Here is a 56,205-nt window from a genome sequence, read left to right as displayed (position 1 = left end):
GCCTTGGCGACCAGGCCGCGCCACTGGGCGGACAGCTCTCGGCACTTGCCGGCACCGGCGCACCAGGTGAAGAAGCGGTTGAAGGACGTCTCGTTGTCCTTGGCCATGTTGACCATGTCGGTGGTCCAGTCGGTGCCGCTGTGGCTGATCGTGCCGTCGAGCACCATGGTGCGCACCTGGCCGGGGAAGAGCCGGGCGTAGTCCTGCGCGTAGATCCCGGCGTAAGAGGCGCCGTAGAAGTTGAGCTTGCCGTCGCCCAGGGCCTTTCTGATGGCCTCCATGTCTCTGGCGTGGTCGGCCGAGCTCATGTTGGCGAACAGCTCGGGGTCCTTGTTGCGGCAGGCTTCCGCGTAGCCGCGGTTGGTGTCGGAGAGCCGTCCGAAGTCGGCGTCGTCTTTGGGGAAGTCGGGCAGCGGGATTCGGGTCCAGGTGCAGGCCAGCCCGGTGCTGAGGCCGCTGAACTGCGTGCCGTAGCCGCGGGTGTCCCAGGTGATGACGTCCATCCGTTCGCGCAGCTTGGCCCAGAGGTCCGCGTAGGTCTGGGTCAAGGCGATGCCGGGGCCACCGGGGCCGCCGTAGGCCACCAGGACCAACCCTTCGGAAGAAGTGCCGGTGGCCTTCAACCGGCCCAGCTTGAGGGTGATCTTGCGGCCGTCGGGTTTCTGCCAGTCGGCGGGGACCTGGAGGTCGGCGCAGGTCATCCCAACTTTGTCGTTGGGGCAGGCGGACCAGTCGAGGGTGGCCGCCTGCTGGGACTGGACGCCGGAGCCGAGGAGGGCGATGGCGATGGAGAGGGAGATGTGCTTGAGCATGCGCACGACGATCCCGCAGCGGGGGTTCCGGGCACATCGGACCAGGGGCTGGTCTGGGGGGAGGCGAATCAGCCCGTGGCATGTCATGCCACGGGCTGATGACACCTGCGACGCGGCCCACCCCGAGTGGTCGACCGACGAGTGTCACCTACAGCGCAGGAAGCCGGGCCACGGCCCGCCCCAGGCGGTCACACGCCCAAGGACCTCTTCAGGAACTCCACCTGCAGCAGCAGCAAGTTCTCCGCCACGACCTCCTGCGGCGTCATATGGGTGACCCCCGACAGCGGGAGCACACTATGCTGCCGCCCCGCCGCCAGCAGCGCCGACGACAGGCGAAGCGTGTGCGCGGCCACGACGTTGTCGTCGGCCAGACCGTGGATCAGCAGCAGCGGCCGCTCCAGCTTGGCCGCATCGCCGAACAGCGAGGAGTTGTCGTACACGTCCGCCTGCTCGTCCGGATGCCCCAGGTACCGCTCGGTGTAACACGTGTCGTACAACCGCCAGTCCGTCACCGGCGCCCCCGCCACCGCGGCGTGGAACACGTCGGGCCGGCGCAGCACGGCCAGTGCCGCCAGGAAGCCGCCGAACGACCAGCCCCTGATGGCCACCTTCGTCAGGTCGAGGTCATCGGGGTATTGCTCAGCCACCCCCTGCAGGGCGTCGATCTGGTCCTCTAGCGGGGGCGTGGCCAGGTCGTTGAGTACGGCGCGTTCGAAGGCGGGGCCCCTGCCCGGGGTGCCGCGGCCGTCGGCCACGATGACGGCGAAGCCCTGCTCGGCGAACCACTGGCTCTCCAGGTAGCCGCCGCGACGGTTGAGCACCCGCTGCGCGTGCGGCCCGCCGTACGGATCCATCAGGACCGGTAGCTTCCGCGAGCCCTGCTCGTGCCAGGAGGGCAGTACCACGGCGGTGGAGAGGTCGCGGCGGCCGGAGCGGCCGAGTGAGACCCGCAGGTCGAGGCCGGGGCGCTCGGCCAGCGAGGGGATCGGGATGGCCATGCCGTCACGCCGTACGACCGTGGTGGACACGCCCTCGGCGTCGAGGCTCTGCTCGGTCAGTACGCCCACGCCGCCGGACATCCGCCCAGAGAACACGCCGGACCGGGTCGACACGGGCAGCAGCGAGCGGCCGTCCCAGGTCCACAACTGGATCTCGGTGGGGTCGCCGCTCGCGCTGAACAGCACGCTGTCGTGGTCGACGTCGAGCACCGCGCGTACTTGCAGGGTGGGCGGAGTGACGGCGCGGTCCCCCACGAACAGGCGATTGCCGCCGTCGGCGGCGGCCACCCAGACCAGCGAGCCGTCGTCGAGGTGGGCGGGCACGCCGGCGACGACGTCGACCCAGGCCGGATCGGTGTCCTCGCGGACCAGCGTGGACACGCCGGTCGCCGGATCGACCGCGAACAGACGCAGGCTCTTCTGATCACGCGACATGGTCACGATCGACAGCGCATGGGAGCTCCAGGCGGCCGTCGTGAGGTATTCGTCCTCGTACGGCACCGCCACGCGCGACCCGTCGACTCCGAGCACGAACAACTGGGTCACCGCGTTGGGCGTGCCGGCGGCCGGATAGCGCTGGGCCGTCGCGGGCCGGTCCGGGTTGGCCGGGTCGGCGATGTGCCAGGTGTGAACCGGAGCCTCGTCGGCCCGTTCGACCAGGAGCGCGTCGCTCGACGGCGACCACCAATGGCCGCGCATCCGGTCCATCTCCTCGGCGGCGATGAACTCGGCCAGGCCGTACGTGACGGTCGGCGACTCGGGCTCCGCGAGGGCGTGGTCGTCACCTGTCGCGAGGGTGTGCACCCGTAGGGCACCCCCGCTGACGTACGCGACCCGCTGGCCGTCGGGGGAGATGCGCGGGTCGATGACCGCGCCCGGCGTCTCCAGCCGCCGGGTGTCGCCGTTGGGCAGGTCGGTGACGTACAGGCCGCCGGCCAGCGCGAAGGCGGCCCTGGTCACCGAGGAGTCGGTGCTGTAGCCGACCACGCCGCCCGCCTGCTCGCGGCTGCGCTCGCGCCGGGCGCGCTCCTCGGGCGGGAGGTCGCCGTCGTCGGCGTCGAGCGTACGCGGGTCGATCACGAGGCGCTCGACGTGAGTCTCGGTGTCGAGTTCCCACAGGCACGTCACCGGGTCGGTGCCGGACTTCGTACGCAAGAACACGACTTTGCCGCCGTCGGGGGAGATCGTGAAGCCCCTGGGCACTCCGAGGGTGAACCTGCGGGTCCTGGCCGACAGGCGCGGGAAGCTCTCACTCATGCCCTAATCCTGCCAGTACGCTCGAACGCATGACTGACCGACGGCTGCTGCTGGTGCACGCCCACCCCGATGACGAGTCGATCGGCACCGGCGCGACGATGGCCAAGTACGCGGCGGAAGGCGCGCACGTCACGCTCGTGACCTGCACGCTCGGCGAGGAGGGGGAGGTCATCCCCCCGGAGCTCGCCCACCTGGCCGCCGACCGCGACGACACGCTGGGCACGCACCGCATCGCCGAACTCGCGATGGCCTGCAAGGCGCTCGGCGTCGAGGACCACCGCTTCCTGGGCGCGCCGGGCCGTTGGCGCGATTCGGGCATGATGGGCGTCGCCTCCAACGACCGGCCCAACGCGTTCTGGCAGGCCGACCTCGACGAGGCGGCGGGGGAGCTGGTCAAGGTCATCCGCGAGGTACGGCCCCAGGTCCTGGTCACTTATGACGACAACGGGTTCTATGGGCATCCCGACCATATTCAGGCACATCGCGTTTCGCGGCGGGCGTACGAACTCGCCGCCGACCCACGCTTCGGCGAGGGTGCGCCGTGGCGGATCACGAAGTTCTACCACACGGCCGTCGCCAGGTCGGTGATGCGCCGTACGGCCGAGGCGCTGCGCGCGGCCGACGTCGACTTCCTCGTCGAGGACGTCGACGACATGCCGTTCGCCAGCCCCGACGAGGTGATCACCACGGAGATCGACGCGCGGCCGTGGGTCGGCAACAAGCTGGACGCCATGCGCGCGCACGCCACGCAGATCAGTGTGGACGACCCGTGGTTCGCGCTCTCGAACAACATCGGCCAGGAGGCGCAGGGCGTCGAGCACTACATCCTGGCGCTCGGCGCGCCCGGCCACGCGATGCCCGGCGCGCCGATCGAGGCGGGCGGGATGGGAGCGCCGCACAACCGCGAGAACGATCTCTTCGCGGGCATCCACTGACCGTCGCGGATGATCTGGTTTCTGGCCTCGCGGACGGTCTCTTGGCGGGCGGTCACTGACCTCGCGAATGATCTCTTCGCAGGCATCCACTAACCTCGTTCTTCATGGAGCAACGCAGCCAGGCCGAGTCGGCGTTGGGTGGGGCCGCCTACGGCATGCTGTTCGTGTTGGGGCTGGTCATGGGCATCGTGGGCGGGTTCACGCAGGCGATTTGGCACGTCGGTCCTGTCCCGTTCGTCGGGATGATCCCGGGCTCGGCGATCGGCTGGCTGCTCGCGCTCTTCGGCGTCTGTTTCGGGGCGGGCAAGCTCATGGGTTCGCGCCTCGGGGTGTCGGTGACGGCGCTCGGGTGGCTGCTGGTGTCCATGCCGTTCTCGCTCAAGCTGTCGCAGGGGGACCTGGTGATCTCCGGTAACGGCCCAGCCGGGTTCGTCTACCTCTACGGGGGCATGGCGGCGGTGGTCGTGGCCTTCTGGCTGGCGCCCTCGTCGGGCGGCGGTTCCTGGTTGTTGCATGGCCAGCAGCCAAGGAACCCGACTTAGAGGCATAAAGTAGCGATCGTGCCCCATGGTTCCACAGAGCAGCACATCGATCGGGACATCTACCGCAAGGTGGTCGGCCGATTCGCCACCGGAGTCGCGATCGTCACGACCAGGCTCGACGGGATCGATCACGCGATGACCGTGAACTCGTTCACGTCCGTGTCACTGGACCCGCTGCTCGTACTGTTCTGCGCGGAGAAGGTGGCCCGCTTCCACGACGCCGTGATGGAGGCGGGTGTGTGGGGGGTGTCGGTGCTGCCGGCCTCCATGGAGGACGCGTCGCGGTTCTTCGCGCATCGGGGGCGGGAGCTCGACGGGCAACTGGAACGCTGGGCGCACCATCGTGGCGAATCGGGCGTGGCGCTCTTCACCGACGCCGTGGCGACGCTGGAGGCCCGGACGACCTCCGTCCATGAGGGCGGCGACCACTCGATCGTGGTGGGTGGGGTTACCGCGCTCGGTGCCCGCGCTGACGACCGTCCGCTGCTTTACCATCAGGGCCGCTACAAGACGTTATCAACTACCACCGACTGAAGCTGGTGGTTCGCTCTCGCGGTCCCGTCTGGCTGAGGGGAGGCCGGTAGCGTGTGGCTGGTTGATGGCAGCCCAGCCCGCTATGCCGCGGGTGGCGATGTTGCGGGCTGCGATGTGGTCGGCGTGCCCAGCGAGGCCGCACCTTTTGCAGACGAACCGGCCCCGTGCCGGCCGGTTCGCCCGGCTGATGTGCCCGCATTCCGGGCAGGTCTGGGAGGTGTAGGCGGGGTCGACCAGCAGGAAGGCGATCCCGGCGCGGGCGGCTTTGTAGCGGGTGAGGGTGATCTGCTGGGCGAAGGCCCAGTTGTGCAGGGTGCGCCGCTGGAACCGATGAGCCCTTACCCGGCCGCGGATGCCCTGCAGATCCTCCAGGGCGACCCCACGGCCGGTGCGTTCGGCTTCACGCCACAAACGTGCTGATTTGGTGGTTGAGGTCGGTCATCATCCGGTGTTCACGGCCGGACAGGCGGCGCAGCACTCGCCGCGCCGCCGAGGTCCCCTTCTTCTGCAGGCGTCGGCGTTGGCGATGCCGCCGCTCCCGCAGAGTGCGGACGTGGCCGTTGCCGCCGATCGGGCCGGGGAGGGCAGGGCCGGGCAGCACCACCCGGTCGGAGGTGACCGCCAGGTTCGCCACCCCTTGATCCACCCCCACAAAGCCATGAACCGGGTCACCCACCGCTGGCTTGGGCAGGGTGACGGCGACCTGCAGCAGCCACACCCCGCGCCGGCAGATCAGGTCGGCCTCCCCCTCGGCAGCGCATCCATGGCCTTGAGATCTTCGGGCCGACTGGTGTAGGGCACGCTGACGCGGCCGGTGGGGGTCCACAGCGACACCGTGCGGGCGTCACGGTTGAAGCTCATCAACCGGGCGTCGTAAGGGACGGCGCCCTGCGGCCGGAAGATATGAGCGCGTTTCTTGCCAGCGCGCCGGTTGGCGTAGGCGCCGGCGACCCGGGCGATCGCCCGCACAGCCGCCTGTGCGCCCAGCCCGGCCACCTGCGCCCGCACCTCGTAGTAGGCCAGCCGCTGCAACTCCACCACAGCGAACACGCGATGCTGCCAGGCCAAGCGGGACACGACGGTGGCCGCCTGATTACACAACAGCACCGCCGCAGCCAGCGCGTCGGCCTGGGCCGGGGTGGGTGTGAGCCGCAGTTGCACGATCGTGGGCAGGCCGTTGCGTTTGGTGGCGGAGCGGCGGATCGCCATCGAGCACCTCCTGTCACAGCGTCCTCACTCACCGCACACATTACCGAACGTGACCTAGCCTTTCCATTCTGTTTTCGAAAGGAGGGGTGGCGCTTCCTCCCGGTTCTGAAGGACCGAGTCTCCGCGTCACCATTCAGATGAGCATCCTTTACGGCTGGCTCGGTGGGGCCCCACCCGCTATGCCTGGCTGGGACTGTCCAAGGGGAACATCGGTCCATCTGTGATCACGGGATTGACCTGTGACTTAGGCATGTATTATCCGAGCATCTTCGGCTGGTTGGCCCGTTTATAGCCAGGTCTGTGTCCGTGCGCCCTGTGTGACCGCCGACCCGGCGCCGGAGGGGCAGCCGGGTCGGCGGGTCGGGACTATTGGGCCTCGGGAGCTGGGGTTGTGTCCGTTGGCGCCGGTGCTTCGGCCGCCGTGTCCGTGGGCATCGGTGTTTCCGCCGTGGGGGTCGCCGACAGCGTTTCCGCCGCTGGCGGGCACGTGGGGACCGGGTCTGCAGCGGACTCGGTCGATGTCGCCGTCTCGGTGGCCGTCACGGACGCTGTGTTCGACGCCGTCTCGGGCACTGTTTCGGGCACTGTCTCGGAAACCGTGTTCGACGCCGTGACCGACGGGGTCGGAGTCGGGGTGGGTTCTGGAGTTGCCGAGGTTGTCGGGATTGCCGAGTTTGTTGGGGTTTCTGGGTTTGTTGGGGTTTCGGTGGGGGCCAACGGTTCTGCGGTGTTGGGTTGGCAGGTGAAGGTGACCGTGGCGGTGACGGTGGCCGCTGGGGCGGCTTCAGTTACCGTGGCCGTGGCCTGCTGGGTGACCGTGGTGGTCGCCGTGGCAGTTTCGGTCACTGCCGCGGTCGCCGTATTGGTTGCCGAATCGCTGGTGCCAGGGGTGCCGGTGATCGTCGCCGTGGCCGTCGCCGTTGGGGTGGCTGTCACGGTGCGAGTGGGCCAGGGTAGGACCTTGACCTTGATGCCGGGTTTGCCCTTGACCTTGTAGCTACCCTTGCCGATCTTCTTGCTCGTCTGGCCGGCGCCGGTGGTCACGGGGAGGTCGGTGGCCGTCGTCTTGCACGACTTGGCCTTGCAGACCTTCTGTTTCACGCTGAACCTGGCCGCTCCGTCGTACTTGATGGAGACATCCAGATACGAGACGCCCTTCTTCTTGACGACCTTCGTCTTCGCGGTGTACTTCCCGACTTTAGGGGTGGGGGTCGTCGTCGGGGCGGCGGCGGGTAACGCCACCTCTACGCGGAGAGGAGGGCCAGTGGAATTGAGGGGATCGGACGCTGACGTCTGGGTGATCGCGACTCCGCCGACTCCGGCCAAGGCCATGGTGCCGACCAGCGCGCCCACGATGGTGAATCTCATAATCCTGCTCTTGGGGGAGATTTCAGGACGCGGATCATTATTCCGTCTTGTCAAGATTGGTCAAGGCTGAAACGCATGAACAGGCGCTATCGGTTCCGGCGGGCGGTGAACTACGTCAACCTCTCCACCCCGCTCGGTCTGCTGATCTCCGTCGTAGGCGGTGCCACGCGGCAGAGTGGGCCCAACGGCCTCGTCCTCGCGTTCGGCTACCGCTACCGCTTCCCCATCGCGGGGGCCTTCACCGTCGGAAATGTCGTCCTGACCAGGCGAGACTCGCTGGAAGACCAGCTCATCCGGCACGAGGGCCGGCACGCCACCCAGTGGGCCTGGTGCGTCGGCCTGCCGATGCTCCCGCTCTACTTGGTGGCCATGCTCGTGTCCGTAGTGGTCTGCGGGCACCAGGCCTCGTACAACGTCTTCGAACGGCTGGCCGGACTTGACGACGGCGGATACCCACGCGCACCCCTCTGGTGGAGAAGGGGTGGGGGCCGGGATCGGTTGGGGTGAGCCGCGCGCCTCTGGTGGGGCGGGGCTGGGGCGATTGGGGTGATCCGTGTACCCCTCTGATGGGGAAGGGGCGCAGGTCACGATTGGTCTGGGTGACTGATCCGCTACGTAGGGCAGAGCGACGCGTATGACGCAGACGATCGAGGTTCCGCACTGGCCGGACAGCTTCAAGGACCGCCTCACCGCCCCCCTCCCCGAGTTTCGTGAGCTGCTGAGCGTCACCTGGCACGGCGCGTTCCGTCCGGACATCGGTGACGCCGACCAGATTCCGGTGCTGCGCAACGGCGGTCTTCCTCGGGCCGCCACCGGCGAGACCATGGTCACCTGGGTGGGTCACTCCACATTCGTCCTGCAGATCAGAGGGTTAACGATCCTGACCGATCCGGTGTGGTCGCGCAGGATTCCCGGTGTACGGCAGCGGCTGACGCCTCCGGGTGTCGCCTGGAGCGACCTGCCGAGGATCGACGCCGTGGTGATCAGCCACAACCACTACGACCACCTGGACGCGCCCACCATGCGCAAGGTGCCGAGGGACACGCCGATCCTCGTGCCAGCCCGGCTGAAGCCCTGGTTCGACCGACGCGGCTTCACCCAGGTGACGGAGCTGGACTGGTGGGAGTCCACGTCGATTGGCGGCGTCACGTTCGACTTCGTACCCGCCCACCACTGGAGTCGGCGGACCGTCTGGGACACGTGTAAGACGCTTTGGGGTGGGTGGGTGATCGACGGCTCGGTCTACTTCGCGGGCGACACCGGCTATGGAGACCGGCTGGCGCAGATCGGGGACAGGTTCGGTGGGCTGGATCTGGCGCTCATGCCGGTGGGGGCGTATGAGCCGCACTCGTTCATGAAGGCCGCGCATGTCAACCCCGAGGAGGCGGTGCGGGGGTGTCTGGACGTCGGGGCGCGGCGGATGGCCACCATGCACTGGGGCACGTTCGTGCTGTCGGGGGAGCCGCTGCTGGCGCCGATCGAGGCCGCACGGTCCGCCTGGCGCGCCCAGAGCTTGCCACGAGAGGGTCTGTGGGATCTGGCGATCGGGGAGTCACGCTCCTTCGTCTCCTGACGTGTGTGGGCTGCGCGTCTGCGGGCGGAGGAGCGTGCCCAGAGTCAGGGCGCCGATGGCCAGGCCTGAGATCGCGCCCGCGCAGAGCACCGAGGCGGTTGACGGGCTGACGATGGTGATGCCGAAGAGGGCCAGGGCCGAGACGATCGCGGAGACGGTGATGTACGTCCAGATCGCCAGCCGTACGACGCGCAGGCGGGTCTGCTCGGACGGCTGGGTGCGCAAGAGGAGCCAGGCCAGGGCGGGCAGGAGCAGCACACCGTGCATGAGGATGGCGTGGGCGGGTTTGAGCGAGCCGGCCACCGTGTAGGCGAGCTGCTGGGAGCCGGTCATGGCCTCGAACACTCCGCGGGCGATCATGATGCCCCCGAAGGCCATCGCCGCCAGGAACGTGCCGAACCCGGCCTGGACGGCCAGACGCATGCTGGGTGATCCGGCCAGACCCGTTCTGGGCGATCCGGCCAAACGCACGCCAGCCGACCCGGCCAACCGCACGATGAGAGATCCGCCGGGATCCGTGCTGGATTCGGTGAGATCCGTGCCGGGCGACCCGCCGAGACCTGTGCTGGGCTCAGTGAGACCCGTGGTGGGGGAGCCGCCGTGACCTGTGCTAGGTGGCTCGCCGGTATCCGGGTGAGATGGGCGGAAGGCGGAGATGGTCATGAAGATTGCTACGGCGATCAGGGTGAAGCCGCCGGCGGCCAGTGTTCTGGCGATGAGCGAGTCCACGTCGGTGGACATGTTGAAGTGCGAGGGCACGCCGCGCCACGCCTGCACGCTGATGAGCGCGACCTCCACGACCGAGGCCACGGCGAAGACGCCCAGGAGGACGTTGCGCCTGCGTAGCTGGATGAACTGTGACACCCAGGTGAGCGAAAGCACGCTCAACCCGAACGAGACCCCGAACGTGAACGGTTTGCGCCACGACACAGGGCCGTCCCACGGGCCACCGTCGACCACGAGCACGCCCAGGTGGACGAGCCCGGAGACGATCAGGAGCAGTCCGATCAGGTACCAGAGGCGAGTCATGTTCGCCATGGTGACGTGGAGGAGGGGGCGCGGGCGTCAGCCCAGGGTCTTGATTCCGCATACGGCTGTGGTCGTAGCGGCCAGGTCAGGGGATGAGGCACAGAGGTTAGGGAGCGCCCCACCAGATCAGGGCGCAAAGGGCAAAGGTCAGGGAGTGAGGCGCAAGGTGTGGACGGCGGCCTTCTTGACGGTTGCCGGTTTTGAGGACATCGGGAGCAATTGTCCCTTCGCCCACAGCGGTGCCTGGTCCCAGTAGTTGTCGTGGAACGCGTGCCCCGAAACCCCCGTCAGGTTGATCCATCCAGACTTGTCCAGATCGCCCAGATCGACGATCATCCGCATTGACGGCACCGAAGTCACCGCGTAGTCGCGCTGCGCGTTCCAGCCGGTGGCGTTCGGGGCGTCCTTGCTGCCCGGCACCTCGAACGGGCCCCGGTTGAAGAGTGCCTCGATGGGCGCTATACCCGATGTGCCGAGTGAGCCGTTGGTGAGCGTCAGCTGGTGCAGGTCGCCCCAGCGCCAGGCCGTGACGTCCGTGCCGAGTCGGTCGGACACCTCCTGGTAGGCCGAGGCCAGTGCCTGCTGGACGATGTCGTCGCGGGTCTCGGTACGGCCCTTGGTCGTGGTGTCATCCCAGTACGGGTCGTCGGGGGTGTCGAGCAGTCGCTTGACCACCTCGTACCAGCGGTCGCCGCCGTTTGGCCTGGCACCGGCGGGCAGGTCGTCGTCGAACGTCAGCTTGAGCAACTGCCGCCAGACCGCGTTGAAGTACGCCGCAGGAGCCGAGTCGACGCCCTGTGAGCCGTCCCAGTCCTTCAGCAACTGCCTGGCCTGTACGGCCGGACCCGCCAGAGGCACTCGCATCAGGGCGGGGACCAGGGTCTTGGCCAGGCCGTTCTGGGTGTCCTGCTGGATCTTGGACATGGTCGTGGCGTCGACCTTGCCCTTCGCGATCTCCTGGTTGAGCCGGTCGATGATGCGCTGGGAGCGATAGCCGTACGCCCAGTCCTTGGTCAGCAGCGGCCGGTACTGCCTGGGGTCGATGACGGCGTTGTTGGCCGTCACGATGTAGCCGTCGGAGGGGTCCTCCATGGAGGGCAGCTGGTCGTAGGGGATGGGGGCGGTGCGCCAGTCGTACTCGCCGGTCCAGCCGGGCACCGGCCATGTGCCGTCGCCCTTCTGGCGTACGGGGATTCGGCCGGGCGCCTGGTAGCCGATGTGGCCCTCGGTGTCGGCGTACACCAGGTTCTGCGCCGGCACGTCGAAGAGCGCGGCCGCGGCGCGGAACTCCTGCCAGTCGGTGGCCGAGTTCAGCGCGAAGATCGCGTCGACCGTGGTGCCGGGCGTCAGGGCGGTCCACTGGAGGGCCACGGCGTTCGCGCCGTCGCTCGGTTTGACGTCGCCCATCACCTCGTTGATCAGTGGGCCGTGCCGGGTGCTCCTGACGTTCAGTGAGACCGTGGCGCCGCCGGCCACCTTGATCTCTTCCTGCCGGGTCTCCAGCTTCACCGACTCGCCCTTGTACAGGTACGTGTCGCCCTTGACCCGCTCCAGGAACAGGTCGGCCACGTCGGGGCCCAGATTGGTGAAGCCCCAGGCGATCTTGCCGTTGTGGCCGATGATCACGCCGGGAACGCCGGAGAAGCTGAATCCGGTCACGTCGTACGCGCAGGATTCCGTGATCTTCCGGCAGTGCAGCCCGACCTGGTACCAGACGGACGGCATCTGCGCCGACAGGTGCGGATCGTTCGCCAGCAAGGGCTTGCCGCTGGCCGTGTGCTCGCCGGAGACCACCCACGAATTCGACCCGATGCCCTCGCGGTCCGCGGCGCTCATCGTGCCGGGCACCGCGTCGAGCGCCTTCGCGGCCTGGGCGAGCGCCCTGGCCGCGCCCTGGCCTGGTGTCGTGGCCTCCTGCGGCGTGGTGCCGCGTGGCGTGGTGCCGCGTGGCGTGGTCTTGCGTGTCGTGGTGCCATGCGGAGTAGTGCCGCGTGGAGTGGTGCCGCGTGGGGTGGTGCCGTCCGTTGTGGTGCCGCGTGGAGTGGTGCCGTCCGTTGTGGTGCCGCGCATGGAGGTGTCGCGTGCGGGCAGACGGTCGCGCTGGTCGAAGCGGTCGTCGGCGATCGTGCCCTGGGTGACGATCGGCATATGGCTGTCGTACGGGTAATCCGGGTAAAGCTGCTCAACCCGGGCCCGAGGCAGCTTGGTAAGCGCCAGGGCGCGGTCGATCTCGTCTTCCATGTTGGAACGCAGGTCCCAGGCCATGGCCTTGAGCCAGGCGACGGAGTCGAGCGCGGTCCACGGCTCGGGCTTGTAGGACCCGTTCTGCACCTTGAGCACCGAGTATTCGAGGCTCCGGTCGGAGGCATTGGGGTTGGCCTGGAGCCAGGCGTTGACGCCCTTGGCGTACGCGTCGAGGTAGCGGCGGGTACTTTCGCCCAGCTCGGGCAGCTCCTGCTCGGCCACCTTGCGCCAGCCCATGGTCCGGATGGCCTTGTCGTTGTCGAGCGTCGCCTTGCCGAACAGCTCCGACAGCCGCCCTGAGGTCACGTGCCGCCGGAAGTCCATCTCCCAGAACCGGTCCTGCGCGTGGACGAACCCCTGAGCCATGAACAGATCCTCGGCCGTGTCCGCGTAGATCTGTGGAATTCCCGCTTTATCGCGATAAATCTCCACATTCCCGGTTAAACCGGGTAGCCGCACGGCTCCGTCCACCTGAGGGAACGACCGTCGCACTGTGTACACGAGCACCCCGGCGAGCACCAGCGCGAGGACGAGGACCACGGTCAATGCCCGCGCCACCCACCGGAACGGCCAGGGCATCCAGGCGTAGGGCCGCAACCTCACGAAGACCTCCATCTCTCGCGCAGCCCCTCAAGTCTGACAGCCCACGATCACTACTCCCGCCCCACGAGCCCCTCCTGAAACACCGGCGCCTACGGGGTTCCAGCACATGGGACGGCCAGCCAGGGGCAACGGCGCCGGACGGGCGGGGACAAGACGTGGAGACTTGCCGGTAGGCGGGTCAGTGAAGCATCAAGCATCCTGACCGCTGCGTAAGCAACACGGGAATCCTCGCCTCTTCAGGGCGAGGAGCACGTCAATCCCACACCTGTCCGGAAGGCGTATCGGAAACCCGGACACCCATGCTCACAAGGGACTCCCGCAGTCGGTCCGAAGCCGCCCAATCCCCCGCCTCCCGAGCCCGCGCCCGTTCGGCCAGCAGCTCCGCCGCCCCCGGCGGCAACGCCGGCTGTCGAGACCGCCCGATCTCGACGGCCAGGTCCAGCCCCAGCACCTGGTCCAGATGCAGGAACGACTCCAGCTTCGCCCCCGGCGCCACCGACTCGTCCCGCTCCAGCTCCCGCAGCGCACGCAGCGCGGCCGGCGTGTCGAGGTCGTCGTCGAAGGCCGACTCGGCCCGCCGCACGTAGTCGGCCGCCATCGGCGCGCTGGGCGACTCCGACCACTCCGCCACCCGTGTCCGCCACCGCCGTACGGTCCTGTCGGCCGCGTGCAGGGTGTCCCAGGTGAGGTTGAGCTGCTGCCGGTAGCGGTGTTCCAGGAACGCCAGGCGTACGGCCAGCGGATCGAGGCCCGCCTCGGTCACGTCGGACAGGAGCACCACGTTCCCGGTGGACTTGGCCATCTTCCGCCCGTCGAACAGCAGATGCTCCCCGTGCACCCAATGACGCACCACCTCGTGGCCGGCGGCCGCGTTCGACTGGGCCCGCTCGTCCTCGTGGTGGGGGAAGCGCAGGTCGATGCCGGCGGTGTGGAGGTCGATGCGCTCGCCGAGGAAGTGCAGCGACATGGCCGAGCACTCGATGTGCCAGCCGGGGAAGCCGCGGCCCCAGGGGGCCTCCCAGGACAGTTCGCCGTCGGAGGGCTTCCAGAGGGCCCAGTCGGCGTGGAAGCGCTTGTGGGGGTCGGTGGCGTCGGGACGGAGGGAGTTGAGGCGGTTGCCGGAAATTTCGCCGTAAGTGGGGAAGGACGTGGCGTCGAAGTACACCGCTCCGTCCGGCAGCGCGTACGCGTGTCCCCGCTCGATCAGCTTGGCGATCAGCTCGATCATCAGGTCGATCGTCTCGCTCGCGCGGGGCATGTGCTCAGGCGGCCGCATGTTCAAGGCGGCGGTGTCCCGCTTGAAGGCGTCCTCGTAGTAGCGGGCCAGGTCACGCGGCGAGCGGCCCTCGGCCCGCGCCCGCATGAGCACCTTGTCCTCGCCGGCCTCCGAGTCGTCGGCCAGATGGCCTACGTCGGTGATGTTCTGGCAGACCACCATGCGGACCCGCTGCCGCTCCAGGACCCGCCGGATCAGGTCGGACAGCAGCTGGGAGCGCAGGTTGCCGACATGCGCGTGGCGATAGACCGTCGGCCCGCAGGAGTACATGCGCATGGCGCGGGCGGGGGCGATCTCCTCGACCTGCCTGGCGCGCGTGTCGTAGATCCGCAACATCCCCCGAGCCTAGCCCCCGGCCTCCAAGGAACGTCAGCCACCCAAAAAGCCGACGATGTCCCGGTCCCCCCGCTCCCGCAGCCGCGCAAGCACCTCGTCACGCGTCGCCGTGTCCGGCAACCCGATGCGCGCCCCGATCAGCCGCAGCCCCTCCAACTCCGAGGTGACCGGAGCGGTGTAGCCGATCAGATAGAGCGCCCGGTTCAACGGCGGCATCCCCGGAGCCGCCGCGGGCAGGTAGCGGGTCAGCAGCTCGCCCCCGTCGGACACGGTGAGGAAGACGTGGTCGCCCTCCCCGGCCTTGAAGTCCGCCAGCACGTTCCTGATCGACCCCATGGTCGGCTGGTTGTGCCAGCTGACCACCACGTCGCCGGACGGCGTCGCGGCCGTGAGCTGCCCGCCGGGGGCCATCCCCAGGTACGCCGCGAACCCCGTCGGCAGCGGTGACCCCGACCCGCGCAGGTGCTCGGCGTTGACGTCGACGCGGTGCCACCAGCGGCCGTCGCGGCTGCGGAAGCTGCGCCGGGTCTCCGACACGTCCCTGCGCGGCTGGTACGGCTCGGCCTCACCAGTCGGTGAGGTGCCCGCCACCCGGATCCAGCCCCGCTGCGTCCGCTCGAACCCGGGACCGCCCGAGTAGGCGCGTACCGAGCTCTCGCTGACGTCGTAGCGGGAGGTGAGGTTCGAGACGATCGTGCTGACCGACGCCTCGCCGCCGGCGCGCTCGATCTCCCTGGCGATCATCTCCCTGATCCCCAGGTATTCGTCGCCGCCCCATCTGGTCAGCCCGTACTTGTTCCGGTCCACGCGGCGGAAGCGCTCGTCGGCGGTGAGCTGGTTGCGGATGCCGACCAGGCTGTAGTCCTCGCCGATGCGCTCCTGGATCTCCTCCGGCGTCATCGGCCGCCCGGCCACCGCCAGGACCGCCTCCGCCTTCTCGTTGATGCTGCGCGGCCATGGGACCACGTGCTGGTCCAGTACGCGCAGCTGCGGCACGGCCAGGATCCACCGCTCGGCCACGTCCTCGCGGATGCCGAGCTGCGTGACCATGGTGACGGCCTCGCCGATCGGCCGCGGCCCGTCGGTGAACAGCTGGCGCGTCTTCTCCCTCAGCTCGTCCGCGCCGCCCGCGATCAGCCAGCCGTCGGCCTGCTCGTACCCGGTCAGCAGCGTGCGGACGAACCGCCAGGCGGGGATGCCCAGCGTGCGCAGCTCGCCGCGGTGCCACGGCACGGCCGCGGCCAGGTCGTCGGCGGGTACGGCCGAGCCGAGCCGGCCGCGCAGCCAGGTGACGTGTGCGACGAGCGAGACCGCTTCCGGGCCGCCCAGCCAGGCTTCGACATGGTCGCGCAGGTCGCGTTCGATCTGCCGGATCCGCTCCCGGGTGACCGAGAAGCGCTGTGCCAGCTCGTCGAGTGTGGCCCGCTGCGAGGCGTACAGGCGGTCGCGGGCGATCGCCCGCTGCCGCTCGTCCAGCGCCGCGAACAGGGCGTCGATCAATTCGGGCAGTGGCTTGTCCGGCCGGGCCACGGTCGCGGCGACCGGTTCCGACGGAGGTTCGAGCAAGCGCTCGAACACCCCGCTGAACAGCTTCTGCACGACGTCCTTGCCCAGCATCTCCGGCGTACGCTCGGCCTCGGCGGGGTCGGAGAAACGCAGCAGCGGCAGGATGTCGCCGATCAGCAGGTGCCCCCAGCAGGCCACGGCGAGATCGGCGAGATGGCCCGCCACGGTCTGCGTTGTGATGACGGCGCACGCGCGGTCGAGGGGGATCGTCTGCCACCACGCCTCGGGAAGCTGGGGCTCCTCCACGATCGGCGCTATCTGCACAGGAGAAGTCCAGCGCAGCGGTGGCGCGAGGTCGCTCAGGCTGAGGTTCATTGAGGTCCAACCGGCAATGGGAAGATATCCGCAGTTCAGACTATGTGATCAGAGTGACAGAAAGGGGCTACCTCTTCCTGAATGGGAGATATAGAGCATGGATCGAGCCCGCGTGCAGGCTACATACAGCATGCTCCGTTCCCGTTGCAGTGCTCTCGCCCGGGCCCCCGGTTCCTCGGGTGGCGGTTCGGGCACCACGCCCTCCGCCACGCCGATGAGCGCGACCCGCTCGAACTCCAGCCCCTTCAGATTCTGGAACGCCGACACCCGCACGTCCGCCCGCCCGAGCGCCTTGCGCGCCTCACGGACCAGCTTCGAGGTGCGCGCGCCGACGGCGATCTCATCGGCCGGGACACCGTCGTCCAGCCAGGAGACGACCGTGGCCACCAGCCCGGCCAGCTCCGCCTCCGGCGAGTCGTACGCCCTGAGCACCGGCCGCTCGCCGTTGCGCAGCGCGCGGAACCCGTACAGCGGGGACATGCCCCTGACCAGCCCGTCGACGGGACTGCCGCCGCGCAGCCGGACCGCGAACGACAGCAGCTCGTGCGGCAGCCGGTAGGACACCTTGAGAGTGTGCTGCAGGGCCGGGATGCCCACCGAGCCGAGCGTCACGCGCGTGTCGGTGATCCGCTGGTGCGGGTCGCCGACGATGAACAGGTCGTCGTGCGCCCGCGGCGCCACCGCCCGCAGCAGCCGCCACTGCGACGGGCTGATGTCCTGCGCCTCGTCCACCACGACGTGCCGGTACGGCTTGCGGCCCGGCTCGATGTCGTCGAGCAGGTCGCCGGTGGCCCTCGACAGCAGCCGGAGGGCCTCGTCGGTCAGCTCGGCCAGCGTACGTGCGCCGGGGCCGATCAGCGCCGGACGCTGGCCCTCGGCGCTGGCCACGATGCGCATCGCCAGCCGCTCGGCGTTGTCCACGTCGACCCGCTTGCGTGTCACCCCGTCGTCGATCAGCCGGTCGAGCCGGTCTGACAGGTCCTCGCCCAGCCCCTGCGAGTACGTCACCAGCAGCACCGGCCCGCTCCCGTGCGCGGCCAGGTGGGCCGCCCGGTGCAGCGCGATGATCGTCTTGCCGGTGCCCGCCCCGCCGATCACCAGCACCGGGTGCTCGTAGCGCGCGGCGCGGGCCAGGCGGTGCTGTTCCGGACGCGGGAAGGCGCACCATTCCGGCGCGTCGAGGATCCGTTCCAGCTCCACCTTGTCGGCGGCGAACACCGCACGGTCCGGACTGCGGCGCAGCGCCGCGTGGAAGTCGTTTACATCGATCAGGTCGGCGCCCTCGTCCGTGGCGCGGCAGGCGTCCAGCTCCCGCCAGGCTTCGGCGAGCGTGCCGCCCCGGGCCAGCACCGCGAGCGGCACGTGTTGGGTCGGGGGGAGCAGCGGTTCGAGCGCCTCCACGTCGGCCTCGTTGCTGATGAGCCGCACCAGTGGCAGCGCACGCACGTCGATGCCCAGCGCGAGCAGATCACCATCGCAGATCGGGGCGAACAACCCTGAAGCACTCGCCGATCGCCGTAACGCGGGCTCGACCCGTTCGAGCGCCTCGGCGTCCCACTCCTCGACGACGCCGATCACCGGGTTGATCCCGTAGCGATAGCGCTGCGCGTACGACCAAGCCTCGGGATCCGGGAGCACGGTACGCAGCCAGTACACGTCCCGCTGACGCACCACCACGCCCCGGTGGCCCGAAGTGAGGCGGAGCGTCGCGATCCGCGGGTCCCTGGCGCCCCTGACCCGCTCGGGGTGCGGGGCGCCCGATACGTTCAGCAGCAGGCGGCGGAGTGCGACCACGGCGTCCCTGCGCACCGGCTGTGCCAGTGCGCTGAGGTCCCGGGGGAAGTCCGGGGCGATCGCCAGCCGCGGCACGGCTCAGTCCAAGAGTTGCAGCAGGTCGCGGTCCCCGCGTTCGCGGAGCCTGGTGAGCAGGTCGGGCAGTCCGACAGGTCCGGTCATCCCGATCCTGGTGGCGATCACTCTGGCGGCCTGGTCGCGGGTCCCGCCGGGGGCGGTGTAACCGACCAGGCGCAGCGCCTTGGTGATCTTCTCGGCCCCCTGCGCGGCCACCGGCAGGTGCCTGGCCCGCAACACGCCCTCGTCCGACAGCGTGAGGAACAGGTGCCCGCCCTCCTTCGCGCCGACGTCCGCGAGCAGCCGCTCGACGGATTCGAGCACCGGCCTGCCGTGCCAGACCATGGTCAGCTCACCGGCCGCGCTCCGTACGGTCCTGCTCTCTCCCGGCGACAGCCCGAGGTACGTGGCGAACCCCGTGGGCAGCGCGCACTCGCCGCCGCCGAGCTGCTCGGCCGTCACGTCGATCCGCAGCCACCACCGGCCGTCCGGCTGGCGGAAGCACCGCCTGGTCTGCGAGACGTCCTTCAGCGGCTGGTACGGCTTGGCCGGCTCGTTCGACGCCCCGTTGCCCTCGCCCACCACGACCTCGGCCGGAGCGAACGCCTGGAACTGCGGCGTCCCCGGCGGCGGCGACGGGATCGGCGGCACCTGGGCGAACGCGGATGCCGGGGGGACCTCAATGATTTTCGGCTCCGAAGGAGCCGGCGGCTCAGACGGCCTGGCGGGCGCCTCCGACGGCAGCGTGGCCAGCACGAACTGCCAGGCGGGGACCTCCAGCGCGCGGATCTCCTGGGCGTGCCAGTCGGCCGCGCCGATCAGCTGGTCCCTGGGGGCGGCCGGGCCGATGGTCCGGCGCAGCTCGTCCAGATGCGCCCGGTATGGGGCCGCCTCCTCGCTGGCCAGCCACTGGCCGAGGCGGGCCCGCAACTCGGTCTCGGTGGCGGAGATGTCGGTGGGCGGCACGGCGAACAGCTTGGCGAGCTGGTCCACGGCGGACGGCTGGTCGGTGAAGACCCGGTTCTGGGCGACGGCCCAGCTCTTGTCGTCCAGACCGGCGAACGCGGCCTCGATCAGCTCGGGCAGCTCGTGCCCCGCGGTCTCCGCGGGCTCCGGCTCCTCTGGCTCGGCCGCCTCGAAGTCCGGTGTGTCGTACTTGGGTTTCGCCTCTTCTGGAGCGGGCTCCGGTACGGCTTCGGCGTTCTGTGGTTCCGGCTCCGCGCCCTCGGCTTCGAGCGCGGCGGCCTCCTCGGCGGCGGGCTCCGGCGCGGGCTCGTCGGCGGCGTCCAGGACGGGCTGGGGCTCGGACTCGGACTCCGGCTCCGGCTCCGGCTCGGCGGCCTCGTCGACGACCGGCTCGTCGTCGGCGTCGAGCACCGGCTCCTCAGCCTCCACGGCGTCCTCGGCCTTGCGGGCGGCCACCGCCTCTTCGGCGTCCGGCGCTTCCTCGCGCTCCGGTGCCTCCTCGGCGATCGGCGCCTGCTCAGCGATCGGGGCCTGCTCGGCGACGCGAGCCTCCTCGACGACCGGCTCGGCGCTCGGCCGCGCCTCCACCGGCAGCGCGACCGGCACGGCTTCGGGAGCGAGGGCAACCGGGGCTGGGGCTGGGGCTGGGGCGGATACCGGCGCCGACGGGCGCTGGAGCTGGGGTGCGAGGTGTAGCAGGGCCGCGGAGAACAGCGTGTTGAGCACCGGACGCGCCTGGATGAACGGCTGGTCCACCAGCTCCCTGCCGGTCAGCGCGAGCAGCCCCGACCACGACCCGGCGCGGTCCAGCGCGATCGCCACCTGCGGCTCGTCGGCCTCGTCCGGATCCAGGACGTGCAGCGCCGGCAGTACGTCGCCCACAGCGGCGGCCGGCCAGTGCTCAAGCGCGATCTCCGTGAGCAGCTCGGCCAGTGGCTCGGGGCCGATGGCCGCGAGCACGAGCGGCATGGGCAGGCTGCGCCACCAGGCGTCCGGAAGCTCCGGCTGCCCGGTGAGCAGCGTGATCGTGGACGCGTCGCTCCACCTCAACGGTGGTACGAGGTCGCTCAGGCAGAAATTCATCCCGTTCCGTTCACCAGCCCCTCACGCCGCCGTATCGTCGCAAGGCTCCTCAACTTCGTCAGCGGTGCAGCCTTACTCTCTCCGCCACTCTTTCCGCCGCCCACGAACAGACCATAGTCCGGCAAAACTCCCCTACGCATCATCCACTACGTATCAGCGCCGGACGGCGGCGAAGCGTAGACGGACGTAGTCGGCCATCCAGCCCGTCTCCCTGCGCAGAGCGGGTGCGGCGAGCTCGTTGACCCGCTGGAGCAGCGGCTCGACGATGTCCTTCGGCAGCCCTTCGATGACCGAGGACGCGAACATGCGTACCCAGTCGGCGGCCCCCTGCGGGCACTCCTCGAGCGGCGTCGGCCGGTCGAAGTACTCGAGCAGGCGGACCACGAAGCCCTCCTGCTCCAGCCGGCGGGCGTACTCGGCCGGCGTGGGGAAGTACCAGGGCAGGTCGGGCTCGCGCAGACCGTACTCCCGCCAGGCGGTGTGCATGGCGGCGGTGAGCTCCGCGCAATTGCCCGCGCCGCCCATCTCGGCCACGAACCGGCCGCCGGGCGAGAGCGCCTCGTGCACGTTGGCGATGACGGAGACGGGGTCGCGGCTCATCCAGTGCAGCGCGGCGTTGGAGAAGACGGCGTCGTAGGCCAGCGCCACGCTGAAGTCGTGCCCGTCGCCGACGATGAAGTCGACACCCGGATAAAGGGCCAGGGCCTTCTCGATCATGGCGGGGGAGCCGTCGATCCCCAGGACGTCGGCACCCCGCGACGCGATCTGGGCGGTCAGCACCCCGGTGCCGCAGCCGAGGTCGAGCACGCGCTCTCCCGGCCGCGGATCGAGCAGGTCCACCAGGGGCGCGCCTTGCGTCGAGACGTAGCCGAAACTGCCGTCGTAGGCGCGACTGCTCCACCGCTCCAAGCTCGGTGTGTCGTATCGCAAGACGATCAGCTCTCATTCGTCAGACAAGGGCCCCCTGTGGCCGTGCTGTCTGTTCACTTTAGAGGTTGATTGTCTCCGCGACATATCAAGTCACAATGGTCTCATCGCACACTTTGCGTCCATCGCTTCTTGAGGTAGGACTTTCCGGCATCTGTCTGCGGAATCGTGAGGAGCACCGGCGGCCCGGGGGCGACAGGCATTTTGGCTGCCTGCTCGGCGTCGAGCGTGCCGCGCATCAGCATCGCCTCGCCGCGGGCGGGGCGGGCCCAGCCCTTCTGCAGGAGGTTCTGGCCCTCGTCGGAGAACAGGAACTCCTGCCAGAGACGGGCCGCGGCGGGATGCGGCGCGTCCTTGCTGATCGCCTGCACGTGGTAGTCGCCCAGCGGCGCGTCACGCGGGATCGTCACCTTCCACGCCTCCGCGTCGCGGGCGCTGCGGGCGGCGTTGAGGTGGTCCCAGTCCACGATCACGTTGGCCTTGGCCGGATCGGTGAGCCGGCCCGCCTGCCTGAGCTTCGCGAACAGCTCGACACCGCGCTGCGGCTGTGGCGCGCCCGACACCAGCGAGGCGGCCATCACGCCGTCGAAGGCCGCCACCGAGTGCAGCGGGTCGCCGTCGAGCGCGACCAGGTAGCCCGGCTTGGCGGCCAGGTCGGCGAAGGAGGCGGGGGCGGGGACCTTGCGCGGGTCGTAGCCGAGCGACATGTAGGCGCCGTAGAGGCCGTACCAGGCGCCCGCGGGGTCCTTGATGTGGTCGGGCAGGTCCTGCCAGCCCTGCACCTTGTACGGGGCGAACTTGGCGGCACCGGCCACCGCGACGTCGAGGGTGAGGTCGAACACGTCGGGTTTGAGCTGGGCGGCGGCGTCGATCTCGCGCCGGCTGCTGGCGCCGGGCTCGAGCTCGTTGACCTTGATGCCGTACTTGTCGGTAAAGGCGTCGATGATCGCGCCGTAGTTGACCCAGTCCCGGGGAAGCCCGATCACGGTGAGCGAGCCTTCCCGCTTGGCGGTCGCGGCGAGGTTGTCGAGGGTCGTGAAACCCTGCTTCATGGAGGCGGCCTTGACGTTCACCGGCGGCAGCGGCTTCTCGGCCGGGGACGACGACGCGCCGCATCCGGCGCTTGCGATGAGGACGGTTACGGCGGCGCAGATACGTACGGTCACAGAACGAATACTCGCCGTTACTTCCGTTCAGGTCGAGGAGGCGCGGCCGGAACGACCTTGGCCGCCACCAGCACCTCTTCGGAGATCTCCACCAGAGTGCCGTCCCTCTTGCGGACACGCAGCACGCCGCCGTCCCAGGATTCGAGAATCCCGACGGCGTCACGGAAGCCTTCCGGAACCCGTCTGCGGGTGGTGATTCGGGCGCCGACGTCAGCGGTTGTGATCGCGATCACCAGGCGAGCGGCCACGAGTTTGCCACCCTCCGTTTCGGCCAGTTGGCAAGCACGGCAATACTAGGGCTAGCAGACCGCCGTCAGAGTCATGCCATGGTGCGGAGAGAAGGAGCTCGAGGTGACCTACGTCATCGCGCAGCCTTGCGTGGACGTCCTGGACAAGGCGTGCATCGAGGAGTGCCCCGTTGATTGCATTTACGAGGGCGAGCGCATGCTTTACATCCACCCCGACGAGTGCGTGGACTGCGGCGCTTGTGAGCCAGTGTGCCCCGTCGAGGCCATTTTCTACGAAGACGACCTTCCCGAGCAGTGGAAGGAGTACTACAAGGCGAACGTCGACTTCTTCGAGGACCTGGGCTCGCCCGGTGGCGCCTCCAAGGTCGGCAAGATCGACAAGGACCACCCGGTCATCGCCGCGCTGCCGCCGCAGGCCGAAGAGCACTAGCCCGCACCCCGCAGCGGGGCGCCCGATACGGCGGGCCCCGCTGCCGGGCGTACGGCGCGCACGCCTGAGAGGTGGAGACGTGCACGCCTGAAACCTGGAGAACCGTGAACAACCTGCCCGACTTCCCTTGGGACCGGCTGGAGCCGTACAAGGCGCGTGCGCTGGCCCACCCCGACGGCATCGTCGACCTGTCGGTCGGCACGCCCGTCGACCCGGTGCCGCCGCTCGTCCAGAGCGCGCTCGTCGAGGCCGCCAACAGCCCCGGCTACCCGCTCACCCACGGGACGAAGGCGCTGCGCGAGGCCGCCGCCGGCTGGCTGCGCCGCAGGCACGAGGTCACCGTCGAGCCGAGCGACGTGCTGCCGCTGATCGGCTCGAAGGAGTTCGTCGCCTGGCTGCCCAGCTACCTGGGCGCCCGGCGGGTCGTCTTCCCCGAGCTGGCCTATCCCACCTACGACGTGGGCGCCCGGCTGGCCGGAGCGGAGGCGACGGCCTCCGACGGCCTGCTCGCGCTGGGGCCCCAGCACGTGGACCTCGTCTGGGTCAACTCGCCCGGCAATCCCACGGGCCGGGTGCTGCCCGTCGAGCACCTGCGCAAGGTGGTGGCCTGGGCGCGCGAGCGTGGTGTGGTCGTCGCCTCCGACGAGTGCTACATCGAGCTGGGCTGGGAGGAGCGACCCGTCTCCATCCTGCATCCCGACGTCTGCGAGGGCTCCCACGAGGGGCTCCTCGCGGTTCACTCGCTGTCCAAGCGCTCCAACCTGGCCGGTTACCGCGCCGGGTTCGTGACCGGCGACCCGGCTCTGGTCAAGCGGCTCCTGGAGATCCGCAAGCACGCGGGGATGCTCATGCCGGCCCCCGTACAGGCCGCCATGACGGCCGCGCTCGGCGACGACGCGCACGCCGAGGAGCAGCGCGAGCGCTACGCCAGGCGGCGCGTCCAGCTGCGGCCGGTGCTGGAGAAGGCGGGCTGGAGCATCGAGCACTCGACCGCCGGGCTGTATTTCTGGGCGACGGACGGGACCAGTTCCTGGGAACAGGTCAGTAAGCTCTCCGAAATCGGTATTTTGGTTGCTCCGGGGGAATTCTACGGATCGGCAGGTGGGCGGCATATCCGCATCGCCATGACCGCCACTGATGAACGCATCAGTGCGGCGGTGCGCCGCCTCCAGTAGGATCCCCCGCGAAGCAGGGCACACATAAGTTGATAACGGCGTTTGCTGAGGCAGACCGCGAGTGGAGCGAGCTGATCGATGAGCATGACCTTCGTGGTCGTACTCGGGCTGAGCATCGCCACCGTCCTCCTGCTGCTGGGTGCCTTCCTGGCCACCATGCGCCAGGACAGGAAGGGCCGCGCGACCGCACAGCCGGTCGAGATCGCGGCCACCGAGGCCCCGCTGCCGGCACCGGTGAGCATGTCCGGGTACACCGGATCCGACTATGTCGATCCCCGTACCATCAAGGTCGGTGACCGGATAGAGGTCCACGGATCGCCCGCGCGAGTGCTCGGTGCCATGTACATCTCGTGGCAGGGCATGCAGTGGGTCGAATACCGGCTGCGTGACAGCTCCCGCCGCATGCAGTGGCTGTCGGTGCAGGTGCGGCAGGCCGAGGGTGAGCCGTCGCATCTGGAAGTGCTCATCTGGACCGAAGTGCCCACCGAGGGCATGGTGCCCGCCAAGAGCATGCTGATCATGGAAGGCGTCGAGTTCCATCCGATCGAGCGGGGCACGGCCGCGTTCAGGTCGGAAGGCAACACCGGCAACGCCGAGCGGGGCCTGCTCGACTTCGCCGACTATCGCGCCTCCGACGGGCGGCTGCTCTCCTTCGAGCGGATCCAGGGCGGCCGATGGACGGCCAGCTACGCCAGGCCGCTGCCGCCCGGCTCGATCAGCATCGTCAGCCGCGCCACTTCCTAGGGCGGATCCGTCTAGGAGATGTCCACCTTGCTGTCGGTCGCCTTGCCGCCCGACTGCCAGCCCTCCAAGTTCATGTCGTTGGTCCAGGTGGCGCCGTTGAAGCCGACGTGCTTAAGTCCGTACTTCCGCGCGTGGGCCACCGACCAGGCGGCGATCAGCCAGCCGCGCTTCCGCGTCGAGATGGACGGGTCGCCGAGCGCCCGGGTGAGCTGGCGCCGCGCCTCGGCGGTCTTGGCCTGGGGCGCGGGCGTGCCGGTCTTGGGCGGCGGATACCAGCAGTGCACGGCCTTGGGGACACGCCCGGTGAACGCCGCCGCGAGGATCTTGGCGTCCTCTTCGTGCTGGGCGTAGGCGTAGCCGCCCGCGGAGCGCTGCACGGCCTGGGCGGCGTCCTCCAGCGGGATCTTCCGGTAGTTCTTGACCTTGACCAGCGCGGCGAAGAACCGGTTGGTCGCGTAGACGGGGTCGAGGAGCTGCTTGCGCTTGCCCCACCCCTGCGACTGGCGCTGCTGGAACACGCCGACGGAGTCGCGGTCGCCGTAGTCGAGGTTGAAGAGCTTCGACTCCTGCAGCGCGGTCGCGTAGGCGATCACCACTGCCCGCTCGGGCAGCTTGCGGCGCTCTGCGACGGCCGCGATGGTGGCCGATATCTGGGCCTGCTCGATGTCGAGATCCCGGTCGCCCACGGGGGTCTTGACGCTGCAGTGGGCTTCCGGAACGGCCAGCGGCTCCGTCTTTTTGAGCAGGTGAAAGAGGCCGACGGAGATCCCCACCGCGAGCAGCAGAACGATGACCGCGATGGTGATGACTCCGCGGGAGAAGCGCAGGCGCACCCTGAAAAACCTACCCGGCCAGATAAGCTCCGTGGCCATGAGGCACGTGAGCGGTGTGTCACCGATCGTATCCGCGGTGGACGAGCTGTGGGCGCGTCGCGGGGAGCTGTCACCCCGCGACCTCGACGCGCGCAAGGTGGTGGTGAGCGCGATCGACCTGCTGGACAGGGGACAGGCACGGGCCGCCCGGTTGTCCGACGGCGAGGTGGTCGTGGACGAGCGGGCCAAGCGGGCGATCCTGCTCAGTTTCCAGGTGCTCGGCCTGGCCAGGTCGCAGGTGGGCGACTTCCAGCACCACGACCGGCATCCGCTCAAGACCACATTCGACGGGGTGCGGGTGGTGCCGGGAGCGATCGCGCGCTGGGGCTCCTATCTGGCGCCAGGCGTGGTGCTGATGCCGTCGTTCACGAACATCGGGGCGTACGTCGGCGAAGGCACGATGGTCGACACCTGGGCCACGGTCGGCTCCTGTGCCCAAATCGGGAAAAACGTCCATTTGTCGGGCGGTGTGGGGATTGGCGGTGTGCTGGAGCCGCCCAACGCCGTCCCGGTGATCGTGGAGGATGACGCGCTCATCGGCAGCCGTGCGATGCTGGTCGAAGGCGCCCGGGTGGGGCGCGGCGCCGTCATCGGGGCGGGCACGATCCTGTCGGCCTCCATCCCGGTGATCGATGTGCGGACCGGCGAGGAGCTGGCCCGCGGCCGCGTACCCGACTGGTGCGTCGCCGTCGGCGGCACCCGCCAGAAGGAGTTCCCCGGCGGCACGTTCGGATTGCCCTGCGTGCTGGTGATCAAGCGCCTGGAGCCGGGGCAGCGCCACGACAAGGCAGCGCTCAACGAGGCACTGCGCGAACACGGAGTGAATACCTGATGCTGGACCTGACGCAGGACGTACGGACGCTGACCGCGGCCATCGTGGACATCGAGTCGGTGAGCGGCGACGAGAAGACGCTGACCGACGCGGTCGAGCGGGCGCTGGCGGCGTTGCCGTACCTCAAGGTCGACAGATCGGGCGAGACGCTCGTCGCGCGCACGGAGCTGGGCCGCGCCGAGCGGGTGCTGATCGCCGGGCACCTCGACACGGTGCCGGTCGCCGGCAACCTGCCCAGCCGCGTCGAGGGCGACCTGCTCTTCGGCTGCGGCACCTCGGACATGAAGGCGGGGGTGGCGGTCGCGCTCAAGCTGGCGGCCACCGTCCCCGCGCCCAACCGTGACGTCACCTATGTCTTCTACGACTGCGAGGAGATCGAGGCCGAGCGCAACGGGCTGACGAGGGTGGCGCGCGAGCACCCCGACTGGCTGGCGGCCGACTTCGCGGTCCTCATGGAGCCCACCGACGGGGTGATCGAGGGCGGCTGCCAGGGCACCCTGCGGGCCGAGATCACCGTGGCCGGCAAGCGCGCGCACAGCGCCAGGTCGTGGCTCGGGGTCAACGCCATTCACGGCATCGAGCCGGTCCTGGCCCGGCTCAACGCCTACGAGGCCCGGCAGCCCGTGGTCGACGGGCTCGCCTACCACGAGGGGCTCAACGCGGTCGGCGTGCGTGGCGGCGTGGCGGGCAACGTGATCCCGGACGAGTGCGTGGTCACGGTCAACTACCGGTTCGCGCCCGACCTGTCGATCGAGCAGGCGCAGGAGCACGTACGCGAGGTGTTCGACGGGTTCGAGGTCCGCTTCACCGACGGCGCCCCGGCGGCGCGGCCCGGCCTCACCCACCCGGTGGCGGCGGCCTTCACCGCCGCGGTCGGCGGCACGCCGCGGGCCAAGCTGGGCTGGACGGATGTCGCGCGCTTCTCCACACTGGGGGTTCCGGCCGTCAACTACGGTCCCGGTGACCCGAACCTGGCGCACCAGCAGGGGGAGTACGTGTCGCTTCCGAAGATCGTGGAGAGCGAGCGGGCTCTGCTGAACTGGCTGACAAAGTGAAAGTGGCTTTCCTCGCCGGCCATTTGGCGGGGAAAGCCACTTTCAGTCCCGAGCAGCACCCTCGGCAGTTAGACGCAGGCAGGTCGAAATCTGGTTCCTGCTTCTTACAAGATTTTTTACGCGGGTTCTTAGTGCCATCTACCAGGGCATTTGCCTCAGAGGCCCTCTAATGGTGACTAGTCCTCGTTGTGCGCGGGGTCGCCCGGCGTTGGGCTAGCGTGACCGCATGAAACAGACACGTCCGGAACGCCGTCAGGGGCAGGCCGTGATCCGCGGCAGTCTCGCGCTACAAACCACCCATGATCAGCGGCTGCTCGACCGCCAGGGCCCCGCCGACTGGGTGCACATGGACCCGTGGCGGGTGCTGCGTATCCAGGCGGAGTTCGTGGAGGGGTTCGGGCAGCTGGCCGAGCTGCCCCCTGCGGTGACCGTCTTCGGCTCCGCCCGCACGGCCGAGGGCTCGGCCGACTACGGCATGGGCCGCGCGCTCGGCCGTGCGCTGGCTCAGGCCGGATACGCGGTCATCACCGGCGGCGGCCCCGGGGTCATGGAGGCGGCCAACCGGGGTGCTCTGGACGTGGCGGGCGCCATGTCGGTGGGGCTCGGCATCGAGCTGCCCTTCGAGCAGCGGATGAACGACTACGTGGACCTCGGCATCGAGTTCCGCTACTTCTTCGTCCGCAAGACGATGTTCGTCAAATACTCGTGCGGCTTCATCGCCCTGCCTGGTGGGTTCGGCACGCTCGACGAGCTGTTCGAGGCGCTCACGCTGGTGCAGACGCAGAAGGTGACCTCCTTCCCCGTCGTGCTGATGGGCTCGGAGTTCTGGGGCGGCCTGATGGACTGGATCAAGAGCACGCTCCTGGACACCGGCAAGATCGCCAAGCAGGATCTCGACCTGATCACCGTGACCGACGACGTCGAGGAGGCGGTGCGCATCATCGTCGACGCCGACCTCAAGCGGTCCGAGCAGCTCCGGGCGGAGCAGGGCGCCGTCGCCGCCCAGCCGGCCGAGCCCCAATAAGCTCAAATATGTGAATATCTGCGTGTTTTGCGCCTCAAGTCAGAAGATTGATGAGAAGTACCTCCAACTCGCCACAGAGGTCGGCGCCGAGCTCGCCCAGCGTGGCCACACGCTGGTGAGCGGCGGCGCCACCGTCTCGTGCATGGGCGCCATCACCGCCGCCACCCGCGCCTCCGGCGGCCGGACCATCGGCGTGATCCCCCAGGTCCTGGTCGACATCGAGGTCGCCGACACGGGCTCCGACGAGCTGATCGTCACCACCGGCATGCGCGAGCGCAAGGCCGCCATGGACGAGCGCTCCGACGCCTTCCTCGTCCTGCCCGGCGGCATCGGCACGCTGGAGGAGCTTTTCGAGATCTGGACGGCCCGCGTCCTCGGCATCCACGACCGTCCGCTGGTGATCCTCGACCCATGGGGTCTGTACACGCCGCTGCGGCAGCTCATCGAGAACATGTACGACGCGGGCTTCACCCGGGCCAACGTCTTCGACGCCATCTCCTGGACCAACACGGTCGAGGAGGCGTTCGCGCACCTGGAGGCCGCCGGCAAGCCGGTTCGGCCCAGCGTCGAGGAGCTCGGCGAGGCCACCGGCTGACCCGTCCCGGGGAGTCCCAAGACGCAACAGGCGCGGCAAGTGCGGGACTCGTGCCTCGATCGTATGAGTACGATGCCAATGTGCTGGTCGTACTCGCCATTGCCGCGCTCGCCATTCTGGCCTGCGTGGTCCTGGTCTCCCTCGGAAGGGGCGGGGAGCTGACCGAGTTCCCGCCGGATGTGCCGCCTCTCGACCTGCCCGAGCCCGGGCAGCTCACGGCGGTGGACTTCATGGCGCTGCAGCTGCCGGTCAACCTGGTCGGCTATCACACGCAGAGTGTCGATGAGACCCTGCGCAGGGCGGCGACGGCGATCAGCGCTCGGGACACCAGGATCGCGGTGCTCGAACAGCGGGTCTCCGAGCTGCTGTCGAGCCGGCTGTACGCGCGCCAGGAGGTCTACGCGGCTCCGGGCGCCGGGCTGCGCACCGACCACGAGCCACCGGCCGCGCCCCGGGACCTCTCCCAGGAGGGGGATTCGGCGGCCGAGCCGCACGACCTGGGAGACCAGCACGCCGAGCCGTCCCCGGACGAGCCGCAGGACGTGGCGGTGGTGCCAGACCTGCCCGACCTGCCGGACGTGGTGGCCGAGCCGGACGCTGTGGGGAAGCCGGAAGACGACGCCACGCCATCCGAGGCGCCGGCCGATCGCACGGCCGCGTTCGACGCCTCGGCCGCGGCAACGGAAGACGAGCCGGTCCGCGACGGTGAGCCGGTTCGCGATGGTGAGCCGGTCGCGGTCCAGCCGAGCGACGACGGTGAGCCGATCACGGCCCAGCCGAGCGACAACGGGCTGGAGCGCGAGAGTGAGCCGGTGCGGGTGGCGCCGGGCGAGGACAGGGACGAGAGCAAGTGACGCAAGTGACCGAAGTGATCCGCTGTACCTGGCCGGGGATGGCGGACCCGATCTACATCGCCTACCACGACGAGGAGTGGGGCCGCCCGGTCCGGGGCGACGACGGTGTCTTCGAGCGGGTCTCCCTGGAAGCCTTCCAGTCGGGCCTGTCGTGGCTGACGATCCTGCGCAAGCGCGAGAACTTCCGCGCCGCCTTCGACCAGTTCTCCATCCCCAAGGTCGCCGCGTACACCGAGGAGGACGTGACCCGGCTCCTCGGCGACCCCGGCATCGTACGCAACCGCGCCAAGGTGGAGGCGACCATCGCCAACGCGCGGGTCGCACTAGACCTGCCCGGCGGCCTGTCCGACCTGGTCTGGCAGTACGCCGACGCCGAGTCCCCGGTCCCCAGGTCGATGAGCGACGTCCCGGCCATCACCCCGGCCTCCAAGGCCCTGGCCAAGGACCTCAAGAAGCGCGGCTTCAGATTCGTCGGCCCGACCACCGCGTACGCCCTCATGCAGGCCATCGGCCTGGTCAACGACCACATCGAGGGCTGCGTCGCCCGGCAGGAACAGCCGTAGCGGGGCGGATTCAGCGGCCGTGAAACGTCGGCGGCTCCTTGGCCAGGAAGGCCCGCGTGGCGTCGAGGTGGTCCTGGGTGGCCACGCACTCGTCCTGTAGGTCGGCCTCCACGGCCAGGGTCTCGGGCAGTGAGTGCGTCGCGGCGTAGGCCAGCGCCCGCTTCGTGGCCGCGTACGCTCTGGTGGGTCCCGCCGCCAGTCGTACGGCCAGCTCATGGGCGGTCTTGAGCACGTCGTCGGCGGGCACCACGCGCGTGACCACGCCCAGTTCGAGCGCGCGGGCCGCGCCGAGCGGCTCGCCGAGCAGCAGCAGCTCGGTCGCCCGTCCCAGACCCACCAGGCGGGCCAGCGTCCACGACGCGCCCGAGTCGGGCGCCAGGCCCACCCCGGCGAACGCCATCGCGAACTTGGTCTTGTCCGAAGCCACTCGCAGGTCGCAGGCGAAGGCCAGCGAGGCGCCCGCCCCGGCGGCCACGCCGTTGACCGCCGCCACGACCGGTTTGGCCATCGTGGTGATCAGCTCGACGATGGGGTTGTAGTGCGCGCGGACCGTATCGGCCAGGCCGCGGCCCGCCTCCAGGTTGTCGGCGTGCTCGCGCAGGTCCTGGCCCGCGCAGAAGGCCCGTCCCGAGCCGGTGAGCAGCACCGCGCGCACCTCGGGGTCGGCGGCGGCGCGGCGCAGCGCGTCGAGCAGGGCCGCCTTCACCTCGGCCGTCAGCGAGTTCATCGCCTCGGGCCGGTCGATGGTGATGGTGGCGACGGCATCGGTCACGTCATAGCGGATCAAGGCAGCTCCCTGTCGACGAACGCGGCGGCCGCGGGCAGCAGGCGGACCGCCTCCTGCTCGAAGTAGACCCTGGCCTTCTCGCCCGGCCAGGCGGACGGCAGCAGCTCCGGGGGGAGGCCGGGGTCCCGGAACAGGAAGTTGCGCCATCCGTGCACGAGTTTGCTCCTGGTCGCGAACACCTGATCAGCCGGGGCGCCGCCGGGCAGCGCGCCGACCAGGGTGACAGCTTCCGACAGCCAGTGCTCGTACGCCGCGCCGATGGCGGTCAGATCCCAGGCGCGGGCCACCAGCTCGCGCGGGTCGCCCTCAAGCGCCGCGTCGAACCTGTCGGCGCGCACGCCTTCGCCCTCCAGCAGGTTGTCCAGCTCGATCGACGAACGCGGGCCGATCCACGTCGTCTCCGACAGCGCGGCGTACCCCAGGAAGGTCAGGTCGGCGCGGATCCGTTCCCTGCGCGGACGGTCCTTGACCGGCTCGAGGACGATCAGGTGCCACCGGCCACGCCAGCTCAAAGTTCCGGCTCGGTAAATTCTCAAGGCGGCTTCGTCCAGACGTCTGACGCACTTCGGCGTAAGTCCGTAACCGGCGCCCTGGGGCAGCCTGACGGGCTGCAACCAGCCCTGCCGCACCATGCGGGAAACGGCCGTCCGCACGGCTGGGGCGGCGATTTCGAGGGGCTTCATGAGCCGTACGAGCGCGGCCACGGACGCCTGTCCACCGCGCGAGCGCAGGTGGTCTCCATAGAGGTCGAACAGAGCGGCGCGAGCATGCACGAAGTCCAGTTTGGCCGCCTTCGCCAGCATGGACAACGCATTCTGGGAGGAGATCGTTACCCATGAGCGCTCTCGATGCGGGAGAATAGGACATCACAGATGACGTGAATGCGTCGGCCATCCTCAGGGGCGGCCGGAAACCGCGGGCCGCGGGAGCCCAAGGCAGGAAGGGATGCACGCATGGCGGCGATGAAGCCGCGGACCGGCGATGGTCCGCTGGAGGTCACCAAGGAAGGGCGCGGCATTGTCATGCGGGTCCCCCTGGAAGGTGGCGGCCGGCTCGTCGTGGAGATTTCCGCCGACGAGGCGAAGGCGCTCGGCGAAGCGTTGAAGAACGTCGTCGGCTGATAGCTCCCGAGACACAGGTCGTTCCACGGCCCTGGCGTGCGTCCGCGCCAGGGCCGCTGACGTTTGAGGGGGATTTCCGTGCCCATTGAGACCACGGCATCGGTGGTGGCCGACGTACCAGCGGACGTCGAGCTGCTCGCCGTGCCCTATGACGCCGATCTCGCACCCGCCGTCGAGCTGGATCTGCCGACGGCCGCCCTGTTGGCGCACTACGACGCCAAGGGAGAGGCGGGTGAGGTGGTGGAGGTCCCGGTGGCGCGGGCGGACGGGGTCGGCCGGGTGCTCCTGTACGGGGTCGGCGATGGCTCGCCGCGCGCGCTGCGCAAGGCCGCCGCCGCGCTCACCCGTAAGGCCAAGGGCAGGGAAGCGCTGGTCGTGGTGACGCCGGCGGGCGACGTGACGGCCTTCACCGAGGCCGCGTTGCTGGCGGCGTACACCTTCAAGATCGGTGAGCCGGGCAAGCCGTCCGTGCGGGCGCTGACGTTCGTCGGCGCCGACGAGGACGCGGTGCGGCGCGGCCAGACCGTCGCCCAGGCGGTGGCGCTGGCCCGCGACCTGACCAACACGCCCGCGTCGGTCAAGAACCCGCTCTGGCTGGCCGAGCGCGCGGCCGAGCAGGACGTGCCGGTACGCGTCTGGGACGAGGAGCAGCTGCAGGCGGGCGGCTTCGGCGGCATCCTGGCCGTCGGCCGGGGCTCGGCCAACCCGCCCCGCCTCATCCAGCTCTCCTACACCCCGCCCGAGCCGACCGATCGGCATGTCGTGCTGGTGGGCAAGGGCATCACGTTCGACTCGGGCGGCCTGTCGCTCAAGCCGAACGAGAACATGAAGACCCAGAAGACCGACATGGCGGGCGGCGCCGTGGTGATCGCCGTCATCTCCGCGCTCGCCCGGCTGGGCGCGCCCGTGCGGGTGACCGGCCTGGTCGCGGCGGCCGAGAACATGCCTTCCGGTACGGCCCAGCGGCCGAGTGATGTCATCAAGCACTACGGCGGCCGCACGGTGGAGGTGCTCAACACCGACGCGGAGGGGCGGCTGGTGCTGGCCGACGCGCTCGCCTACGCCGATGCCGAGCTCGACCCGGACGCGGTGGTGGACATCGCCACGCTCACCGGGGCGATCACCGTCGCGCTCGGCCGCGGCTACGGCGCCGTCTACGCCACCGACGACGACCTCGCCCAGCGGCTGGTCGAGGCGGGGCAGGCCAGTGATGACCGGCTGTGGCGGATGCCGCTGATCGACGACTACGCGCCGGCGCTGGAGTCCTCGATCGCGGACCTGGCCAATGTCGAGAGCGGTTCCACCTATGGGGCCGGGTCGATCACGGCGGCGTTGTTCCTGAGGGAGTTCGCGGGCAAGCGGCCGTGGGCGCACCTGGACATCGCGGGCGTCGGACGCAGCACCGTGAACGAGGGCGTGCTCACCAAGGGCGCGACCGGGTTCGGGGTGCGCGTGTTGCTGGAGTGGCTGACGCGCTAGGAGTACGTGCGCCGTGGGTTTGGCTGAGGCGCCAGGAGTAGGCGCCGCAGATTTGGCGCTATGAGGCGATCTTGACGGCGGCGAGCAGGCCGTCGCCCAGGGGCATCAGCAGCGAGCGCAGCCGGTCGTCGGACTGCACCAGCTTGCCCAGTTCGCGCAGCGCGACCGTGTCGGGGTCGCGCTGCGCCGGGTCGGCCACGCGGTTGTGCCACAGGACGTTGTCGAAGGCGACGATGCCGCCTACGCGCAACAGCCTGACAGCCTCGGCCAGGTAGTCGGCGTACTCCTGCTTGGCCCCGTCGGCGAAGACCATGTCGTAGCCGCCGTCGGAGAGCCGGGGCAGCACGTCGAGGGCCCGGCCGGTGATCAGCCGCACCCGTCCGCCGGAGAACCCGGCCTCCGCGAACGCCTGCCTGGCCAGCCGCTGGTGCTCCGGCTCCACGTCGACGCTGGTCAGCGTGCCGTCGGGACGCATGCCGCGCAGCATCCAGAGACCGGAGACGCCGCAGCCCGTGCCGATCTCGACGACCGACTTGGCGTTGACGGCCGTGGCGAGGAAGCAGAGCGCCGCCCCGCCCCCGGGAAGGATGGGCGTGGCACCCATTTCCAGGCCGCGCAGGCGCGCCGCGTGCAGGATCTCATCCTCATGATGGAACTGCTCCGCATAGGCCAGAGTGGCCTCTACCGGACTGGTCATCGGCCTCCTCCCCCCACTTTCGTGCGATTGGTCACCGATCGCAGCCTAGGGGAGACACGCCGGGACGGGAACTCAAGACGACCGTGAGGCGTTGCAGGTTTAAACGGGCTTTGCCGGTCCGGAAGGCAGGCAGTACGCACGAAGGGACGAAACCAGGCACTATGGCGGTAGCGGTGGTCCCAATGAGAGGAGTTCTGGTGGACGAAAGTGACCACCAGGCCGATACTCCCGTGTCTGACTGGACGCCTCCCACCTGGGAGGAAGTGGTGCGGACTCATTCCGCACGTGTATACCGGCTGGCGTATCGCCTGACCGGCAATGTCCACGATGCCGAAGATCTCACCCAAGAGGTCTTCGTGCGGGTCTTCAGGTCCCTGTCGAGTTACACCCCCGGAACGTTCGAGGGCTGGCTGCACCGGATCACGACGAACCTGTTCCTCGACATGGCGCGGCGCAAGCAGCGCATCCGGTTCGAGGGTCTCGCCGACGACGCGGCCGAACGGCTGCGCGGGCGCGAGCCGTCACCGGCGCAGGCGTTCGACGACGCGCACCTTGAGCCGGACATCCAGGCCGCGCTCGACGCGCTCGCACCGGAGTTCCGGGCCGCGATCGTGCTGTGTGACATCGAGGGTCTGTCGTACGAGGAGATCGCGGCCACGCTCGGCGTCAAGCTGGGTACGGTCCGAAGCCGTATTCACCGTGGCCGGGCGCAGTTGCGGGAGGCGCTCGATCACCGGGCCCCCCGTAATTCCCAACTCCCCCCGCCATCATTCCCGTCGGGGACCCGTGGGGAGGAAGTCTGATATGTCGCATCTTGGAGAACGCGTTTCCGCGCTCGTGGACGGTGAGTTGAATCACACCGAACGCGACCGCGCTCTAGCCCATCTGACCTTCTGTGGCGACTGCAGGCGGGAGGTCGAGTCGATGCGGGCGCTGAAGTCGCGCCTGCGCTCGCTCGACGGCCCGGCGATGCCGGCCGATCTCACCATGTCGTTGCTGCGGATGTCCGAGCCCGGTGGCCCGTTGCCCCCCAGGGAGCGGCCTTTCCCTACCCGGACGTTCGGCGGAGTGCCCATCCCTGGGCCGCACAGCATCGCTCCGCTGGACAACCGCCCGCGCAGGGACGCAACTGGTGGCGGTTCGGGCCCTGGCCGCGGGGGTAGGCGGCGCGGCGCGTACGTGGCGGTCGGCGTGGTCTCCGCGGCCGTCGCGCTTGGCACCTTCTTCGCCGTCTCGGGGGTCGGTCAGAGCGCCCAGGCGCCGCCGGTCGAGCTGTTCGAGCAGGCGCGGCACACGCCCACTTCGTCGCCCACCACTACTCTGCCCACCGCCACGCCCTGATCTCCCGCCCGCTCTCAGGAATGCCTGGGATACTCGAGTGGCGTAGTCGACGGCGTCAGGGGCATACGATTTGAGTTCGGGAATCTGTCAGGTGTCCACATATGTTGGCTCATTGCCTGACAATTGCTTTACGACTCTCGTATGCCGTTCACGCCAGGATTGCGGTGTCCGAGGCAAGGAGTGGTGAGATCTAGATGACCGACGAGACGCGCCCACCAGAAGGACGCATGCCGTCGGACTTCCCTGAGCCACAGGGGCGGCCGGAGTTCCTGCCAGCCGACGACCAGGCCGAACAGTCTGGATGGCGGTCCGAGACGGCCTCCTCCGAGAGCGGCCGGTGGGGTGACCCGTCAGGCCGCCCCGGAGACACCGCGTCCTATGGCAGCCCCTCCTATCCGCCTCCGGCCTCGTACGCGGCTCCGGCCTCGGGCCAGGGGCCGGCTGAGGAGCCACCGCCGCCCAACAGCACCCGCACCTACGAGAGTCCGTTCTTCGGCAACTCGGCGGGCCCGCCGCCGTTCGGTGGCGGCGACAAGCGCCCGCCCCCGCCGCCCAACGCGCTCGGCATGGGCGCGGGCTGGGCGCCACCGCCCGGCGGCCTGACGTCGGCGCCCGCTCCCAGGCGCGGTCCCGGTACGGGCGTCCTGATCGTCCTGGCGGTCGTCATCGCCCTGGTCGCCTCGGGGCTGGGCAGCGTCGGCACCTACCTGCTGACCAGGTCGGGCGGCAGCGGCACCGACCCTTCCTACAGCCTCGGCCCCATCCCGAGCGGCGCCACGAACCGGCCCCCCGACTCCGTCGCCGGAGTGGCCGCCCGCGCCCGGTCCAGCGTGGTCTCGCTGGAGGTCAACGCCAGCAGCGCCGAGGGCGTGTCGGGCTCCGGCTTCCTGATCAAGGACGGCTACGTGGTCACCAACAACCACGTGGTCGCCCCGGCCGCCAAGGGCGGCGACATCCAGATCATGTTCAACAACCGCAAGACCACGAAGGGCCGCATCGTCGGCCGTGACCCGGGTTCCGACCTGGCCGTGGTCAAGCCGGAGGAGACGTTCGGCACGCCCGAGATCACCCTCGGCAACTCCGAGGACGTGGTCGTGGGCGACCCGGTTATCGCGATCGGCTCCCCGCTCGGCCTCACCGGCACGGTGACGACCGGCATCGTCAGCTCCCTGAACCGCCCGGTCATCGCGGGCGACGAGAGCGGCACCAGCACCGAGGAGCCGGCCTACATCAGCGCGATCCAGACCGACGCCGCCATCAACCCCGGCAACTCGGGCGGCCCGCTGGTCAACGGCAAGGGCGAGGTCGTGGGCGTCAACTCCGCGATCGCCACCCTGAGCCGCTCCATGAGCAGCCAGGGCGGCAGCATCGGCCTCGGCTTCGCCATCCCGGTCAACCAGGCGCGCCGCGTCGCCGAGGAGATCATCACGACCGGCAAGGCCAAGCGCCCGAAGATCGGCATCGTCCTCGACAAGGACTACAAGGGCCAGGGCGTACGCATCGCCTCGGGCCCGACGGAGGGCCGGCAGCCGGTCGACGCGGGCGGCCCGGCCGCCAAGGCGGGTCTCAAGGCGGGCGACGTCATCATGGAGATCGACGGGCTGATGCTGCAGGACGGCAACGAACTGATCGCCCTGATCCGCAGCAAGTCTCCGGGCTCCAAGATCACCATCAAATACCAACGCGCCGGCCAAGACCGCACCGCCACCCTGACTGTTACCGCGGATGACACTCCAGCTCCGACGCCGTCCTGACTTTCAAAAGCTTTTTCTTTCACAGCTTTTACGGCAGGCACGGTGGGCCCCACCCGCCGTGCGGGGCCGGGTCTGTCCAGGGGGACGCTCCTCCGGTGGAGGTGGTCGGCCGCCGCGACGAGACGGTGAGACCGCCCGCGTGGTCTTGGAGACCGCCTACGTGGTCTTGCTGAACCGAGACGGGGGCTGGCGACCTGGCCGGGGCGGTTTGGCCTTAGTCTTGAGGGGTCGGGTTGTCCCCGGTTTGGTTGGACTGCGGTAGGAGCAAACGGTGTTCGGACTCGGGTGGATGGAGATCTGCGCGCTGGTCGTCATCGCGCTGCTCGTCTTCGGTCCCGACAAGCTGCCTCAGGCGGCCTCGCAAGCCGGTAAGACGCTGCGCAACCTGCGCCGGATGGCCAACAGCGCACGCGACGACCTGCGGGCGGGCCTGGGCCCGGAGTTCTCCAACTTCGACCCCAGCGACCTCAACCCCAAGAACTTCGTCCGCAAGCACCTGCTGGAGGACGAGGACGACTGGGTCAACAAGCCCCAGCAGTTGGAGCCCGTCACCACCTCTTACGATCCTGAGCCGGTCGACGAGCTGGGCTACGGCGAATTGCCTCCCTACGACGCGGAAGCGACCTGAGCCGGGGTACGACGCGGAAGCGACCTGAGCCGGGGTACGACGCGGAAGCGACCTGAGCCGGGGTACGACGCGGACGTGACCTGAGCCGGGGTTTCGGTGTGCGGCGCGGTCGTCTACGACCGGACCTAGACCGTGGGGCGCCGGCACGTCACCCCTGGCAATGCGATCCCGCCGCATCCCCGTGATGCCGATGTCCGGCTCGACCGCGATGACATCCGCGGCTGGACTCGCGACGACGAAGTGATCGACACGTAGGTCACACGCGCCTTCCTCTGCCGTCTTGCGGCGGTCAGCCGCTTCCAGGGCTTCACGACCCCGACTCCTGGGAGTGCTGGGTGAGTCAGTCGGGTCGGACGGCACGGTTCAGCAGGGCCATGAGCTGCCGCAGTTCGCTATCGGTCAGTGCTGCCAGCGGGGTCTGCTCCAGCGCCGTCCGGACCAGTTCGTCGCGGACCTCGTGGCCCTTGGCGGTCAGGACCAGGACGCGAGAGCGGCGGTCGGCCGGGTCCACGGCGCGCTCCACCAGGCCCCGGTCGGTGAGCTGGTTGGTGATGAAGGTGAGGTTGGGGGCGTTGCAATACAGGCGTTCGGCCATCACCTTCATCGAGGGTGGCGGCTCTTCCGGGTCGATGGCCCAAAGCGCGTGGAACGTCGCCGGTGTCAGTTGGTGCCCGGCCAGCGCATGCCCGATCAGGTCGTTGGTCCGCATCCAGATCTCGTGGGTCGCGGCCACCACCGCGGTTAGCTCGGGCGTGGTCATGCCGCCATCTTATAGACGTTTCGAGAATTGAAGGATCGTCCTAGCTTCGATGCTTCGAGACTTGAAAAATGCGGGCCTGGTGAAAGAAGACTTTCGCGACGTCACCGTGCTTGATCCTGCTGGCCCGCTCGGATGGTGACCTGCGAGAGCTGCGCGACCGCCGCCTGACCGTCGACCTCCTGCTCAACAACGCCGGCGCGGGCAGCGCGGGTCCGCTGTTCCGGCATCGTCCGCATTCGCCACTTGAGCAATTGTCCTTGTCGTGCCGGACGATGAGCCCCCAGCCAGGCAGGGCCGCGGCCGGGAATCCTCACGTGGTCGCGGCCGTTGTCAGCGATGTGGGGCCGATCGGGTCCCACCCGGACGAGATGCGCCGTACCCGGCCTGCAAAGACGACGCTCCTTGAAGAAAGGGGCTGTCATGGCCTGGCTCATGATCATTGTCGCCGGTCTGTTCGAGGTCGCCATGGCCTATTCGCTCAAGCACAGCAACGGATTCTCCGCACTGCTGCCGAGCATCGGCTTCTTCGTCTTCGCCGTGCTCAGCTTCGGCCTGCTGGCGTTGGCGCTCAGGACTCTCGAAATCGGTACGGCTTATGCGGTCTGGACAGGCATCGGTGCCGTCGGCACGGCCGCTCTCGGCATGATCGTGCTGGGAGAAGACGTGTCCCTCCTCAAGATCGCCTCGATAGCGCTGATCCTCCTCGGCGTTGTCGGTCTCAACCTGGCGGGTGGCAGCCACTGACGCCTTGGCGCCACCGGGGGCGTTGTCGCGGTCGCACACGCCCGTGGAGCTGCGCGGGCGTGCGGCCATGACCCTTTCTAGTTTGCCGGTCCGCTCGCTAGGCATTTCTTCTCTACTCTGTGCTACTGTGTAGTGGTACTCGGTACTACAAAGTACTAGGAGATCGAAGAGGAACCACGATGGACGACCTGACGGAGATGCTGAAGGGCACGCTTGAGGGCTGCGTGCTTGAAATCATCGGCAGCGAGGAGACCTACGGGTACGCCATCACGCGTCGGCTGAACGAACTCGGCTTCGCCGACGTCGTCGAGGGGACGGTTTACACCATCCTGTTGCGGCTGGAGAAGAACAAGCTCGTCCAGGTGACGAAACGACCGTCCGGGGTGGGCCCGCCGCGCAAGTTCTATGCGCTCAACGACGCGGGGCGCCAAGAGCTCACGAGGTTCTGGGCGAAATGGGCGTATGTCACATCACGGATCGACAAGCTCAAGGAGGGCGGGAGATGAACTTCTGGGAGGCCATGACAGGCAGCGATCTCACCAGGGACTGGAAGGCGTTCGAAGTCCGGGCCGCGGCATTGCCGGCCGAATACCGGGCGGCGTGGGAAGAGATCAAGGGTCATCTTTTTCCCTACGGGGACTTCTCGGGACGCAACCTGATGCCGATCCTCGACAGCGCCCTGGGGTTGCTCGAAGAGACAGCGGCCGATGAGCAGAGCATTCACGAGGTGCTGGGTGACGACATCGCGGGCTTCTGCGCGGCGCTGGTCGGCGGAGAAGGGGCTCGGGGCTATCGCGACCGGTGGCGCGAGCAGTTGAACAGGAACGTCGCAAGGAAATTGGGCCGGCTAGGAGGCTGACGTGGGCATCCAAGACATCATCGAGGGCAAGAAGCAGTGGCGGGCGCACATGGCGCGGGTCAAGGCGCTCCCGCCGGACTACCGGATCGTCTACAAGGAGATTCAGAAGTACCTCTTCAAGGTCGGACCGATCGACTTGTTTGACGGGTCCCTGCTCTCAGGGATCCTCGATTTCTTCGAGGAGGGCGTCGCGGCCGACAGGGGAATCCTGGAACTCATCGGCAACGACGTCGCTGCCTTCTGCGACGACCTGATCAAGGACTCGCGCACCTACGCGGACATCTATCAGGAGTCCATCAGCGGGGAATCCGGCACGGCCGAGAAGTAACACCCGTCGACCGGCGCCAGGCGGAGTTCTTCGGGCCCCTGGCCATCGACAGCCCGCTTGCCGCTGCGCGCGCCGAGTCGTGCCGCTTGTCTCCCGCCGAAGCCGGTGTCGCGGTCACCCGCGGCGCTCGGCTGGTGGACACCTGCCCGCAGGTCCAGCGGGCGGCCGACGGTGAGATCCCAGGGGCCCGGCGAGGGCTCTGTGGACGCCGAACCGCCCCTCGGGGGGCGTGCCAGGCCGGCGGGTATCGGACCTGCCGCGGTGTCGTGTCAGCGTCCGTGTCAGCACGGCAACGGGCTGGTATCAGCGCATTCGGCGATGGTGGATGCCATGAACAGTTCAGCGATTGCACTCGTGATCGCGGGGCGCTCCCGCCTCGGCCGCGACGATCGAACTCTCCAGTGATCCGGCGGAGCCCGTCTTCGCCCATGGGATGACGGACTCGCTCACGAACGGCGATCAAGCCGCCCGCACCCACACGCCCAAACCTTCACTATTCGGTGTTGCTAAGTACTAGTAGTCAGTGTTACTTTGTACTGGTATCCAGCAGCGCTAAGTAGCTGCCCCGGGGGGCTACGAGCGGAACCGCTTCGCCACTGCCATCGAGCGCGCCGCCGGCGAGAAACACCACGACAAAGGACAGGACAGACTGATGACGACACAGCAAGCTGCGGCGATCCAGGTGCAGGGCCTGGAGAAGGCGTACAAGGAATTGCGGGTGCTGCGCGGCGTGGACTTCGACGTGGCGCGGGGCAGCATCTTCGCCCTGCTCGGCTCCAACGGGGCCGGCAAGACCACGGTCGTGAAGATCCTGTCCACGCTGCTCAAGGCCGACGCGGGGACGGCACGGGTGGACGGCTTCGACGTCGCCACCCAGGCCGCGGACGTACGCGAATCGATCAGCCTGACCGGGCAGTTCGCCGCCGTCGACGAGATCCTCAGCGGGCGGGAGAACCTCGTGCTGGTCGCCCGGCTGCGGCATCTCAAGAAACCCGCCGAGATCGCCGATGACCTGCTCGCCCGCTTCTCACTCACCGACGCGGGCGGACGGAAGGTCGCGACGTACTCCGGCGGCATGCGCAGGCGCCTGGACATCGCGATGAGCCTCATCGGGAACCCGCCGGTCATCTTCCTCGACGAGCCGACCACCGGCCTCGACCCCCAGGCCCGCATCGAGGTCTGGCAGGCCGTCAAGGAGCTCGCCGGCCGCGGCACAACGGTGCTGCTCACCACGCAGTACCTGGACGAGGCCGAACAACTCGCCGACCGGATCGCGATCCTCCACGAAGGCCGGATCATCGTCAACGGCACCCTGGACGAGCTCAAGCAACTGCTCCCACCCGCCAAGGTCGAATACGTCGAAAAGCAGCCGACCCTCGAGGACGTCTTCCTCACCCTCGTCGGCACGAAGGCATAAGGAACAACAATGAGCAAGCATTTCTTCACCGACACCACCGTCCTGCTGGGACGATCCCTGCGCCACATCACGCGCAGCCCGGACACCATCATCACGACGGCGATCATGCCGATCGCCATGATGCTGATGTTCGTCTACGTGTTCGGCGGCGCGATCAGAACAGGGTCGGATTCGTATGTGAATTACATGCTGCCCGGCATCCTGCTCATCACGGTCGCCTCGGGCATCGCCTACACCGCATACCGGCTGTTCATGGACATGAAGGGCGGCATCTTCGAGCGCTTCCAGTCCATGCCGACCGCGCGCTCGTCCGTGCTGTGGGCGCACGTGCTGACCTCGCTGGTCGCCAATCTGATCTCGCTCGTGGTCGTGACGCTCGTGGCCCTGCTCATGGGCTTCCGCTCGGGGGCGGGAGTGCTGGCGTGGCTGTCGGTGGCGGGCATCCTGATCCTGTTCACCCTGGCGCTGACCTGGATCGCCGTCATCCCCGGCCTGTCGGCCAAGACCATGGAAGGCGCCAGCGCATTCTCCTACCCGCTCATCTTCCTGCCCTTCCTCAGCTCGGCATTCGTGCCCACCGCCACCATGCCCGGCCCGCTGCGCGTCTTCGCCGAGAACCAGCCGGTCACCTCCATCGTCAACGCCATCCGCGCCCTGTTCGCCCAGCAGCCGGTCGGCACCGACATCTGGATCGCCCTGGCCTGGTGCGTCGGCATCCTCGTCGTCGCCTACGCCTTCGCCATGAACACCTACCGCCGCAAGATCTCCTAGGCCACGTGCGGCAGCCGCTGCTCCTCTCGGAAGCCAGTTGGGCCGGCAGTCCACGCGGGCGGTCTCACCGTCTCGTCACGGCGGCCGGCCACCTCCACCGGAGGAGCGTCTCCCTGGACAGAGGCCGACCCCGTGCGGCGGTTGGGGCCCACCGGGCCTGCCGTAAAAGCTGTAAAAGCTGTCAAAGCTGTAAGGCGCGTTGCGGACGCTAGCCGTTGAGTGCGGCGGAGAGGGTCACTACCGCGCTGACGAGGAGGGCCGCCAGCACCACCTTGCGGAAGCGGTCCGGATCGATGCGGCGGAAGACCGCGTTGCCGGCGAACCACCCCAGCTGCACGATCGGCAGGCCCACCACTCCGATCCAGATCGACTGGGTGTTCACCTCGCCGGCCACGGCGAATCCGACCAGACTCAGCACGCTGGTGCCGGCGAACACCACCGAGAGGGTGGCGCGGAACTTGGTGGGGTCATAGCCCATGCCCTGGAAGGCGGCGACCATCGGTGGCCCATTGGTGCCGGTCGAGGTGGAGAGTGCGCCGGAGATGAAGCCGACTCCCACCAGTACGGGAACATTCCCCGGCACCTTCACGCGCCGCCACACCATCACCGTGCAGCCCAGGACTCCGACCCCGATGAGCGCCGTGAGCACTCGCTCGGACGTCACTCCATACACCCAGAGGCCGAGCGGCATGCCGAGCACAATGCCGGCCATGGCGATCATGGCCACCTTCCACTCGGCGTGGTGACGCTGACGCACGGCGATCGTGACGGTCATGGCCAGGGCGGACATCGTCGTGGCGACCACCGCTGTATGAGGGTCGACCGTGAGGGCCAGTAGGGGAGTGGCGACGAGGGCGTACCCGAATCCGGTCACCGCGTGCACTGTTGAAGCGATCAGGATAATCACGGCGGCAGCTAGCAGCGTGGACACCTGCCACACTTTGCCATGATCTACTGAAATGAACCAGTATTCTCGGAAAATTTGCCTCTGGCGGTTGGTGTTGCGATATATGGAGACTGTCCGGGATGGGGTAGTTACACGTTGGTAAATGGTTGGCCCTTGTACTTCGTCACTTGTCAATAGGAGCGAATGAAATGGGTGGTCAGGAGTCTGCGAGCTACATTGTCAGCCCGGCACTCGATGGTGGCCAGGCCGTCATCTTCGTTCCCGGTCTGGGCGGCCGGACGAAGTTCGTGGAGCGGTGGAACGAGCCGGGCCGGGAACCTGTCGTCCGCCGGGCCAACTGGAGCGAGCCGATGAATGTGCCCTCCGTTGACGAGCGCGGCGCGGCGCTCGCGGCCCTCATCGCGGACTCTGGCGCCACGGATGTCGTGCTCGTGGGCCACAGCATGGGTGCTCTGGTCTGCCTGGAGGCGGCCAAGCATCTGGAGCGACAGCTTCGCGGCACCGTCGTCATGTGTCAGTACCCGCCGCATCGCACGCCTGTCTCGCCTTTGGCGGAGTTGCCGGACCGGGCATTGGCCGAGGAGTTGGAGGCGCCGTCACACATCATGGAAACGGCGGCTCTCCCCGAGTACGCACGTCTCTGGCGGTCTGAATATCAGCTGCTCAATCGCTATCTTGAGACAGATCCGCGTCCGATGCTCAACGCGCCGATAATCGCGGTCGGTGCCAAGGACGATGCGAGCTCCTGGAACACCGAGTGCCTCAATGACTGGAGCCAGTACACGACAGAATGGCTGTCGGTCCACATGATCGACGGCGGCCACCAGATCGTCGAGCAATTGCCTCCCGAGACTCTTCACGAATGGGTCAGGAAGGTTCGTGGCTGAACACCGCTATGACGTCAGTCGGTGCAGTTCGGCGGCCAGCTCGGCCACCGTCGGGTGGTCGAAGATCACCGCGATGCCGACGTCCACGCTGAACGCTCTGCGGATCTCCTCGACCAGACCCACCGCGGCGAAGGAGTCGCCGCCCAGCTCGAAGAAGTCCTCGTCGGGGCGGACCGACTCCACACCGAATTCGGCACACCACATCTCCGTCAGCCGAGCTTCGAGCGACGCCTCGTCCGATGACGCTCCACTCGAGACCCGCTCGGGCGCACGTGCCATGGCCGTCGGTTGTTCGGTGGTGGCGGCGTCGGCGTCGGTGGAGTCTGGCATGTCCTCGGGGGAGTTCTTGAGGACCGCGTCGTCCCCCGACATGGTGATCGCCACTTGCCTGTGGCTGGGCCGACCCAGGAGACGCAGCAACATGCCGACCCCGGTCGCGGGCGTGATCCCGTCGTCGGGCGATGACGGGGCATCGGCGCCTCGCTCCTCACGAGAGGTCTCGGGGGCGACCATGGATTCGTCGACGCGGCGCATCGTGAAGCCCCTGACCTCGACGGCGACGTCACCGCCGGCCGTCAGTACGTCGATGTCCGCCACGATCGTGTCCGAACCGCTCGGGCGTCGGCGGATATGGCTGTAGGCGAGCCCCGGTATCGACCGGTGCACCACGATCGACTGGTACGCGAAGGGCGCGTGCGGAGGCTCAAGGTCAGGATCCCGCGCCAGCGACACCGCCGCGTCCAGAAGGGTGGGATGCAGCGCATGCTCGTCGAGCTCATGGCCGAACGCCTCGGGAAAAGTGAGTACGGCGAGCTTCGTGCTGATGTCCTCCCCGGAGGTCCAGATCTCCTCTCCCGGCCATCGCGGTCCGATGGTGAACAGCCGGTTCTCAGCGTCGTTCACGGGTATCCGCCGCTCAGGCAGCGACGCGCGCAGCCCGTCCAGGTCCACCGTGTCCGCCCCGGCGTCCACCAGCAGGATCTCCCCCGTCGTGTGGACGCGGTAGCCGTCAGGAGAGTCGGGGGAGAGCGGTGCGGTGCGAACGGTGAATCGCCAGAGGTCCTCGTGCGGTTCGAAGCCGACCTCGAGTGACACGGGCTCCGGGGTGGTGATCGGTTTCCGGAAGACCATGTGGCGCAGCTGCGCGGGCCGCCCGTTCGGGCGATCGATCGCCTCGTGGAAGGCGCGCAGGACGAAGTCCACCTGGGCAGTGCCCGGCAGTACCGGTACGCCGTCCATACGGTGTTCGTCCAGGATCGGATAGTTCTCGGCCGACAGCGGGGTCGACCACCAGCGCACATCCGACGGCGTGTCTTGCGGCGGCCGCCCTTGGCGGGCAGCCATACCGACCTCGGCCCAGGACGGCCAGTTGATGGTTATCGAGGCGCAGCCTGCCAAGGGCTGCCGGCGTACCACCGCATCGAGGAAGGCGTTCGCGGCGGCGTAGTCAGCACCGCCGACCAAGCCCCTGAGCGCCGCCCGGCTGGAGAAGGCCACGAAGAAGTCGAGGTCCGCCCGGCCTTGCAGCACCTCGACCAGCGCCAACGTACCGTGGACCTTCGATGCGAGCGTTCGCGACACCTGCTCCCGCGTCCGGAACTGGAGCATGCCCCCTCCCGCCACGCCGGCCAGGTGGAAGACGCCGTTGATGCCCCCGAAGGAGTCCGACGCCTGGTCGATCACCCGTCGCAGCGCGGCCACGTCGGTCACGTCGCATGCCTCGACGCGGCACTCGGCGCCGAGAGCCCGGATCTCGGCGAGCTCGGCGTCGTGCCCGCCTGTCACATGGCGGCCCAGCAGCAGCAACCGTGGTTGCAGACCGGTGTCCGCCAGGCCACGCGCCACGGCCAGACCGAGGCCACCCAGTCCGCCGGTGATGACGTAGGCACCCCTGTGACGCAGGTCGACAGGGCCCGCACCGTCAGGGACGAACTCCCGCTCACCGGGCACCCAACGCCGATCCCCCCGCAGGGCGACGATCTCGGATCGCTTACGGCCGCACAGCTCCGCGATCAGCCGCTCGTCGGTCACGCCGCCCTGGATGTCGACGAGCTTGCACATGGCGCGCGGGTTCTCAAGGATGTAGCTCCGCAGGAGTCCGAGCAGCATGGCCCGCACCGGGTGCACGTTCTCGCCGCCCGTCACGTCCGCGGACAGCTCGGTGACGACCAGGACGTCGCGAGCGCGCTTGTCGGGCGCCCGTCGCGCCGCTTCCTGCAGCAGCTCGACGATCCGCTGGAAACCGGTGTCGAGCTGGTCGTCGATGTCGTTCAGGCCGGGTTCGGCCAGGTCGCCGCCGAGCTGCGTCGCGTCGATGATGAGCTCCGGGTATCGCCGCGAGTCTCTCAGCTCGTCCAGCAGCCGGATGACGTCCGCCTCGTGGCGGGGACGGATCACGAACTCCGAGCTCCGGTCCACTGCGCCCGAAACGTCTCCCGAATAGTCCGCTGCTCCCGAATAGGCGGAACCGTGCCGTACCAGCAACGCGTCATCCCACCCAGCCCTGCCGAGCAGGGCAATCAGCTCGGCGGCGCGTCGCGCGTCGTCGGGCAGGAATACCAGTGGCCGGTCCCAGACGTCGGTGTGCCCGGCCGGCGCGGCCTCCACCCACGTGGGCAGACGGAACACCGCACGGCCCGCTGGTTCCCGCGCCTCGTGGACGGGCGCGGGGGCGCTCGGAGACTCGATCCAGTACCGCTCGCGCTGGTACGGGTAGCCCGGCAGAGGTACGCGTTCACCCGTCGCGGCCAGCGCCGACCAGTCCACATCGGCGCCAAGGGTCCACAGCCGGGCCAGCGCATGAAGGAACGAGCTGCGTTCGGTGGCGCCCTTGGACGGCCCGCTCGGGAGCGTCGGCACCGTCAAATGCCGCTTGGTGCGTACCTGAGGATGTGAGCGCGCCAGGGTGGTGAGCGTCCGCCCGGGACCCACCTCCACCAGCACGCGGTCACCGTCGGACAACACAGCCTCAAGCGCCTGCTTGAACAGGACGGGCTGGGTGAGCTGCCGGCTCCAGAAGTCCACGCTGCTCACCAGGCCGCCTGTGGACGCGGAGTAGAGCTTCCACCGAGGGCGACGTAACTCGATGCCGTCGAGGGCTGACCGGAACTGCTCGGCGTCTTGGGGCGACTCGCCCATCGCTCGGGCGCTCACCAGCCGTACCGCTTCCGGAAGGGTGAACACCTCGGCGAGCGTGGCGGCCGCGAACTCCCCGATGCCGTGGCCGAGCAGCGCGTCGGGCTCGATGCCCAGCGCCAGCCACAGCCGCCCCAGCGCGTACTCGACGCTGAAGAGCGACGGCTCTTCCGGCGCCCGCTCCCAGATCTGCCGCTGGGGCAGACCGCAGGCATCGAAGAGAGCGAAGCACTCGTCGAGCGCCTCGCTGAATGCTGGCTCGGTGCGATAGAGCTCCGCCGCCATGTGGGCGTGCTGCGCCCCTTCGCCCGGGAACAGGAACACGGTGCTTCGGTCTGCCTGCTCCTCCGGGGTGACGATTCGCCTCCCATGGTCACGCACGGCGTTGGCCGCGTCGGACATGCTCTCGACCACCACAGCGCCCCGGACCGGGTGCGGCGTGCGCCCCTGCCGCAGCGTGAACGAGACGCTGGAGAGCGGGTCCGCGCTCTCCTTGAAGAACCGGGCAAGCTGCTCCGGGTACGCCTCGGCCGCGGACGGCGCCCGTCCTGACCACACGATCAGCTGCGTAGGCCCCGGAGCGGGGTCGACTACACGGGGCGGCGGCTCTTCGAGGATCGCGTGCGCGTTCGTGCCGCCGATGCCGAAGGAGCTGACCCCTGCCAGGCGTCGCCGGCCGGCCGATCGAGCCCAGGGCCGCAGCGTGTCGTTGACGAAGAACGGTGAGCTCCCGAGCTCGAGGAACGGGTTCACCTCCGCGAAGTTGACGCTCGCGGGGATCTGCTCATGATCGAGCGACAGCGCCGCCTTGATCAGCGACGTGATCCCAGACGCGTGACCCAGATGGCCTACATTTCCCTTGATCGATCCGATGGGACACCGCCCGGGTACGAGTCCCGACGTCGCCCGAGTACTGAACGCCTTCCTCAGCGCTGCGATCTCGATGGCATCACCCAGTCGAGTCGCGGTGGCGTGTGCCTCCACGTACCCGATGTCCTCGGGACCCACGCCGGCGAGCTCCATGGCTCTCAGCACGACCTCCGCCTGCCGATCGGCGCTGGGCGCGGTGAAGCCGACCTTGTTCGCGCCGTCGTTGTTGACGGCCACAGATCGGATCACCGCGGTGATCCGATCGCCGTCGGCCATGGCGTCGGCGAGCCGCTTGAGCACCACGACGCCGACGCCGCTGCCGAAGATCGTGCCGGTGGCCGCCGCGTCGAAGGGGCGGCAGTGGCCGTCCCGGCTCAGCGGGCCGTCCTGGGCCCACCAGTAGCCGTGACCGACGGGGAACTCGACGTCGGCACCGCCGGCCAGAGCGATGTCGCACTCGTGGAGCCGGAGCGCGTTCACGGCGAGATGTACGGCCACGAGTGAGCTCGAACACGCGGTCTGCACGGTCATGCTGGGGCCGTGCAAGTTCAGCTTGTACGAGACCAGCGTGGACGCGCTGTCAGGGTTGTTCCACATGCCGGCCGCCATGCCGGTGGCACTCCGGAGTGCCTCAAGGTTCCCGAGGACGCGACCGACCCCGTAGCGGTTCGCGGCGACCGACGAGAACACACCTGCCTTACCGAGCCTCAAGGCGTCATAACCGGCGTTCTCGACAGCGGCGTGCGAGGTCTCCAGGTACAGCCGTAGCTGCGGGTCGCACACCTCGGCCTCACGCCGGTTCAGGCCGAAGAACCCGGCGTCGAACAGGTCGATGCCCTCAGGCTCGGCCACCGCCCGCACGTAAGCCTGGTCGTCCAGCGCTTCACGCGACACGCCGCTCGACCGGAGCTCGTCCTCGGACGGGAAGCGCACCGCCTCCTCGCCGGCCACGAGGTTCCGCCAGAGCTGATGGGTGTCGACCGCGCCCGGGAAACGACCGGCCATCCCGATGATCGCGATCGGCTCAACGAGGTTGCCCATATCGTCCGCCCTCCGATTCGCTTGCTGCCGCTCCGTACGGGGAGCGAGCCGTCGCGGGGTCAGGACACGTCGTCCAGGTTCTCCCGCAGGTAGTTGGCAAAGGCATTCAGGGTGGGATAGCGAAAGACCAGCAGGGGAGAGATCTCCGTTCCGAGCTGTACGGAGACCTCCGACACGAACCGCATGAGGGACATCGAGGTGAAGCCGGCCTCGAAGAAGCCGTCGTCAGGGTCGATCCGGCCGTCGCTCCGGCCTTGGCCGAGAGCGGACCGCGCGCTCTCGTGGAGCACCTCCCACAGCGTCGCCGCCGGGTCCTCAGCCTGTGCGGCGTCCACGACCGCCGGTTCGTCCGGCGATGAGTCGCGCACCTCGATGCTCGAGGGCACGACCGCGGGGTCCAGGTGGGCGCGGAGCGCCGCACGAAGCTCATCGCTGTCGACCGCCGTCGTGGAGCTCCGTACGACGGTCAGGCGTACGGATCCGACTCCGCTGCTGTCTTCGACGAACGTCGCCACCGCTTCGGCGACACCGGCGACCAGGGCGGCCGCGCCCTCGATCTCGTCCAGCTCCACCCGCGTGCCGTTGACCTGGACCTGCCGGTCCGCCCGCCGTACGAAGCACATCGAGCCGTCCGGTAGCCGACGGACGATGTCGCCGGTGTCGTACCAGCGGCCGTTAGGGCCGGTAGTCAGCAGTGGGGTTCCGTCCGTGTAGCCGAGTGCGCAGGCGGCGGCTTCCACATGCAGTCGGCCTTCCGGACTCTCGCCGTCGGACGCGTCGATGGGCACGATCTTGACCACAGCATGGTCGAGCGCGCGCCCGATGGGAACCGGGTCCTCGCTCGCCACCCCCTTGCCGGGCGGCACCTGGTGCACGCACACGACCTGCGGCGTCTCCGACGCGCCGTAGCAGTTGGCGATGGTGGCCTGTGGGGCGAACCGTGCCGTCGACCGCAGCGCCGCTGCCGTGAGCCGGGCCCCCACCGAGCAGACCAGCCGCAGGCTGTCGACGGGGAGCCCCGACGAGCCCGCCATGAGCTGGAGGAGGACCGGCGAGCCCTGGAGCACGGTGATGGAATGCTTCGAGAGCCAGGCGGCCAGCAGCCGGGGATCCGCGGCCGTGCGACTGTCGGGAATGAACAACGTCGCACCGGTGAGCCAGGGCGCGATCAGCTCCCGCAGGCTCGGATCGTGGCCGGGCCTGCTGAGAAAGGCGATCCGATCTGATTCGTCCATGGGCAGTTCCTTGAAGAACGCCACACTGGCGGCCTCGAAGGCCGCTCGTCCGACGACGATCCCCTTGGGCCTGCCCGTCGTGCCGGACGTGAAGAGGATATGACTGACTCCTCCCACGTCCTCTTCGTCCTCTTCGTCGAACCCATGGAGTCCGTGGAGCCCATCGAGTCCACCGCCTCCATCGAGGCGCGAGGGTGACGGGACACCGTCGTCCAGCAGTTCCAGGCCGGCCGGGGCGGACGACGGTCCGAAGGCCGCCACGGCGCCAGTGGCCGTCAAAGCTCCACGCACCCGCTCGGCACCCCAGTCTCCCAGGATCGCCGGGACGGCCCCCGCGCTCCAGAGCCCCACGATCCGCGCGACGAACTCCGGGCTGCGGTCCGCCGGCACGCCCACCACGCGGCGCGTCAGGTGGTGACCCCGCACGACGCCGCTGATGTCCTCGCTGAGTGCGGCGACGTCGCCGAAGGTGATGCCACGATCTTCGTGAACCAGGGCGACCCTGCTCAGGTCACGAGGCACCCGTCCGAGAAGCCCCGGCGGGACAGCGCTGGTCGCGGTGCTGGTGGCGGTGTTGGTCGCGGTGTTGGTCGCGGTGTTGGATGTGGTGCTGGTTGTCGTTCTGGTCGTGTAACGGACGGGGCCGGCCGGCTCGTCCACTCGGCTCACGCTAACCTCCCTCGCGGGCATGACGTCCAGCCCGTCGGATCGATGTTGCGTTCACAGCAGCTCATCCCACGCCGAGTGAAAGTACCTGGGGTGAGCGCTGCGTAGTTCGCGCCAGTGCTGCCTGCGGTTCTCCGCCGGCGTGGTGTCGATCTGGCCGTTGGGGCCACCTCCGGTCGCCGCCCACGCCAGGTGCACCAGCGGGAGCACGGTCGAGCCACGCCGGGCCTTACCCAGCTCCGCCCCGGCGCCGGTGACGACCCTCGACAGTCCCACCGAATAGGCGTACTTGATGGGTTCGTAGACCGCCGCGTTGAAGTACACGAACGGGTCCGGCGCCTCGTCATCGAGGCGCCCGAAGTCCGTCACGTACAGCCGGTCATGCCAGCGGCACATGACTCCAGCACCGACGAGACGACCTCGCACACGGCACAGCACGGCCATCGACGAGGCGTCTCCCAGCGCGGACGAGTACGCGGACAGGCGTCGCGTGACCGCCTCCACGCTGTACGCCATCCCGTACTTGGCCCGCACGTTCACGATCATCGGCGCGATGGTCGTGATGGCTTCATGGAGAGGTACGGTCTCGGCCGCACAGTCCTTGGCGAAGAGCCCGACCTCCCTGCGGACGCTGGTGCGGGTGTTCCGTGGCAGCGTCGCCAGATAATCCTCGAAGTCCCCACCGGGGAGCTCCAACTCAGTCTGCGCGACGCTCGCCAATCGATGAGGATCTCCCTCGCCGACGACCGGAGCGAGGTCTTTCCACGCGGAGGCGTCGAGGAACAAGAAGAAGGTGTACGGGAGCCCGCGCTCGACCGCGACGGCGCGGGCGGCATCCCGAAGTGCGTGCAGGACCATTGTCCTGGTCGAAGTCGGCAGGGTGCGGTCCACGATGAGCCGCGTACTGAATCCCGCGCAGGAACCGGCCAGCAGTCCCAGCCGGCCGTCGAGCGAACTCGCGGCGTGCAGCAGGTCTTGGAAGTGGAGCTCCGGCCAGTACAGGTAGTCACCACGGCTGGGGAGCGAGTCATAGAGGGGAAGGGCACCGACGATTCGCGGATGCCCAGATTGTCGGGCGATCAGGTACATGATGGGCCCGTCACCGGATCGCTCAAGAGCCGTCAGCCACGCACGACTCTGGAACATGTCCCGCGGGTCAGCGACGTCATCCCACACGCACCCGGCAACGTCATCCAACGAGGGGACGCGCTCGACCGTCACGAGCCCGGCCGCTTCTGGCGACCTCTCCGGAATTTCCTGATGCTTCATCGAAACCCGGCAGTCATACCGTCACCTGGCCCCGTGATGGAGCCATTCGCGCAGGTCTGGCTCCGCGAGCTCGGCTATCCGACGGTCGTAGTGTGCTCGATCCTCATCGGTGAGGAACTGCTGCCATTGGCCCGACTTGCCACTGCGGAAAAAGCGTTTGTGATCGCGGATGTAGCCCAGCTGCTCGTCGGGTGCGAGTTCGTCCGCGCGATTGCGCATCTGCTGGAACGTGGCGGCCTCGACCAGTTCCGGCCACTTGCGCTCGTCGATCTCGATGCCGAGCCGTTCGGCGAGTCGTCGCATCTGACCGGCGAGATCGTTGGAGAGGTCGGCGTAGTGCAGCAGAATGACATTCGGCTCCGCGCGGCGAACCCATGCGCGGCTCTGCGTCCAGATCAGCGCACGCAGCGAGTCGAGATTGTCGTACGGCGAGTCGTCGTTGTCCACCCAGCGTAATAAGTACTCTCGTTCGTCGAGGAAGTCCCTCTCGTCATGATCGTCGATCTGGACTTCAGCCGCCGCGTTTCCGGAGTGGGCGGCCTGATGGATCAATCGACGAATCACGTCACGCTTGAGATTCTTGCCGTGGCTGCGCAGGGAGATGGCGACATCGCGCGGGTCCCGCCCCACCGTGATGTAGGTGACCTGCGGGTCGACCGGGATGCCGTCGAGCGGAATGTGGGTTTTGATGAAACGGCGGTGTTGCTGCGCGGCCAGGTTGTCCCAAACCTCCTGTTTCGGACGCACGAGCATGTCGATCCACGGCGAGAGGCTCGACAGTGGCCCGGGTAGCTGGGGCGTCTGGAAAATCAGGAGCGCGCAGATCGTCTGGGTCCAGGTGGTGCCGCATTTCGCCGGCGAATTAATGACAATATCGCCGGGCCGGAATTCGAACGCGTCCCACCGGGAGCTGTCTTCCATCGGTGTGAGGTAACGGACTGGATGCGTCGTCATCAACGTGAGTTTAATCACATTATGGGAGTTAAGGAAGGTATGTGATTGCCTGTGTGCATTCAGTGATAATAATGCGCAAATTGATGACATTTCCGATCTGGCTGCAGGGGAATTCCATTCACAGCAAATCCCCTGGTAAGACGTGTGTTATTTATCTGACGGCTCACCCGCTGCGCAGGGAATAGGCGGTCACACTCTTGGGCAGGTCGGCGACGCGTGACAGGGCGCCGGTGTTGATGTTCCAGCCGAGCAGCCTGTCCCCGCTCTCGACGATCACGGTGTCCTGGCCGGTCCAGCCGCGCACGGGGCACCCGCCCTTCCCACACCTCATGTCGGGAGACTCACCCCAGGACAGGAGCAGCGTCCTGACCACCCGTCCCGTGGCGATGTCGGCCACGACGACCACGTCGGCTTCCTTCGCCCGGTCGTGGTCGGCGAACGCGGACCTGGCGACGAGGCCGCCGCGCTGCCATCCGTGGTTGCCCAGGACGCCCACGGGCATGCTGCCCTTGTCGGTGATGTCCCGGACGTTCAGCGCCACCTCCGACCCGCCCTCCTGGATGACCGTCCAGCCGCCTTTGGCGGGCGAGACGATCCTGAGGTCGCGGTAGCCCGCGACACCCGTGAATCCTTTGTACGGCTGCCGCCGCACCTTCCCCGTGGCCAAGTCGAGCAGGTAGTTCGCCTCCTCCTGCTCGACGAGGAGTTGCTCGCCGCGCCAGAGCACCATCTCGTTGAACCCCGGCACCGGGTAGCGCCTGGCCTGGCCGATCACGAGGTCGACGACCACCACCTCGTCCTTCTGCGGGAAGGCGGCCATCGTCCCGTCGGGGGCGAGCGAGTTGGGCTTCAACGGCGTCCCGCCGTTGCCGGCCGAGTCCACGGAATCGCCCAGCTTCACATCGAGAGGGATCCGGCCGCCGGATTTCATGATGTAGATCCGCCCGTCGCCGAACTCGGCCAGCGCGAGGACCGGTCCGGAAACGGTGGTCGTGACGGGGATGTCGGCCCACCTCTCCGGTAGCCCGGTCGCCAGCGTGGGCAGCCCCGCCTCACCGCTGGGCGGCGGCGCTGTGTCCATGGGGGGAGCCGGCGGGATCGTGGCCGTGGGTGTGGGCGTGACGCTGGGATACACGGTGACGCCGCGTTCGACCGGCTCCGGGGACACGACGACCCCCACCACGACGAGAACAGTGACCGTCGCGGCCGCCGCGAGCACCGTCCACCGGCGGCGAGTACGGCTCCGCGTGCCCTGCCGCCACAGCTCGCCCGCGCGGGACGACCCCTCAGGCAGAGTCTCGGCGAGATCATTGAAGAGCTCCCGCAGCCCCTGGTCGGTCATATCAACACCTCTTCCAGCTCGGGAGCGACCTCGCGTAACCGCTTCAGGGCCGCGTGCGTCTGGCTCTTGACCGTCCCGGACGAGACCCGGAGGATCGCGGCGACCTCCCCGACCGGCAGGTCCTCGTAGAAGCGCAGCACCAGCACCGCCCGCTGCTTCACCGGCAGCCTGGCCAGCGCGCGGGCGAACACCACCTTCAGGTCCGACGCTTCCGAGGTGTCGTGATCCGCC

Annotated in this window: 54 protein-coding genes and 1 riboswitch (2 of these 55 only partly in view); of the genes, 27 read left to right on the top strand and 27 right to left on the bottom strand. The window is 68.7% G+C overall.

Features of this window, described 5'->3' with window-relative positions:
- Both AB0L53_RS38675 and AB0L53_RS38670 read right to left on the bottom strand, forming a co-directional pair.
- A protein-coding gene (locus AB0L53_RS38675) for an alpha/beta fold hydrolase (RefSeq protein ID WP_364005140.1) crosses the window boundary here: on the bottom strand, window positions 1-812 show its 5' portion. 577 nt of this gene lie to the left of the window's left edge; the window shows 812 of its 1,389 coding nt (coding positions 1-812); its start codon is at window positions 810-812; its stop codon lies off the left edge, out of view.
- 188 nt (window positions 813-1,000) lie between these two features.
- Window positions 1,001-3,067 carry a DPP IV N-terminal domain-containing protein gene (locus AB0L53_RS38670; protein WP_364005137.1) on the bottom strand — a complete coding sequence of 689 codons (2,067 nt, stop codon included), beginning with the start codon at window positions 3,065-3,067 and terminating at the stop codon, window positions 1,001-1,003.
- A 29-nt stretch (window positions 3,068-3,096) separates the two neighbouring features.
- On the opposite strand from AB0L53_RS38670, the gene mshB reads away from it, so the two are divergent.
- From mshB to AB0L53_RS38655, 3 genes are all read left to right on the top strand, one after another.
- Window positions 3,097-4,002 (top strand): N-acetyl-1-D-myo-inositol-2-amino-2-deoxy-alpha-D-glucopyranoside deacetylase, encoded by a 906-nt coding sequence (gene mshB / locus AB0L53_RS38665; RefSeq protein ID WP_364005134.1) that lies wholly within the window; start codon window positions 3,097-3,099, stop codon window positions 4,000-4,002.
- Between the two features lie 104 nt (window positions 4,003-4,106).
- Entirely contained in the window at window positions 4,107-4,544 is a 438-nt protein-coding gene (locus AB0L53_RS38660) for a DUF6113 family protein (RefSeq protein ID WP_357944186.1), read from the top strand.
- Between the two features lie 18 nt (window positions 4,545-4,562).
- The gene (locus AB0L53_RS38655) at window positions 4,563-5,078 is read left to right on the top strand and encodes a flavin reductase family protein (protein ID WP_364005130.1); all 516 of its coding nucleotides are present in this window, start codon (window positions 4,563-4,565) and stop codon (window positions 5,076-5,078) included.
- Here AB0L53_RS38655 and AB0L53_RS38650 read toward each other — a convergent pair.
- The 4 genes from AB0L53_RS38650 to AB0L53_RS38635 form a co-directional block, all read right to left on the bottom strand.
- A complete protein-coding gene (locus AB0L53_RS38650; protein ID WP_364005127.1) occupies window positions 5,061-5,489 on the bottom strand; it encodes a transposase in 429 nt (142 codons plus the stop codon). The genes AB0L53_RS38655 and AB0L53_RS38650 overlap by 18 nt on opposite strands.
- Window positions 5,479-5,712: a hypothetical protein gene (locus AB0L53_RS38645; RefSeq protein WP_364005125.1), complete on the bottom strand. Its 234-nt coding sequence runs from the start codon at window positions 5,710-5,712 to the stop codon at window positions 5,479-5,481. The genes AB0L53_RS38650 and AB0L53_RS38645 overlap by 11 nt, the downstream gene beginning before the upstream one ends.
- A 98-nt stretch (window positions 5,713-5,810) precedes the next feature.
- Window positions 5,811-6,287 (bottom strand): hypothetical protein, encoded by a 477-nt coding sequence (locus tag AB0L53_RS38640; RefSeq protein WP_364005122.1) that lies wholly within the window; start codon window positions 6,285-6,287, stop codon window positions 5,811-5,813.
- 366 nt (window positions 6,288-6,653) lie between these two features.
- Window positions 6,654-7,655, bottom strand: coding sequence for a hypothetical protein (locus AB0L53_RS38635; protein ID WP_364005119.1), 1,002 nt, complete (start codon window positions 7,653-7,655; stop codon window positions 6,654-6,656).
- Between the two features lie 75 nt (window positions 7,656-7,730).
- On the opposite strand from AB0L53_RS38635, the gene AB0L53_RS38630 reads away from it, so the two are divergent.
- Both AB0L53_RS38630 and AB0L53_RS38625 read left to right on the top strand, forming a co-directional pair.
- Window positions 7,731-8,162, top strand: a complete 432-nt coding sequence (locus AB0L53_RS38630) for a hypothetical protein (protein WP_357944194.1) — start codon at window positions 7,731-7,733, stop codon at window positions 8,160-8,162.
- 127 nt (window positions 8,163-8,289) lie between these two features.
- Window positions 8,290-9,228, top strand: a complete 939-nt coding sequence (locus tag AB0L53_RS38625) for an MBL fold metallo-hydrolase (protein ID WP_364005114.1) — start codon at window positions 8,290-8,292, stop codon at window positions 9,226-9,228.
- On the opposite strand, the gene AB0L53_RS38620 is transcribed toward AB0L53_RS38625, so the two are convergent.
- The 9 genes from AB0L53_RS38620 to AB0L53_RS38580 all read right to left on the bottom strand — a co-directional run bounded on the left by AB0L53_RS38620 (window position 9,208) and on the right by AB0L53_RS38580 (window position 22,838).
- Window positions 9,208-10,257 carry a hypothetical protein gene (locus tag AB0L53_RS38620; protein ID WP_364005112.1) on the bottom strand — a complete coding sequence of 350 codons (1,050 nt, stop codon included), beginning with the start codon at window positions 10,255-10,257 and terminating at the stop codon, window positions 9,208-9,210. The genes AB0L53_RS38625 and AB0L53_RS38620 overlap by 21 nt on opposite strands.
- A 147-nt stretch (window positions 10,258-10,404) precedes the next feature.
- Window positions 10,405-13,080 carry a penicillin acylase family protein gene (locus tag AB0L53_RS38615; protein ID WP_364005210.1) on the bottom strand — a complete coding sequence of 892 codons (2,676 nt, stop codon included), beginning with the start codon at window positions 13,078-13,080 and terminating at the stop codon, window positions 10,405-10,407.
- Between the two features lie 277 nt (window positions 13,081-13,357).
- Window positions 13,358-14,716 carry a cysteine--tRNA ligase gene (gene cysS / locus AB0L53_RS38610; protein ID WP_364005109.1) on the bottom strand — a complete coding sequence of 453 codons (1,359 nt, stop codon included), beginning with the start codon at window positions 14,714-14,716 and terminating at the stop codon, window positions 13,358-13,360.
- 33 nt (window positions 14,717-14,749) lie between these two features.
- Window positions 14,750-16,597 carry a sigma factor-like helix-turn-helix DNA-binding protein gene (locus tag AB0L53_RS38605; RefSeq protein WP_364005106.1) on the bottom strand — a complete coding sequence of 616 codons (1,848 nt, stop codon included), beginning with the start codon at window positions 16,595-16,597 and terminating at the stop codon, window positions 14,750-14,752.
- A 48-nt stretch (window positions 16,598-16,645) separates the two neighbouring features.
- Window positions 16,646-18,466: a UvrD-helicase domain-containing protein gene (locus tag AB0L53_RS38600; protein WP_364005103.1), complete on the bottom strand. Its 1,821-nt coding sequence runs from the start codon at window positions 18,464-18,466 to the stop codon at window positions 16,646-16,648.
- A 3-nt stretch (window positions 18,467-18,469) separates the two neighbouring features.
- Window positions 18,470-20,497: a hypothetical protein gene (locus AB0L53_RS38595; protein WP_364005100.1), complete on the bottom strand. Its 2,028-nt coding sequence runs from the start codon at window positions 20,495-20,497 to the stop codon at window positions 18,470-18,472.
- 153 nt (window positions 20,498-20,650) lie between these two features.
- Window positions 20,651-21,427 (bottom strand): class I SAM-dependent methyltransferase, encoded by a 777-nt coding sequence (locus AB0L53_RS38590; protein WP_357944215.1) that lies wholly within the window; start codon window positions 21,425-21,427, stop codon window positions 20,651-20,653.
- 101 nt (window positions 21,428-21,528) lie between these two features.
- Complete coding sequence (locus AB0L53_RS38585; protein ID WP_364005097.1) at window positions 21,529-22,590, bottom strand: ABC transporter substrate-binding protein; 1,062 nt, start codon at window positions 22,588-22,590, stop codon at window positions 21,529-21,531.
- A 17-nt stretch (window positions 22,591-22,607) separates the two neighbouring features.
- Window positions 22,608-22,838, bottom strand: a complete 231-nt coding sequence (locus AB0L53_RS38580; RefSeq protein WP_357944220.1) for a hypothetical protein — start codon at window positions 22,836-22,838, stop codon at window positions 22,608-22,610.
- A gap of 103 nt (window positions 22,839-22,941) precedes the next feature.
- On the opposite strand from AB0L53_RS38580, the gene fdxA reads away from it, so the two are divergent.
- The 3 genes from fdxA to AB0L53_RS38565 all read left to right on the top strand — a co-directional run bounded on the left by fdxA (window position 22,942) and on the right by AB0L53_RS38565 (window position 25,187).
- Window positions 22,942-23,268: a ferredoxin gene (gene fdxA / locus AB0L53_RS38575; protein WP_357944222.1), complete on the top strand. Its 327-nt coding sequence runs from the start codon at window positions 22,942-22,944 to the stop codon at window positions 23,266-23,268.
- Window positions 23,269-23,372: 104 nt separating this feature from the next.
- Window positions 23,373-24,443 (top strand): succinyldiaminopimelate transaminase, encoded by a 1,071-nt coding sequence (gene dapC, locus AB0L53_RS38570; RefSeq protein ID WP_364005094.1) that lies wholly within the window; start codon window positions 23,373-23,375, stop codon window positions 24,441-24,443.
- A gap of 78 nt (window positions 24,444-24,521) precedes the next feature.
- Window positions 24,522-25,187 (top strand): DUF4178 domain-containing protein, encoded by a 666-nt coding sequence (locus AB0L53_RS38565; protein ID WP_357944228.1) that lies wholly within the window; start codon window positions 24,522-24,524, stop codon window positions 25,185-25,187.
- Between the two features lie 11 nt (window positions 25,188-25,198).
- On the opposite strand, the gene AB0L53_RS38560 is transcribed toward AB0L53_RS38565, so the two are convergent.
- Window positions 25,199-26,020 carry a hypothetical protein gene (locus tag AB0L53_RS38560; RefSeq protein ID WP_364005090.1) on the bottom strand — a complete coding sequence of 274 codons (822 nt, stop codon included), beginning with the start codon at window positions 26,018-26,020 and terminating at the stop codon, window positions 25,199-25,201.
- A gap of 37 nt (window positions 26,021-26,057) precedes the next feature.
- Here AB0L53_RS38560 and AB0L53_RS38555 point away from each other — a divergent pair, with 37 nt between their 5' ends.
- From AB0L53_RS38555 to AB0L53_RS38530, 6 genes are all read left to right on the top strand, one after another.
- Window positions 26,058-26,891, top strand: coding sequence for a 2,3,4,5-tetrahydropyridine-2,6-dicarboxylate N-succinyltransferase (locus AB0L53_RS38555; RefSeq protein WP_364005087.1), 834 nt, complete (start codon window positions 26,058-26,060; stop codon window positions 26,889-26,891).
- The gene (gene dapE, locus AB0L53_RS38550) at window positions 26,891-27,946 is read left to right on the top strand and encodes a succinyl-diaminopimelate desuccinylase (RefSeq protein ID WP_364005085.1); all 1,056 of its coding nucleotides are present in this window, start codon (window positions 26,891-26,893) and stop codon (window positions 27,944-27,946) included. Before AB0L53_RS38555 ends, dapE begins: the two co-directional genes overlap by 1 nt.
- Before the next feature lie 226 nt (window positions 27,947-28,172).
- Window positions 28,173-28,970, top strand: coding sequence for a TIGR00730 family Rossman fold protein (locus AB0L53_RS38545; protein ID WP_364005082.1), 798 nt, complete (start codon window positions 28,173-28,175; stop codon window positions 28,968-28,970).
- 10 nt (window positions 28,971-28,980) lie between these two features.
- Complete coding sequence (locus tag AB0L53_RS38540) at window positions 28,981-29,565, top strand: TIGR00730 family Rossman fold protein (RefSeq protein WP_364005080.1); 585 nt, start codon at window positions 28,981-28,983, stop codon at window positions 29,563-29,565.
- 80 nt (window positions 29,566-29,645) lie between these two features.
- Entirely contained in the window at window positions 29,646-30,419 is a 774-nt protein-coding gene (locus tag AB0L53_RS38535; protein ID WP_364005077.1) for a hypothetical protein, read from the top strand.
- Window positions 30,420-30,424: 5 nt separating this feature from the next.
- Window positions 30,425-30,982, top strand: coding sequence for a DNA-3-methyladenine glycosylase I (locus tag AB0L53_RS38530; protein WP_364005074.1), 558 nt, complete (start codon window positions 30,425-30,427; stop codon window positions 30,980-30,982).
- A 10-nt stretch (window positions 30,983-30,992) separates the two neighbouring features.
- Here AB0L53_RS38530 and AB0L53_RS38525 read toward each other — a convergent pair whose 3' ends face one another.
- Window positions 30,993-31,769 (bottom strand): enoyl-CoA hydratase-related protein, encoded by a 777-nt coding sequence (locus tag AB0L53_RS38525; RefSeq protein WP_364005071.1) that lies wholly within the window; start codon window positions 31,767-31,769, stop codon window positions 30,993-30,995.
- Window positions 31,766-32,572 (bottom strand): PaaX family transcriptional regulator C-terminal domain-containing protein, encoded by an 807-nt coding sequence (locus tag AB0L53_RS38520; protein WP_364005068.1) that lies wholly within the window; start codon window positions 32,570-32,572, stop codon window positions 31,766-31,768. Before AB0L53_RS38520 ends, AB0L53_RS38525 begins: the two co-directional genes overlap by 4 nt.
- Window positions 32,573-32,722: 150 nt before the next feature.
- Between AB0L53_RS38520 and AB0L53_RS38515 the strand changes: the two genes are divergently transcribed.
- Together AB0L53_RS38515 and AB0L53_RS38510 are read left to right on the top strand one after the other, a co-directional pair.
- Window positions 32,723-32,890, top strand: coding sequence for a DUF3117 domain-containing protein (locus AB0L53_RS38515; RefSeq protein ID WP_020545024.1), 168 nt, complete (start codon window positions 32,723-32,725; stop codon window positions 32,888-32,890).
- A gap of 78 nt (window positions 32,891-32,968) precedes the next feature.
- Window positions 32,969-34,369 (top strand): leucyl aminopeptidase, encoded by a 1,401-nt coding sequence (locus AB0L53_RS38510; protein WP_364005065.1) that lies wholly within the window; start codon window positions 32,969-32,971, stop codon window positions 34,367-34,369.
- A gap of 58 nt (window positions 34,370-34,427) precedes the next feature.
- On the opposite strand, the gene AB0L53_RS38505 is transcribed toward AB0L53_RS38510, so the two are convergent.
- The gene (locus tag AB0L53_RS38505) at window positions 34,428-35,066 is read right to left on the bottom strand and encodes an O-methyltransferase (RefSeq protein WP_225300697.1); all 639 of its coding nucleotides are present in this window, start codon (window positions 35,064-35,066) and stop codon (window positions 34,428-34,430) included.
- A gap of 161 nt (window positions 35,067-35,227) precedes the next feature.
- On the opposite strand from AB0L53_RS38505, the gene sigE reads away from it, so the two are divergent.
- The 4 genes from sigE (at window position 35,228) to AB0L53_RS38485 (ending at window position 38,789) form a co-directional block, all read left to right on the top strand.
- Window positions 35,228-35,869, top strand: coding sequence for an RNA polymerase sigma factor SigE (gene sigE, locus AB0L53_RS38500; protein ID WP_214639755.1), 642 nt, complete (start codon window positions 35,228-35,230; stop codon window positions 35,867-35,869).
- 1 nt (window position 35,870) lies between these two features.
- Window positions 35,871-36,407 carry an anti-sigma factor gene (locus AB0L53_RS38495; protein ID WP_364005061.1) on the top strand — a complete coding sequence of 179 codons (537 nt, stop codon included), beginning with the start codon at window positions 35,871-35,873 and terminating at the stop codon, window positions 36,405-36,407.
- A gap of 194 nt (window positions 36,408-36,601) precedes the next feature.
- Window positions 36,602-38,161, top strand: coding sequence for a trypsin-like peptidase domain-containing protein (locus AB0L53_RS38490; protein WP_364005058.1), 1,560 nt, complete (start codon window positions 36,602-36,604; stop codon window positions 38,159-38,161).
- Between the two features lie 271 nt (window positions 38,162-38,432).
- The gene (locus AB0L53_RS38485) at window positions 38,433-38,789 is read left to right on the top strand and encodes a sec-independent translocase (RefSeq protein WP_364005055.1); all 357 of its coding nucleotides are present in this window, start codon (window positions 38,433-38,435) and stop codon (window positions 38,787-38,789) included.
- A 340-nt stretch (window positions 38,790-39,129) separates the two neighbouring features.
- Here AB0L53_RS38485 and AB0L53_RS38480 read toward each other — a convergent pair whose 3' ends face one another.
- Window positions 39,130-39,549 (bottom strand): MarR family winged helix-turn-helix transcriptional regulator, encoded by a 420-nt coding sequence (locus AB0L53_RS38480; RefSeq protein ID WP_364005052.1) that lies wholly within the window; start codon window positions 39,547-39,549, stop codon window positions 39,130-39,132.
- A 336-nt stretch (window positions 39,550-39,885) separates the two neighbouring features.
- A riboswitch (guanidine-III (ykkC-III) riboswitch) is annotated at window positions 39,886-39,951 on the top strand.
- Window positions 39,952-39,969: 18 nt separating this feature from the next.
- Here AB0L53_RS38480 and AB0L53_RS38475 point away from each other — a divergent pair.
- From AB0L53_RS38475 to AB0L53_RS38450, 6 genes are all read left to right on the top strand, one after another.
- The gene (locus tag AB0L53_RS38475) at window positions 39,970-40,293 is read left to right on the top strand and encodes a multidrug efflux SMR transporter (RefSeq protein ID WP_364005049.1); all 324 of its coding nucleotides are present in this window, start codon (window positions 39,970-39,972) and stop codon (window positions 40,291-40,293) included.
- A gap of 179 nt (window positions 40,294-40,472) precedes the next feature.
- On the top strand, window positions 40,473-40,799 hold the full coding sequence (locus AB0L53_RS38470) for a PadR family transcriptional regulator (protein ID WP_364005046.1): 327 nt from the start codon (window positions 40,473-40,475) through the stop codon (window positions 40,797-40,799).
- Window positions 40,796-41,152, top strand: a complete 357-nt coding sequence (locus tag AB0L53_RS38465; protein ID WP_364005043.1) for a DUF1048 domain-containing protein — start codon at window positions 40,796-40,798, stop codon at window positions 41,150-41,152. Before AB0L53_RS38470 ends, AB0L53_RS38465 begins: the two co-directional genes overlap by 4 nt.
- A gap of 1 nt (window position 41,153) precedes the next feature.
- Window positions 41,154-41,480 (top strand): DUF1048 domain-containing protein, encoded by a 327-nt coding sequence (locus tag AB0L53_RS38460; protein ID WP_364005040.1) that lies wholly within the window; start codon window positions 41,154-41,156, stop codon window positions 41,478-41,480.
- Between the two features lie 652 nt (window positions 41,481-42,132).
- Window positions 42,133-42,897 (top strand): ATP-binding cassette domain-containing protein, encoded by a 765-nt coding sequence (locus AB0L53_RS38455; protein ID WP_364005037.1) that lies wholly within the window; start codon window positions 42,133-42,135, stop codon window positions 42,895-42,897.
- A gap of 9 nt (window positions 42,898-42,906) precedes the next feature.
- Window positions 42,907-43,668: an ABC transporter permease gene (locus AB0L53_RS38450; protein ID WP_364005035.1), complete on the top strand. Its 762-nt coding sequence runs from the start codon at window positions 42,907-42,909 to the stop codon at window positions 43,666-43,668.
- Window positions 43,669-43,876: 208 nt separating this feature from the next.
- On the opposite strand, the gene AB0L53_RS38445 is transcribed toward AB0L53_RS38450, so the two are convergent.
- Complete coding sequence (locus tag AB0L53_RS38445; protein WP_358551665.1) at window positions 43,877-44,575, bottom strand: sulfite exporter TauE/SafE family protein; 699 nt, start codon at window positions 44,573-44,575, stop codon at window positions 43,877-43,879.
- Between the two features lie 188 nt (window positions 44,576-44,763).
- Between AB0L53_RS38445 and AB0L53_RS38440 the strand changes: the two genes are divergently transcribed.
- A complete protein-coding gene (locus tag AB0L53_RS38440) occupies window positions 44,764-45,462 on the top strand; it encodes an alpha/beta fold hydrolase (RefSeq protein WP_364005031.1) in 699 nt (232 codons plus the stop codon).
- A 6-nt stretch (window positions 45,463-45,468) separates the two neighbouring features.
- Here AB0L53_RS38440 and AB0L53_RS38435 read toward each other — a convergent pair whose 3' ends face one another.
- The 6 genes from AB0L53_RS38435 to AB0L53_RS38410 form a co-directional block, all read right to left on the bottom strand.
- A complete protein-coding gene (locus AB0L53_RS38435; RefSeq protein WP_364005028.1) occupies window positions 45,469-50,508 on the bottom strand; it encodes a type I polyketide synthase in 5,040 nt (1,679 codons plus the stop codon).
- 59 nt (window positions 50,509-50,567) lie between these two features.
- Window positions 50,568-52,412 (bottom strand): AMP-binding protein, encoded by a 1,845-nt coding sequence (locus AB0L53_RS38430; RefSeq protein ID WP_364005025.1) that lies wholly within the window; start codon window positions 52,410-52,412, stop codon window positions 50,568-50,570.
- 51 nt (window positions 52,413-52,463) lie between these two features.
- Window positions 52,464-53,678 (bottom strand): peptidogalycan biosysnthesis protein, encoded by a 1,215-nt coding sequence (locus AB0L53_RS38425; protein ID WP_364005022.1) that lies wholly within the window; start codon window positions 53,676-53,678, stop codon window positions 52,464-52,466.
- A gap of 21 nt (window positions 53,679-53,699) precedes the next feature.
- Window positions 53,700-54,632 carry a sulfotransferase domain-containing protein gene (locus tag AB0L53_RS38420; RefSeq protein WP_364005019.1) on the bottom strand — a complete coding sequence of 311 codons (933 nt, stop codon included), beginning with the start codon at window positions 54,630-54,632 and terminating at the stop codon, window positions 53,700-53,702.
- Window positions 54,633-54,795: 163 nt separating this feature from the next.
- Window positions 54,796-55,974, bottom strand: coding sequence for a hypothetical protein (locus AB0L53_RS38415; protein WP_364005016.1), 1,179 nt, complete (start codon window positions 55,972-55,974; stop codon window positions 54,796-54,798).
- Window positions 55,971-56,205, bottom strand: partial view of a SigE family RNA polymerase sigma factor gene (locus AB0L53_RS38410; protein WP_357944289.1) — the end only. The gene runs 251 nt beyond the window's last position; the window shows 235 of its 486 coding nt (coding positions 252-486); its start codon lies beyond the right edge, outside the window; its stop codon occupies window positions 55,971-55,973. The genes AB0L53_RS38415 and AB0L53_RS38410 overlap by 4 nt, the downstream gene beginning before the upstream one ends.

It is taken from the genome of Nonomuraea sp. NPDC052129 (assembly GCF_040680095.1).
In the GTDB taxonomy this organism is placed as follows: Bacteria; Actinomycetota; Actinomycetes; order Streptosporangiales; family Streptosporangiaceae; genus Nonomuraea.
The sequence above is the reverse complement of the archived record's forward strand: the minus strand, read 5'-3'. Positions and strand labels throughout refer to the sequence as shown.

Excerpts from the sequence above, each read along its gene's own strand:
- AB0L53_RS38670 (WP_364005137.1), bottom strand. The coding sequence starts at position 3,067 with ATGAGTGAGAGCTTCCCGCGCCTGTCGGCCAGGACCCGCAGGTTCACC.
- mshB (WP_364005134.1), top strand. The coding sequence starts at position 3,097 with ATGACTGACCGACGGCTGCTGCTGGTGCACGCCCACCCCGATGACGAG.
- AB0L53_RS38660 (WP_357944186.1), top strand. The coding sequence starts at position 4,107 with ATGGAGCAACGCAGCCAGGCCGAGTCGGCGTTGGGTGGGGCCGCCTAC.
- AB0L53_RS38640 (WP_364005122.1), bottom strand. The coding sequence starts at position 6,287 with ATGGCGATCCGCCGCTCCGCCACCAAACGCAACGGCCTGCCCACGATC.
- AB0L53_RS38635 (WP_364005119.1), bottom strand. The coding sequence starts at position 7,655 with ATGAGATTCACCATCGTGGGCGCGCTGGTCGGCACCATGGCCTTGGCC.
- AB0L53_RS38630 (WP_357944194.1), top strand. The coding sequence starts at position 7,731 with ATGAACAGGCGCTATCGGTTCCGGCGGGCGGTGAACTACGTCAACCTC.
- AB0L53_RS38625 (WP_364005114.1), top strand. The coding sequence starts at position 8,290 with ATGACGCAGACGATCGAGGTTCCGCACTGGCCGGACAGCTTCAAGGAC.
- AB0L53_RS38620 (WP_364005112.1), bottom strand. The coding sequence starts at position 10,257 with ATGACTCGCCTCTGGTACCTGATCGGACTGCTCCTGATCGTCTCCGGG.
- AB0L53_RS38615 (WP_364005210.1), bottom strand. The coding sequence starts at position 13,080 with ATGCCCTGGCCGTTCCGGTGGGTGGCGCGGGCATTGACCGTGGTCCTC.
- cysS (WP_364005109.1), bottom strand. The coding sequence starts at position 14,716 with ATGTTGCGGATCTACGACACGCGCGCCAGGCAGGTCGAGGAGATCGCC.
- AB0L53_RS38605 (WP_364005106.1), bottom strand. The coding sequence starts at position 16,597 with ATGAACCTCAGCCTGAGCGACCTCGCGCCACCGCTGCGCTGGACTTCT.
- AB0L53_RS38595 (WP_364005100.1), bottom strand. The coding sequence starts at position 20,497 with ATGAATTTCTGCCTGAGCGACCTCGTACCACCGTTGAGGTGGAGCGAC.
- AB0L53_RS38565 (WP_357944228.1), top strand. The coding sequence starts at position 24,522 with ATGAGCATGACCTTCGTGGTCGTACTCGGGCTGAGCATCGCCACCGTC.
- AB0L53_RS38555 (WP_364005087.1), top strand. The coding sequence starts at position 26,058 with ATGAGGCACGTGAGCGGTGTGTCACCGATCGTATCCGCGGTGGACGAG.
- dapE (WP_364005085.1), top strand. The coding sequence starts at position 26,891 with ATGCTGGACCTGACGCAGGACGTACGGACGCTGACCGCGGCCATCGTG.
- AB0L53_RS38545 (WP_364005082.1), top strand. The coding sequence starts at position 28,173 with ATGAAACAGACACGTCCGGAACGCCGTCAGGGGCAGGCCGTGATCCGC.
- AB0L53_RS38520 (WP_364005068.1), bottom strand. The coding sequence starts at position 32,572 with ATGCTGGCGAAGGCGGCCAAACTGGACTTCGTGCATGCTCGCGCCGCT.
- AB0L53_RS38515 (WP_020545024.1), top strand. The coding sequence starts at position 32,723 with ATGGCGGCGATGAAGCCGCGGACCGGCGATGGTCCGCTGGAGGTCACC.
- AB0L53_RS38505 (WP_225300697.1), bottom strand. The coding sequence starts at position 35,066 with ATGACCAGTCCGGTAGAGGCCACTCTGGCCTATGCGGAGCAGTTCCAT.
- sigE (WP_214639755.1), top strand. The coding sequence starts at position 35,228 with ATGGCGGTAGCGGTGGTCCCAATGAGAGGAGTTCTGGTGGACGAAAGT.
- AB0L53_RS38495 (WP_364005061.1), top strand. The coding sequence starts at position 35,871 with ATGTCGCATCTTGGAGAACGCGTTTCCGCGCTCGTGGACGGTGAGTTG.
- AB0L53_RS38490 (WP_364005058.1), top strand. The coding sequence starts at position 36,602 with ATGACCGACGAGACGCGCCCACCAGAAGGACGCATGCCGTCGGACTTC.
- AB0L53_RS38480 (WP_364005052.1), bottom strand. The coding sequence starts at position 39,549 with ATGACCACGCCCGAGCTAACCGCGGTGGTGGCCGCGACCCACGAGATC.
- AB0L53_RS38475 (WP_364005049.1), top strand. The coding sequence starts at position 39,970 with ATGGCCTGGCTCATGATCATTGTCGCCGGTCTGTTCGAGGTCGCCATG.
- AB0L53_RS38470 (WP_364005046.1), top strand. The coding sequence starts at position 40,473 with ATGGACGACCTGACGGAGATGCTGAAGGGCACGCTTGAGGGCTGCGTG.
- AB0L53_RS38465 (WP_364005043.1), top strand. The coding sequence starts at position 40,796 with ATGAACTTCTGGGAGGCCATGACAGGCAGCGATCTCACCAGGGACTGG.
- AB0L53_RS38455 (WP_364005037.1), top strand. The coding sequence starts at position 42,133 with ATGACGACACAGCAAGCTGCGGCGATCCAGGTGCAGGGCCTGGAGAAG.
- AB0L53_RS38450 (WP_364005035.1), top strand. The coding sequence starts at position 42,907 with ATGAGCAAGCATTTCTTCACCGACACCACCGTCCTGCTGGGACGATCC.
- AB0L53_RS38440 (WP_364005031.1), top strand. The coding sequence starts at position 44,764 with ATGGGTGGTCAGGAGTCTGCGAGCTACATTGTCAGCCCGGCACTCGAT.
- AB0L53_RS38435 (WP_364005028.1), bottom strand. The coding sequence starts at position 50,508 with ATGGGCAACCTCGTTGAGCCGATCGCGATCATCGGGATGGCCGGTCGT.
- AB0L53_RS38425 (WP_364005022.1), bottom strand. The coding sequence starts at position 53,678 with ATGAAGCATCAGGAAATTCCGGAGAGGTCGCCAGAAGCGGCCGGGCTC.
- AB0L53_RS38420 (WP_364005019.1), bottom strand. The coding sequence starts at position 54,632 with ATGACGACGCATCCAGTCCGTTACCTCACACCGATGGAAGACAGCTCC.
- AB0L53_RS38415 (WP_364005016.1), bottom strand. The coding sequence starts at position 55,974 with ATGACCGACCAGGGGCTGCGGGAGCTCTTCAATGATCTCGCCGAGACT.